Annotated in this window: 49 protein-coding genes, 1 tRNA gene and 2 pseudogenes (1 of these 52 cut by a window edge); 22 read left to right on the top strand and 30 right to left on the bottom strand. The window is 66.0% G+C overall.

From position 1 onward, the window contains the following. On the top strand, positions 1-548 hold the 3' portion of the coding sequence (locus ACIP9X_RS07520) for a potassium channel family protein (protein WP_400479100.1). It extends 139 nt beyond the left edge of the window; the window shows 548 of its 687 coding nt (coding positions 140-687); its start codon lies off the left edge, out of view; it ends in the stop codon at positions 546-548. A 97-nt stretch (positions 549-645) separates the two neighbouring features. Here ACIP9X_RS07520 and proC read toward each other — a convergent pair whose 3' ends face one another. From proC to ACIP9X_RS07495, 5 genes are all read right to left on the bottom strand, one after another. Further along, positions 646-1,479: a pyrroline-5-carboxylate reductase gene (gene proC / locus ACIP9X_RS07515; RefSeq protein ID WP_400479099.1), complete on the bottom strand. Its 834-nt coding sequence runs from the start codon at positions 1,477-1,479 to the stop codon at positions 646-648. 462 nt (positions 1,480-1,941) lie between these two features. Further along, positions 1,942-2,931: a Ppx/GppA family phosphatase gene (locus ACIP9X_RS07510; RefSeq protein WP_400479098.1), complete on the bottom strand. Its 990-nt coding sequence runs from the start codon at positions 2,929-2,931 to the stop codon at positions 1,942-1,944. An 80-nt stretch (positions 2,932-3,011) separates the two neighbouring features. Continuing rightward, entirely contained in the window at positions 3,012-3,461 is a 450-nt protein-coding gene (locus ACIP9X_RS07505) for an SseB family protein (protein WP_400479097.1), read from the bottom strand. 72 nt (positions 3,462-3,533) lie between these two features. Continuing rightward, entirely contained in the window at positions 3,534-6,257 is a 2,724-nt protein-coding gene (gene topA, locus ACIP9X_RS07500) for a type I DNA topoisomerase (protein WP_400479096.1), read from the bottom strand. 168 nt (positions 6,258-6,425) lie between these two features. Next, positions 6,426-8,075, bottom strand: coding sequence for a methyltransferase (locus ACIP9X_RS07495; protein ID WP_400479095.1), 1,650 nt, complete (start codon positions 8,073-8,075; stop codon positions 6,426-6,428). Between the two features lie 56 nt (positions 8,076-8,131). On the opposite strand from ACIP9X_RS07495, the gene ACIP9X_RS07490 reads away from it, so the two are divergent. The 3 genes from ACIP9X_RS07490 (at position 8,132) to ACIP9X_RS07480 (ending at position 9,909) form a co-directional block, all read left to right on the top strand. Continuing rightward, positions 8,132-8,707, top strand: a complete 576-nt coding sequence (locus ACIP9X_RS07490; protein WP_400479094.1) for a hypothetical protein — start codon at positions 8,132-8,134, stop codon at positions 8,705-8,707. A gap of 62 nt (positions 8,708-8,769) precedes the next feature. Further along, positions 8,770-9,267: a hypothetical protein gene (locus ACIP9X_RS07485; RefSeq protein WP_400479093.1), complete on the top strand. Its 498-nt coding sequence runs from the start codon at positions 8,770-8,772 to the stop codon at positions 9,265-9,267. Between the two features lie 57 nt (positions 9,268-9,324). Further along, positions 9,325-9,909 (top strand): hypothetical protein, encoded by a 585-nt coding sequence (locus ACIP9X_RS07480; RefSeq protein WP_400479092.1) that lies wholly within the window; start codon positions 9,325-9,327, stop codon positions 9,907-9,909. Between the two features lie 51 nt (positions 9,910-9,960). On the opposite strand, the gene ACIP9X_RS07475 is transcribed toward ACIP9X_RS07480, so the two are convergent. Beyond that, positions 9,961-10,854: a rhodanese-related sulfurtransferase gene (locus ACIP9X_RS07475; RefSeq protein ID WP_400479091.1), complete on the bottom strand. Its 894-nt coding sequence runs from the start codon at positions 10,852-10,854 to the stop codon at positions 9,961-9,963. Positions 10,855-11,054: 200 nt separating this feature from the next. Here ACIP9X_RS07475 and ACIP9X_RS07470 point away from each other — a divergent pair, with 200 nt between their 5' ends. After that, positions 11,055-11,747, top strand: coding sequence for a GNAT family N-acetyltransferase (locus ACIP9X_RS07470; protein ID WP_400479090.1), 693 nt, complete (start codon positions 11,055-11,057; stop codon positions 11,745-11,747). Between the two features lie 72 nt (positions 11,748-11,819). Then, positions 11,820-14,216 (top strand): DEAD/DEAH box helicase, encoded by a 2,397-nt coding sequence (locus ACIP9X_RS07465; RefSeq protein ID WP_400479089.1) that lies wholly within the window; start codon positions 11,820-11,822, stop codon positions 14,214-14,216. A gap of 79 nt (positions 14,217-14,295) precedes the next feature. Here ACIP9X_RS07465 and ACIP9X_RS07460 read toward each other — a convergent pair whose 3' ends face one another. From ACIP9X_RS07460 to ssd, 7 genes and pseudogenes are all read right to left on the bottom strand, one after another. Continuing rightward, complete coding sequence (locus ACIP9X_RS07460; RefSeq protein WP_400479088.1) at positions 14,296-14,667, bottom strand: Rv3654c family TadE-like protein; 372 nt, start codon at positions 14,665-14,667, stop codon at positions 14,296-14,298. Then, positions 14,664-15,161 (bottom strand): TadE family type IV pilus minor pilin, encoded by a 498-nt coding sequence (locus ACIP9X_RS07455; RefSeq protein ID WP_400479087.1) that lies wholly within the window; start codon positions 15,159-15,161, stop codon positions 14,664-14,666. Before ACIP9X_RS07455 ends, ACIP9X_RS07460 begins: the two co-directional genes overlap by 4 nt. Next, positions 15,158-15,331, bottom strand: a pseudogene (locus ACIP9X_RS07450) (DUF4244 domain-containing protein); the annotation flags it as partial. The pseudogene ACIP9X_RS07450 and the gene ACIP9X_RS07455, both read right to left, overlap by 4 nt. A gap of 260 nt (positions 15,332-15,591) precedes the next feature. Next, positions 15,592-16,206, bottom strand: a complete 615-nt coding sequence (locus ACIP9X_RS07445) for a type II secretion system F family protein (protein ID WP_400479086.1) — start codon at positions 16,204-16,206, stop codon at positions 15,592-15,594. A gap of 91 nt (positions 16,207-16,297) precedes the next feature. Next, positions 16,298-17,164 carry a hypothetical protein gene (locus ACIP9X_RS07440; protein WP_400479085.1) on the bottom strand — a complete coding sequence of 289 codons (867 nt, stop codon included), beginning with the start codon at positions 17,162-17,164 and terminating at the stop codon, positions 16,298-16,300. Continuing rightward, positions 17,161-18,387: a TadA family conjugal transfer-associated ATPase gene (locus ACIP9X_RS07435; RefSeq protein WP_400479487.1), complete on the bottom strand. Its 1,227-nt coding sequence runs from the start codon at positions 18,385-18,387 to the stop codon at positions 17,161-17,163. Before ACIP9X_RS07435 ends, ACIP9X_RS07440 begins: the two co-directional genes overlap by 4 nt. Before the next feature lie 62 nt (positions 18,388-18,449). Continuing rightward, positions 18,450-19,490 (bottom strand): septum site-determining protein Ssd, encoded by a 1,041-nt coding sequence (ssd, locus tag ACIP9X_RS07430; protein WP_400479486.1) that lies wholly within the window; start codon positions 19,488-19,490, stop codon positions 18,450-18,452. 617 nt (positions 19,491-20,107) lie between these two features. Here ssd and ACIP9X_RS07425 point away from each other — a divergent pair. Next, positions 20,108-21,832: a bifunctional 3'-5' exonuclease/DNA polymerase gene (locus tag ACIP9X_RS07425; RefSeq protein ID WP_400479084.1), complete on the top strand. Its 1,725-nt coding sequence runs from the start codon at positions 20,108-20,110 to the stop codon at positions 21,830-21,832. Between the two features lie 213 nt (positions 21,833-22,045). After that, complete coding sequence (locus ACIP9X_RS07420) at positions 22,046-22,243, top strand: YegP family protein (protein ID WP_400479083.1); 198 nt, start codon at positions 22,046-22,048, stop codon at positions 22,241-22,243. 3 nt (positions 22,244-22,246) lie between these two features. Here ACIP9X_RS07420 and ACIP9X_RS07415 read toward each other — a convergent pair whose 3' ends face one another. From ACIP9X_RS07415 to ACIP9X_RS07405, 3 genes are all read right to left on the bottom strand, one after another. After that, positions 22,247-22,924, bottom strand: coding sequence for an NUDIX hydrolase (locus ACIP9X_RS07415; protein ID WP_400479082.1), 678 nt, complete (start codon positions 22,922-22,924; stop codon positions 22,247-22,249). Beyond that, positions 22,921-23,751, bottom strand: a complete 831-nt coding sequence (gene nth, locus ACIP9X_RS07410; protein ID WP_400479081.1) for an endonuclease III — start codon at positions 23,749-23,751, stop codon at positions 22,921-22,923. The genes ACIP9X_RS07415 and nth overlap by 4 nt, the downstream gene beginning before the upstream one ends. A gap of 64 nt (positions 23,752-23,815) precedes the next feature. Continuing rightward, positions 23,816-25,324 (bottom strand): hypothetical protein, encoded by a 1,509-nt coding sequence (locus tag ACIP9X_RS07405; protein ID WP_400479080.1) that lies wholly within the window; start codon positions 25,322-25,324, stop codon positions 23,816-23,818. Between the two features lie 396 nt (positions 25,325-25,720). Between ACIP9X_RS07405 and acs the strand changes: the two genes are divergently transcribed. From acs to aroQ, 3 genes are all read left to right on the top strand, one after another. Continuing rightward, positions 25,721-27,748: an acetate--CoA ligase gene (gene acs / locus ACIP9X_RS07400; protein WP_400479485.1), complete on the top strand. Its 2,028-nt coding sequence runs from the start codon at positions 25,721-25,723 to the stop codon at positions 27,746-27,748. Between the two features lie 166 nt (positions 27,749-27,914). After that, complete coding sequence (locus tag ACIP9X_RS07395) at positions 27,915-28,697, top strand: DeoR/GlpR family DNA-binding transcription regulator (RefSeq protein WP_400479484.1); 783 nt, start codon at positions 27,915-27,917, stop codon at positions 28,695-28,697. Between the two features lie 77 nt (positions 28,698-28,774). Next, positions 28,775-29,251 carry a type II 3-dehydroquinate dehydratase gene (aroQ, locus tag ACIP9X_RS07390; RefSeq protein ID WP_400479079.1) on the top strand — a complete coding sequence of 159 codons (477 nt, stop codon included), beginning with the start codon at positions 28,775-28,777 and terminating at the stop codon, positions 29,249-29,251. 66 nt (positions 29,252-29,317) lie between these two features. Here aroQ and ACIP9X_RS07385 read toward each other — a convergent pair whose 3' ends face one another. After that, on the bottom strand, positions 29,318-30,502 hold the full coding sequence (locus tag ACIP9X_RS07385; RefSeq protein ID WP_400479078.1) for a MarP family serine protease: 1,185 nt from the start codon (positions 30,500-30,502) through the stop codon (positions 29,318-29,320). A gap of 192 nt (positions 30,503-30,694) precedes the next feature. On the opposite strand from ACIP9X_RS07385, the gene ACIP9X_RS07380 reads away from it, so the two are divergent. Next, positions 30,695-31,372 (top strand): Crp/Fnr family transcriptional regulator, encoded by a 678-nt coding sequence (locus tag ACIP9X_RS07380; RefSeq protein ID WP_400479077.1) that lies wholly within the window; start codon positions 30,695-30,697, stop codon positions 31,370-31,372. Positions 31,373-31,760: 388 nt separating this feature from the next. Here ACIP9X_RS07380 and ACIP9X_RS07375 read toward each other — a convergent pair whose 3' ends face one another. Genes ACIP9X_RS07375 through ACIP9X_RS07365 form a run of 3 tightly spaced genes read right to left on the bottom strand, consistent with a single transcriptional unit; the run spans position 31,761 to position 33,379 of the window. Continuing rightward, positions 31,761-32,672 (bottom strand): NUDIX hydrolase, encoded by a 912-nt coding sequence (locus ACIP9X_RS07375; protein WP_400479076.1) that lies wholly within the window; start codon positions 32,670-32,672, stop codon positions 31,761-31,763. 16 nt (positions 32,673-32,688) lie between these two features. After that, entirely contained in the window at positions 32,689-33,222 is a 534-nt protein-coding gene (locus tag ACIP9X_RS07370; protein ID WP_400479075.1) for a RidA family protein, read from the bottom strand. A 1-nt stretch (position 33,223) separates the two neighbouring features. Further along, positions 33,224-33,379, bottom strand: coding sequence for a DUF4177 domain-containing protein (locus ACIP9X_RS07365; protein ID WP_009359196.1), 156 nt, complete (start codon positions 33,377-33,379; stop codon positions 33,224-33,226). Positions 33,380-33,416: 37 nt separating this feature from the next. Here ACIP9X_RS07365 and ACIP9X_RS07360 point away from each other — a divergent pair, with 37 nt between their 5' ends. The 5 genes from ACIP9X_RS07360 (at position 33,417) to ACIP9X_RS07340 (ending at position 40,680) form a co-directional block, all read left to right on the top strand. Next, complete coding sequence (locus tag ACIP9X_RS07360) at positions 33,417-35,750, top strand: transglycosylase domain-containing protein (protein WP_400479074.1); 2,334 nt, start codon at positions 33,417-33,419, stop codon at positions 35,748-35,750. 2 nt (positions 35,751-35,752) lie between these two features. Next, positions 35,753-36,700 carry a metallophosphoesterase gene (locus ACIP9X_RS07355; RefSeq protein ID WP_400479073.1) on the top strand — a complete coding sequence of 316 codons (948 nt, stop codon included), beginning with the start codon at positions 35,753-35,755 and terminating at the stop codon, positions 36,698-36,700. Between the two features lie 153 nt (positions 36,701-36,853). After that, positions 36,854-38,686: an ABC transporter ATP-binding protein gene (locus tag ACIP9X_RS07350; RefSeq protein ID WP_400479072.1), complete on the top strand. Its 1,833-nt coding sequence runs from the start codon at positions 36,854-36,856 to the stop codon at positions 38,684-38,686. Continuing rightward, entirely contained in the window at positions 38,683-40,515 is a 1,833-nt protein-coding gene (locus ACIP9X_RS07345; RefSeq protein WP_400479071.1) for an ABC transporter ATP-binding protein, read from the top strand. The genes ACIP9X_RS07350 and ACIP9X_RS07345 overlap by 4 nt, the downstream gene beginning before the upstream one ends. An 88-nt stretch (positions 40,516-40,603) precedes the next feature. Further along, positions 40,604-40,680 (top strand) — tRNA-Pro (locus tag ACIP9X_RS07340). Between the two features lie 41 nt (positions 40,681-40,721). Here the strand turns inward: ACIP9X_RS07340 and ACIP9X_RS07335 are convergent. Further along, positions 40,722-41,072: a hypothetical protein gene (locus tag ACIP9X_RS07335; RefSeq protein ID WP_400479070.1), complete on the bottom strand. Its 351-nt coding sequence runs from the start codon at positions 41,070-41,072 to the stop codon at positions 40,722-40,724. A gap of 105 nt (positions 41,073-41,177) precedes the next feature. Beyond that, entirely contained in the window at positions 41,178-41,372 is a 195-nt protein-coding gene (locus tag ACIP9X_RS07330) for a hypothetical protein (protein WP_400479069.1), read from the bottom strand. 148 nt (positions 41,373-41,520) lie between these two features. Here ACIP9X_RS07330 and ACIP9X_RS07325 point away from each other — a divergent pair, with 148 nt between their 5' ends. Further along, entirely contained in the window at positions 41,521-42,783 is a 1,263-nt protein-coding gene (locus tag ACIP9X_RS07325; protein ID WP_400479068.1) for a helix-turn-helix domain-containing protein, read from the top strand. A 14-nt stretch (positions 42,784-42,797) separates the two neighbouring features. On the opposite strand, the gene ACIP9X_RS07320 is transcribed toward ACIP9X_RS07325, so the two are convergent. Both ACIP9X_RS07320 and purD read right to left on the bottom strand, forming a co-directional pair. After that, entirely contained in the window at positions 42,798-43,751 is a 954-nt protein-coding gene (locus ACIP9X_RS07320; RefSeq protein WP_400479067.1) for a phosphoribosylaminoimidazolesuccinocarboxamide synthase, read from the bottom strand. 2 nt (positions 43,752-43,753) lie between these two features. Continuing rightward, entirely contained in the window at positions 43,754-45,076 is a 1,323-nt protein-coding gene (gene purD / locus ACIP9X_RS07315) for a phosphoribosylamine--glycine ligase (RefSeq protein ID WP_400479483.1), read from the bottom strand. Positions 45,077-45,260: 184 nt separating this feature from the next. On the opposite strand from purD, the gene ACIP9X_RS07310 reads away from it, so the two are divergent. From ACIP9X_RS07310 to ACIP9X_RS07300, 3 genes are all read left to right on the top strand, one after another. Beyond that, a complete protein-coding gene (locus ACIP9X_RS07310; RefSeq protein WP_400479066.1) occupies positions 45,261-46,853 on the top strand; it encodes a molybdopterin-dependent oxidoreductase in 1,593 nt (530 codons plus the stop codon). Positions 46,854-46,921: 68 nt separating this feature from the next. After that, positions 46,922-47,938, top strand: coding sequence for an asparaginase (locus ACIP9X_RS07305; protein WP_400479065.1), 1,017 nt, complete (start codon positions 46,922-46,924; stop codon positions 47,936-47,938). A 54-nt stretch (positions 47,939-47,992) separates the two neighbouring features. After that, complete coding sequence (locus tag ACIP9X_RS07300; RefSeq protein ID WP_400479064.1) at positions 47,993-48,409, top strand: sterol carrier family protein; 417 nt, start codon at positions 47,993-47,995, stop codon at positions 48,407-48,409. A 151-nt stretch (positions 48,410-48,560) separates the two neighbouring features. Here the strand turns inward: ACIP9X_RS07300 and ACIP9X_RS07295 are convergent, their stop codons facing one another. The 6 genes from ACIP9X_RS07295 to ACIP9X_RS07270 form a co-directional block, all read right to left on the bottom strand. Beyond that, positions 48,561-50,039: a cation:dicarboxylate symporter family transporter gene (locus tag ACIP9X_RS07295; protein ID WP_400479063.1), complete on the bottom strand. Its 1,479-nt coding sequence runs from the start codon at positions 50,037-50,039 to the stop codon at positions 48,561-48,563. Between the two features lie 189 nt (positions 50,040-50,228). Next, complete coding sequence (locus ACIP9X_RS07290) at positions 50,229-51,242, bottom strand: endonuclease domain-containing protein (RefSeq protein WP_400479062.1); 1,014 nt, start codon at positions 51,240-51,242, stop codon at positions 50,229-50,231. Between the two features lie 144 nt (positions 51,243-51,386). Continuing rightward, the gene (locus ACIP9X_RS07285; RefSeq protein ID WP_400479061.1) at positions 51,387-52,178 is read right to left on the bottom strand and encodes an SDR family oxidoreductase; all 792 of its coding nucleotides are present in this window, start codon (positions 52,176-52,178) and stop codon (positions 51,387-51,389) included. A gap of 64 nt (positions 52,179-52,242) precedes the next feature. Then, the gene (locus ACIP9X_RS07280; protein ID WP_400479060.1) at positions 52,243-53,733 is read right to left on the bottom strand and encodes an NCS1 family nucleobase:cation symporter-1; all 1,491 of its coding nucleotides are present in this window, start codon (positions 53,731-53,733) and stop codon (positions 52,243-52,245) included. A gap of 179 nt (positions 53,734-53,912) precedes the next feature. Then, on the bottom strand, positions 53,913-54,656 hold the full coding sequence (locus ACIP9X_RS07275) for an aspartate/glutamate racemase family protein (RefSeq protein ID WP_400479059.1): 744 nt from the start codon (positions 54,654-54,656) through the stop codon (positions 53,913-53,915). Between the two features lie 38 nt (positions 54,657-54,694). Then, positions 54,695-56,263 carry an NCS1 family nucleobase:cation symporter-1 gene (locus tag ACIP9X_RS07270; RefSeq protein WP_400479058.1) on the bottom strand — a complete coding sequence of 523 codons (1,569 nt, stop codon included), beginning with the start codon at positions 56,261-56,263 and terminating at the stop codon, positions 54,695-54,697. Between the two features lie 307 nt (positions 56,264-56,570). Between ACIP9X_RS07270 and ACIP9X_RS07265 the strand changes: the two are divergent. Then, positions 56,571-57,394: pseudogene (locus tag ACIP9X_RS07265) on the top strand (pyruvate dehydrogenase (acetyl-transferring), homodimeric type); the annotation flags it as partial.

Here is a 57,394-nt window from a genome sequence, read left to right as displayed (position 1 = left end):
GGACGCTCGTGCAGAAGTGGGCCCCGTTGCTCACCCACGTCGTTGAGGCCGACGCAACCAACATCGACGCTCTCCGCCAGCTCGGGGCGCAGGAGTTCAGCTCCGCCGTCGTGGGCGTGGGCACGTCCATCGAATCTTCCGTGCTGATCACGGTGAACCTCGTGGACCTGGGCATCGAGCACCTGTGGGTCAAGGCCATCACCCCGTCCCACGGCAAGATTCTCACCCGGATCGGCGCCAACCACGTCATCTACCCCGAGGCGGACGCCGGGGTCCGGGCCGCCCACCTGGTGTCCGGGCGCATGCTGGACTTCATCGAGTTCGACGACGACTTCGCGATCGTCAAGATGTACCCGCCGCGCGAAACCGTGGGCTTCACCCTGGACGAATCCAAGGTGCGCTCCAAGTACGGCGTGACCATCGTGGGAGTGAAGTCCCCGGGCGAGGACTTTACGTATGCGCGCCCGGAGACCAAGGTGTCCTCCCGCGACATGCTGATTGTGTCGGGGCACGTGGACCTGCTGGAACGCTTCGCGGCCAGGCCCTGACCCCGTCAGGCGGTGGGCCCACACCCGTCCGGGGGCGGTGGGCCCACGCCCGCAGGGTTCCCTGACCGAGCTTGCGAGGTTAGGGGGCGGGTGGGGATTAGCCGAGCTGCTTGGTCATCTCTGCTGCCCGATCGGCGGCGGCGCGGGCTCCCGCAGCGATGATCGCCGGCATGCCGCGCTCATCGAAGGTTGCGATCGCGCGTTCGGTGGTGCCGTTGGGGCTGGTCACGGCCTTGCGCAGGGCTCCCGGATCGGCTCCGGGCTCCGCCAGCATGAGACCGGCTCCCGCCACCGTCTCGCGTGCCAGCAGCAGGGCAAGTTCCTCGTCGAGACCCAGTTCGACGCCGGCAGCGGCCATTGCCTCGGCAAGATAAAACGCGTACGCGGGACCGGAGCCGCTGATGGCACCGAGGGCATCGATCTGCTCTTCGGGAATTTCGACGACGGTCCCCACCGCAGAAAGAATGTCCTTCGCCCGCTGGAGCTGCTCGGGCGAGCAGTGGGTGCCTCCGGACACGGAGACGACGCCGCGGCCCAGCTTGGAGGGCGTGTTGGGCATGGTCCGGATCACCGGCTGGCCCTCCGGCAGGGCGGCTTCCAGCTGGGCAATGGAGACGGCTGCAGCCACGCTGATAACGATGGTGTCAGGGGCAATCGAACCGCTGATTTCGCGCGCCAGCTCGGTGATCCCTATGGGCTTCACTCCCAGGATGACCACGTTGGAACCTTTTGCGGCCTGCTTGTTGTTGTCGGGCTCCTCCGCACCTGCGATGGCTGTTATGCCATGATGGCGCTCTGCCAGTTCGGCAGCGCGCTCGGCCCGGCGCACCGTTGCCACCACGTCCATGGGGTCAGTGCCGGCGTCCAGGAGGCCGCTCAGGATAGCCTCGTTCATTGATCCACAGCCAAGGAATGCGATTCGGTTGGTCATTGCTCCATCATTGCAGTTCCCGGGCCGGCATGCAGGCCCCGCGAGCACCTTTGAACCAAAGCAGGCTCACAGCCAGCTCACAGGATTGTCCGAGGTTACGCCCACTTTAGGGCCATAGCGTGGGAACTACCTCATTGAGGGTGCGAGTGACAGGCGAGCATGGGGATGTTTGCCAGGCACCGGCGGGCTGCAGCAGGTTCACCCATTTTCCTGCGGCGGCCCGCCGGTGCCTTTTCTTTTTTCAAGCCACTACTGGCGATTCCGCGCCGGAGCAATTCCCAGCTTGCATTCAGGAAAAACCCGCGAAACACCCATACTCGGTGGCTAGTGTTCTTAGTGCCTCACAAGGTGCGAGTGATGGAGCTGGTCCTGCGGGACCGGCGCGGCGCCGGCCGGTTGCAGGAGTGTTCCCCCAACTCCTTCTGCAAGACCGACCGGCGCTTCACTCTTTAACGTGCGGCCTCAGCCTGCCGTCAACGGCTGCGTCTGGATCCCGATGTGCGGGGCGGGCTCCAAGGGCCCGTCAAAGATGAGCTGATCGAGGCGGCGCAGGATGAGGCCCTCGCGCAGGGCCCAGGGACAGATCTTGATTTTCTTGAAGGCGAACAGTTCCAGGGCCGCCTCTGCCACCAGTGCGCCCGCGAGGAGCTGGTTGGCCCGGGCTTCAGACACACCGGGGAGATGCAGGCGGTCCTCGCTCTTCATGGCTGTCAGGCGCTGCGCCCAAATTCCGAGGTCCGCAGCGTGCAGTTCCCTTTTGACGTACGGGCCGGCCCCGCTGGGGGCCGCACCCCCGATCCGGGCCAGCGACCGGAAGGTCTTGGACGTTCCGGCAACGACGTTCGCCCTTCCGATGGCGTCGAAGCTCCGGACCACGGGCTTAAGTGTGTCCCTGATATAGCTCCGGAGCTCCTTCACACTTTTGGCGGAGGGAGGGTCTTCCTGCAGCCAGTCGCGTGTGAGGCGGCTGGCGCCGAGTGGAACGGAGGTAGCGAGTTCCGGGAGCTCGTCCTGGCCTGTGGCCATCTCGAACGAACCGCCGCCGATGTCCAGATTCAGGATGGGGCCGGCACCCCAGCCGTACCAGCGGCGGACCGCGAAGAACGTCATGGACGCTTCCTCGCTGCCCGTCAGCTCCTGAAGCGTCACTGTGGTTTCGTGCTTCACCCGGGCGAGCACGGCCGGACCGTTGGTGGCCTCGCGGATGGCGGAGGTACAGAAGGCGAGGAGGTCCTCCGCTTTGTGCCTCGCGGCGAACTCCCATGCCTCAAGGACGAACTCGGTCAGCTCATGCTGGCCGGCATCGGTGATGTTGCCGTCGCCGTCGAGATACTGCACAAGCGACAACGGCCGCTTGTGCGAGGCGAAAGGCACAGGACGCGCACCGGGGTGGGCGTCCACGAGCAGAAGGTGGACAGTGTTGGACCCGATATCGAGGACGCCTAGCCGCATCCTGCCATTATTCCCCGAGGAGCGGCGGCGGAAGCAATCCGTCCCGGCACATTTCGCGGATCAGGATCGCCGTGAGGCCGCTATTCGCCTTCGATGCCGGCCGGATTGGCGTCAATGTCATCTGCGCGCTTGAAGTCGCGCCTGATGTTGGCGATACCCTCGGGGTTGATTTCGAACCCGTAGGCTGCCCCGGGGTTGATGACCATGCCGAGCTCGTCGCCGATGTTGGCGATAATGGCCGCCCCCTGCGTCCCAAGCACGTTCGGAGCGGCCTCTAGGTACTCCGGGTCGACACGGCTGGGATGTGAGAAGACGGCCAGGACTGGCTGCCCCTCTTCGTTTCCGAGCACCAGCGGCTCAACCTGGGAATCCTCGCCTTCCAAGGCATCGGCGCTGATGATGTAGACCTCGTTGTTGAGGAACGACAGGATGACGTCCACCGGGTCGGCGTCCGGCTGACCCCCCTGAGCCAGCTTCTCTTCGAGGTCGTTCAGCGGCGTGGTCTCTGCGGGTCCGGTCTGTTCAGTCATGTACCTACTCGACCACGTTGCAAGGCACGGCGCAATTCCGTTTCCTTTCCATCGCCACCATCGGCGTCACCCCTACTTCTTGGCCGCTGCCTTCTTGGCCGGCGCCTTGCGGGTGGTGGTCCGCTTGACCGGTCCCTTGGCGCGCTTCTCGGCCAGAAGTTCGACGGCGCGTTCCCGCGTCAGTTCCTCCAGCGAGGTGCTTCGCGGCACGGTGATGTTGGTGACGCCGTCAGTGATGTAGGGACCGAAGCGGCCTTCCTTCACCACGATGTTCTTCTCGGACACGGGGTCCGGTCCGAACTCTGCCAGCGGGGGCACGGCCGCGCGGGCGCCGCGCTGCTTCGGCTGCGAGTAAATCTCCAGGGCCTGCTCCAGCGTGATCGTGAAGATTTCCTCTTCCGAGCCGATGGACCGCGAGTCCGTCCCCTTCTTCAGATACGGGCCGAAGCGGCCGTTCTGGACGGTGATGACGTTGCCCTCAGCGTCCTCGCCGAGCACGCGCGGGAGGCTCATGAGCTGCAGCGCCTCGTCGAGGGTGATGGTCTCCACGGACATGGACTTGAACAGCGATCCGGTGCGCGGCTTGGCCTTGACGGGCTTCTTCGGCGGCTTCGGCTTGCCGTTCTTGTAGTACTCCACAGGCAGGCTGGCGAGCTGTTCCTCGGTCATCTCCGGGATGATCTCGGTGACGTAGGCCCCGTAGCGGCCGTTCTTGGCCACGACGGTGTGTCCGGTGTGGGGGTCCGCGCCGAGCACCCGTTCCTCGGGGGCGGCGGTTTCCATCAGCTCCACGGCCTTCTCGGCGGTGAGTTCATCCGGGGCGAGATCCTCGGGCACGTTCGCGCGGGCGGCCTCCACCACTTCGCCGGTCTTCGGATCCACGGTGGGGACGGAGCTCTCGAGGTACGGCCCGAACTTGCCCACGCGCAGGGTGATGCCATCGGCGATGGGCACGGAGTTGATCTCCCGCGCGTCGATCTCGCCGAGGTTGTTCACGATGCTGAGCAGGCCCGGGTCGGCGTCTTCGCCGTAGTAGAAGTGCTTGAGCCATGTGGCGCCCACGGCCTGGCCGTTGGCGATCTTGTCGAGGTCGCCTTCCATGTCGGCCGTGAACTCGTAGTCTACGTAGTCATGGAAGTGCTGCTCCAGCAGCCGAACCACCGAGAAGGCGATCCAGCTGGGCACCAGCGCCGAGCCCTGCTTCCGTACGTATCCGCGGTCCTGAATGGTGGAAATCGTGGAGGCGTAGGTGGACGGGCGTCCGATGCCCTTCTTTTCCAGCTCGGCGGTGAGGGAGGCTTCCGTGTAGCGCGGCGGCGGCGACGTCTCGTGGCCCACGGCCACGATGTCGGAGGCGGACAGCGAGTCGCCCTTGGCCACGTTCGGCAGGCGCCGTGCTTCGTCGGAGTCCTCGTCGCCGCGGGTTTCGTCCTTGCCCTCCTCGTAGGCTGCGAGGAAGCCGGGGAAGGTGATGACGGTGCCGGAGGCCGAGAATTCTGCGTCTCGGCCATCAGCAGCCACCGCCCCGAGGCGGATGGTGGCGGTGGAGCCCTTGGCATCTCCCATCTGGGAGGCGACGGTGCGCTTCCAGATCAGTTCATAGAGCCTGAATTCGTCGCCGCTGAGCTGCGAGGCGACCTGGGCCGGCGTCCGGAAGGAGTCGCCGGCGGGGCGGATGGCCTCGTGGGCTTCCTGTGCGTTCGCTGCCTTGTTCGAGTAGACCCGCGGGGACTGCGGAACGTATTCGGGGCCGTACAGCTCTGAAGCCTGGCGGCGCGCCGCCGTGACGGCCTCGTCGCTCAGCGCCGAGGAGTCCGTACGCATGTAAGTGATGTAGCCGTTTTCATACAGGCGCTGGGCGATCTGCATGGTGCTCTTGGACGAGAAGCGGAGCTTGCGCCCGGCCTCCTGCTGCAGCGTCGACGTGGTGAATGGAGCTGCCGGACGGCGCGTGTACGGCTTGGTGTCAACGGACCGGACGCGGAAGTCCGCGCCTTCCAGCCCGGCTGCCAACGAGGTGGCGAGTTCCTCATTAAGGTGGACGGCGTTGCGTGCGGTAAGCACGCCGTCGTCGTTAAAGTCCCGGCCGCTGGCCACCTTGGCATTGTCCACTGCGGCGAGCTTGGCTTTGAAGGAGCCGGCCTCGGCACCGAACTGGCCGGTCAGGTCCCAGTAGGAAGCCGCCTTGAACGCCATGCGCTCGCGTTCGCGGTCCACCACCATGCGCGTGACCACGGACTGCACGCGTCCTGCGGAGAGCCCGCGGGCCACCTTGCGCCACAGCACCGGCGAAATTTCGTAGCCGTACAGACGGTCGAGGATGCGGCGCGTCTCCTGGGCATCGACGAGAGCGGCGTCAACGTCGCGCAGGTTGTCCATGGCGCGGTGGATGGCTTCCTTGGTGATTTCACCGAAGGTCATCCGGTACACGGGGACCTTCGGCTTGAGGACCTCCAGGAGGTGCCACGCGATGGCCTCGCCCTCGCGGTCCCCATCGGTTGCGAGATAGAGGGCGTCGGCGTCCTTGAGCTGGGCCTTGAGTTCGGCGACCTTTTTCTTCTTGTCCGGAGACACGACGTAGTACGGCTTGAAGTCGTTTTCCACATCGACGGCGAACTTGCCCACCGAGGTCTTCTTCAGTTCCGCCGGGAGTTCTGAAGGCTGCGGCAGGTCGCGGATGTGACCAATGGAGGCCTCGACAATGAAGCCCTCGCCCAGGTACTTGGCGATGGTCTTGCTCTTGGCCGGAGACTCCACAATCACGAGTTTCTTGCCGGTTTTGGCCTTGCTTGGCACAGTGCTCCTACAGAAAAAGGTTGCTCGGGCAGATGAGCCCATATTGGCCTAGTTCACCATATTTTGAAGAATCTTGCGCAGTCATGTGGAAAACACGTGGCCGTCGTCACTGGCCGGAGATCGTGCTCAGGGGCCGCTCGCAGCGTCGTTCCGCGGTGCCCGGATCCCCTAGTCCTGGGCGGCCGGGAGCAGGAACCCGTCCCGGACCAGATTGGCAACTTCGGTGAGCAGCGCGCTGCGGAAGGCAACGCCGTCGAAATCCTCGTAACCTCCCAGAAGGGACTCCAGGGCGCCGATGATCTGCCCGGCCGAGAGGTCGCCGTCGCACGCTGAGACGAACCCGGCCAGTTCCGTGCTCAACAGGTTGGTGCGGCGAAGGCCGGCGCCCTGGCGCAGCAGGATGACGCCGGGATGTTCCGCCCCGGGCCGCTGGTGGCGTTCTTCCGTCACGTCGTCGGCCACGAGGAGGTGCGCCGCGGACAGGTCGTTCGCGGCAAGCCAGTCTGCCCGTTGGACGGCGGCGCCCAGATGCGGGCCCACCGGCTGCTCGATCGGGTACGTGATCTCCTCGAACCTGTAGACCCGGCGGGTACCGGCGTCCGGGCGACGCAGCCAGATCATCCCGAACCCGATCCCCTCCACGTTCCTTGAGGCGAAATCGTCAAGGTAGGCGGAGTAGGCCTCCTGGTAATGCCGCCGGTCCCTGCTCTCCGAGGCATCCTGGAGCCATGTTTCGGCGTACTGCTCCGGCCCGACCTGCTCACGCTGGATGAACCAGACATCGGTGTCCTCACCGGCCCAGCTTTGCGGCCGCTCCTCCCACGACTGCCCCGCGGTGATTTCCCAGTTGCCCAGCATCTGGGCGGTGCCGCCGGGAGACAGCACCTGTGGCAGGGACTGAACAAGAGCGGACACGATGTCATCGCCGGGCAGGCCGCCGTCGCGGTAGGTGAACTGGTCCCCGGCCGCCTCTCCGGCGATGCGCGGGGTGATGACGAAGGGCGGGTTGGACACCACGAGGTCGAATTCCTCCCCGGCAACGGGCTCCAGCAGGGAACCGAGCCTGAGGGCCAGGCGGTCCTCGGGCCGCGCAGGGTCCACACGGAGCGCCTCGGCGTTGAGCAGGATGTTGAAGCGTGTGAAGGCCAGCGCCCGCTCGGAAATGTCAGTGGCTGTGACGTGCTCGCTGTGGTGCAGCAGGTGGAAGGTCTGGATGCCGCAACCCGTCCCCAGGTCCAGGGCCTTTTTGGCAGGGCGCCGGACCGTGGTCTGCACCAGCGTGGTGGAGGCCTGCCCGATCCCCAGGACGTGGTCCCGCCGGAGGACCCCGGGACGCTGGTGGGCCGCGAGATCACTGGCCACCCACAATTCCGCGCCCCCGCTGCCGGTGGCACCTTCCCCTGCGGCGTCCTTCCATGCGTACGGCCGCAGATCCGCCGCAGCCCTTACCTTAGCCTCCCCAGCTTCCGCGGCCTCCGCCAGTCCAAGGGCCACCAGGCCTTCCGCACGCGTCCGCGGCAGGGCGTCGTCGAGCGCTGCCGGATCCTGCGGGACAGCCAGCAGCCAGAAACGCACGACGGCGGCAAGCGCCGCTGCGGGCGCCTCACCTTGGGCGGCGCTTTCAGTAACTATCAGCGCGGGGATGAGCTGGTCCCTGTCCAATGCCGCGTACGCCGACGGTCCCAGCAGCTCGGCAACGCCGTCCACGGTGTAGCCCACCTGCCGCAGGTCAGCGCCCAGGGCGTGCAGGAGGTCCGGAAGGTCGCTGCGGGGCGCGTCGGGAGTGTTGCCGGCAGTGAAGAGCGTCGATTGGGTCACGGTGCCCAGTCTATTTGCCGGATCTGATTGTCCGAGGGGAGGGCTAGAGTTGGGCCATGCTCGGCACCCAAACAACGGCGGTAACTCAGGCAGGCGCCGGCCCGGAGTGGCTGCAGTACGTCGCGGCCTTCGCGCCCCTCAGCGCCCTGCTGGCGGCTGTGATCGCCGGCTGGATTGCCTGGCGGACCCTGGCCCAACGCCGCGAAGCAGACCGCCGTGACCAGTGGTGGCAGCGCACACAGTGGGCCATCGGCCTGGCGATGGATCCCGATTTCAGCCGTGCCGTCGTGGGCCTGATTGCACTCAAGCACCTGGCCGGGAGCGACCTCTGCACCGCAGAGGACTACGAGATGCTCGACAAAATCGGCGGGGCCAAAATCGATGCACTCACACTGTCGGAGGAGAGCGCAGAGCGGCGGAGACTGCCCGGCCAACCGGGACACGGCGGGCCAGTGCGCGACGAACCGAGGCCCGGCGGAGCGAGGCAGGTCCCGTCCGCCCGCGCCGACCTTATCCCCGTTGATTTGAAATCCCGTGGCGAGAGGGTGTTCGCCGGCTCTCCGGAGATGGCGAAGGCCCTGGAAGAGGCAGACAGACTTGTCTCTTTTGCGGCGGCCCGGCGCAGCGGATGAGCAGGCAGCCGCCGGCCAGGCATGCGGGCAGCAGGTGAACCCGCAGCGGGTAAGTTGGAACCATGGCTGAACGTTCTCCCGTGATGCTCCGTGTCGCCGCGGTGGTCCGTGTTCCCGCGGCGTCGCGTGTCCCCGCGGTGCTCCGTTTTCTGAAGACCGCGGCGGGGACGGGCGCCCTCTTGCTTGTACTGGCGGGCTGTTCGCCGATGGTGTCCATTGAAAACGCCGACGTTCCGGCGTGGAAAGCCACGGCGCTGCCTTCCGCCCCCGGTTCGGTTCTTGAGGACGCCGGCAAAATCCTCAACCGGGACAGGATCATTCAGGATGCAGTCACCGTTCCTGCCGGCCGCTACGTATTAACAGTCACCTGCGAGGGCGGGGGCAAGGCGTTCTTCGCCGTGTCCGTCGACGGGAAACCCATCGCCGATGCCGGGGCCGCCTGCAACGGCAGCCGCGAAATCACCAAGCTCACTGTGCCCCAAGCCGGGGCTGTGGAAATCAGCGCCTCGAGCGTGGACGCTCCACTCATTTATGCGTATCAGCTGGTGCCGGCGAAGTAGCAGGCCACCTTAGAATTAGCTCTGGCTCCACACGTTCCGCGGGCTTAAAGTCGGTGTATGCGTTCTGTGCGGATGGTCTCCGTGCATTGCTTCTCCGGGGGGAACTTCTCTAGGCGCACGCCGCGGCTGCGGCCAGCGCGGAGCCCGGCAGCCGCCGTCGTACTTCTCCTTGTGCTGGTTTCCGGCACTGCCCTGAGCGGCTGCGAATACAGCTACGACGACGGGCGCGGCGCCCTTCCCCTCGATACGGCAGCCCCAGTCACTGATGCGGCGCTGCCGCGGGATACACGGCTAAATCGCCCGGTGTCAGGGGCTGAGCTGGACGCATGGGCGCGCGAGGTGCTGCCTGACGCCGAGGGCCAGGTGTTCTACACGGACCACGGCACTGTTGAGGAGGACGAGGAAGAGGACATGTCCACCGGACAGCTGCCCAGCGGCACCTACGCTCTGACGCTCGCCTGCCGCAGTGAGCGGAGAGTCTCGTTCACGGTGCGCGACGCCGAATTCGCGCTGGTCGACCTGAGCCTGCGCTGCAGCACATCCCGGGTGAATGTCGTGCACGTGGCAAAGGACTCGGTCCTGCGGATAACGGTGGAAGCGAGAAGTGACGCCAACTTCGCGCTGCGCGTCAGCCGCATCTGACGGCTGCTGTAACCGGCTGCCGAAGCACCAGTCCGGCAGCGTACCCTGGGGTCAGGCTGCGCAGCCCTCGGGGCAGCGCAGGGTCTCCGGGCTGGCTGCGCATTCGGCGCAGTACAGGGTCAGGGTGCGGCAACTCGGGTTGGAGCAGTTTTCGAACTTGCTCGTGGGTGATTCGCAGCGGACACATTCGCCGATGGTCTTCGCGTCCTCGCTGAACTCCAGGTGCATGCGCTTGTCGAAGACGTAGAGCGATCCTTCCCAGAGCCCCTGGTCCTTGAACGTTTCCCCATAGCGCACGATGCCGCCGTCCAGCTGGTACACCTCTTTGAAACCGCGGTTCACCATGAGGCTGGACAGCACCTCACAGCGGATCCCGCCGGTGCAGTAGGTGACCACGGGCTTGTCCTTGAGGGCGTCGTACTTGCCCGACTCCAGCTCCTTGATGAAGTCATGGGTGGTGGCAACGTCCGGAACTACTGCGTCCTTGAACTTGCCGATCTGCGCTTCGAAGGCGTTCCGGCCGTCGAAGAAAACGACCTCCTGACCGGTTTCCTTCTTGGCATCAACGAGTTCGTGGAGTTCCTCGGGCTTCAGGTGCTTTCCGCCGCCCACGACGCCGTTTTCGTCAACCTTCAGCTCCCCCGGAGCTCCGAAGGATACGATCTCGTCCCGGACCTTGACGCTCAACCGGGGGAAGTCGTCCGCTCCGCCGTCCGACCATTTCACATCGATACCGCGGAATCCCCGGTATTCCCGTGTGGTCTTGACATACTGCTTGACCGCTTTGATTTCCCCGCCCACGGTGGCGTTGATGCCGTCTTTGGAAATGAGGATGCGCCCGGTCAGCCCGAGCTTCTCGCAGAGGGCACGCTGCCAGAGCATGACGGCGTCGGGGTCGGCGATGGGGGTAAAGCCGTAAAAAAGCACGATTCGGTTCAAAGCCACGCTTTTAAGGGTACTGGGTCTGCACAAACCGCCGGCACAGGGTACTGGGTCTGCACAAACCGCCGGCACGAGGATGCGGGGTCGGTGGACGGGGGCCGGGGACGGAGGGGCGCGGAGTTGCCGCCTGCCCTCCCATCACAATTGCATAAGCAAGGGCCAAAGCCCTGTTGCTTGTGACAGCGCTGGAATACTCTCATCACATGACGCCAGAAGCCATGGTTGGAGACATCACTCATCTGCTGGAAGTCTGGGTAGCCGGCTGGGCCGGCTGCCGGGGCTACGAGACGCGCACTGAGGGACGCTTTCCTGCCGCCCTCCGGGCCGACACGACAGGGGAATGGGAGTACTTTGCTTCCGATCCCTCTGACTCAGAGTTTGGGGACCTGGCAGCCAAGACTGCCGAAGCACCCGCCCGGGTGCTGACCATCCTGACCAATGACGTCGAGCGTTACATGGCTTTGGCGCAGCTGCACGGCCTCAACGTCACCTCCGCGTCCCAAAGCATGATGGTGGCGGACATGGAAACCCAGGACGCCGAGGACCCGTGGCTTTCCGACGATGAACTGTCGCTGGAGACGTCCGAGTCCAACGGCGTGCACCATGCCGTCGTCCGTTCCGGGGACACCCTCGCCGCCAGCGGGCAGGTGCTGGTCATCAACGGCACTGCGGTGTTCGACAAGATCGTGACCGAACCGGACTTCCAGCGGCGCGGGCTGGGCAGCTTCATCATGAAGGCCCTGGCAGCCCAGGCGTTTGAGCACGACGTGGAGGACGGCCTCTTGCTGGCGTCGCTCGACGGGCAAAAGCTCTATTCACATCTGGGCTGGACCTCGGTCTGCCATGTCCTGATGCTCTCCGCCTCGAATGAAGGCTCGGACCTCTCGGTCGCCTGATGACTTCAGTCTGACCGGGTTCCATCTGGCTCGGATGTCGGCCGATTTCCGGGCAGGTGAAACAATACTGGGGTGAACCCCCATGACTCGCTGATACCCCTATTGGGCCGCGGCCCCGATCCGGAGCAGCTGCGGCATGTGCGGACCATCCCGGCGCGCCGGGCAGTGCATGAATCCTGGCCGGAGTGGGTCCACCCTGACCTTGTGGCTGCCTACGGCAACCTGGGAATACAGCAGCCCTACCGGCATCAGGTTCAGGCGGCCGACATAGCCCACGCCGGCGGGCACGTGGTAGTCGCCACCGGCACGGCCTCCGGAAAATCGCTGGCGTACCAGCTGCCCGCGCTGGACGCCGTCCACCGCTCCGAACTGCGCGTGCTCTCCGAGCCAGGAAGAATTCACGACGGCGGCGCGGTCGCCTTGTATCTCGCACCGACAAAAGCGCTGGCAGCGGACCAGCTGGCGGCCATCCGCTCGCTCAAGTTGCCCACCGTCCGGGCAGAAACCTACGACGGCGACACCGACCAGGCCTCGCGGCGCTGGATCCGGGACCACGCCAACGTCATCCTGGCGAACCCCGACATGCTGCACTTTGGAATCCTGCCGAACCATGCCTGGTGGGCCGGCTTCTTCCGCCGCCTGAAGTACGTGATCGTTGATGAGGCGCACACCTACCGCGGTGTCTTCGGCTCGCATGTGGCCAACCTGATGCGCCGGCTTCGGCGCATCTGTGCCTATTACACGGCAGGCAGCTCGCCGGGTCCGGTGTTCATCGCTGCGTCCGCCACGGCATCGGAACCGGAGGAGTCCTTCGGAAGGCTCATCGGCGCACCAGTGCAGGCCGTCGCGGAGGATTCCTCACCCCACGGCTCCACCACGGTCGCTTTCTGGGAGCCGGCCCTGACGGAGGTACGCGGCGAGAACGGCGCGAAGGAACGGCGGACTGCGGTTGCCGAAACCGCTGATCTGCTGGCCAACCTCGTCTCGTCACAGATCCGCACCATCGCCTTCATCAAGTCAAGGCGGGGCGCGGAAACCATTTCCTCCATCACCAAGCGGCTGCTCGATGAGGTTGATCCAAGCCTGCCCCAGCGGGTTGCCGCCTACCGGTCGGGGTACCTGCCCGAAGAACGTCGCGCGCTGGAAAAGGCCCTCCGTTCCGGCCAGCTGCTGGGCATCTCGAGCACCTCGGCGCTGGAGCTGGGCATTGACATCTCAGGGCTGGACGCCGTGCTGGTTGCCGGGTGGCCCGGGACCAGGGCCTCCCTGTTCCAGCAGATCGGCAGGGCCGGCCGGTCCGGGCAGGAGGCCATCGCCGCGTTCGTGGCCAGCGATGACCCGCTGGACACCTACCTGGTGAATCATCCCGAGGCGATCTTCGACGTCTCGGTGGAGGCAACCGTCTTTGACCCTTCGAATCCATATGTTCTCGGGCCGCATCTGTGCGCCGCCGCGGCCGAACTTCCCTTGGGCGTTGCCGAGCTGCCGTTGTTTGGGCGCACGTCCGAGAAACTGCTCGGCCAACTCGTCGAGCGCGGATACCTGAGGCGCCGGCCGGCCGGCTGGTTCTGGACCCACCCCCAAAGCGCGGCCGCCATGGTGAATCTCCGGGCCGACGGCGGCGGGCCGGTGAGCATAGTGGACGCCGACACGGGCTCGCTCCTCGGGACCATGGACTCCCCCCAGACCCACTATCAGGCACATACCGGTGCGGTGTACGTCCATCAGGGCGACAGCTATGTGGTGGAGGAGCTGAACGAGGACGAGCACTGCGTCGTGGTGCGCCGCGCGAACCCGGACTACTACACGACAGCCCGGGACGTTACGCAGATCGAGGTGCTGGAGACCGAACGTACTGTGCAGTGGGGTGATGTTGCCGTTCACTTCGGCGACGTTAAGGTGACAACCCAAGTGGTTTCCTTTCAGCGCAAGGCGCTCATTTCGAACGAAGTGCTGGGCGAGGAGCCCCTGGACCTTGGGGCGAGGGACCTGTTCACGAAAGCGGTGTGGTTCGTGGTGGACAACCGCTCCCTTACCGGCGCCGGGCTGATCGAGGCGCAGTTCCCGGGCGCCCTTCACGCTGCAGAACATGCAGCGATCGGGCTCCTTCCCCTAGTGGCGTCCAGTGACCGCTGGGACATCGGCGGCGTTTCGACAGCGCTTCACGCCGACACCGGGGTGCCCACCATCTTCGTGTATGACGGGCATCCGGGCGGAGCAGGCTTTGCCGAGCGGGGTTTTGAAAAGGCCAAGGTGTGGCTGGCGGCCACGCGGGATGCCATTGAGGCGTGCGAGTGCGAGACCGGGTGCCCTTCCTGCGTGCAGTCGCCTAAATGCGGCAATAAAAACAATCCCTTGGACAAGGATGCGGCCGTCACCCTGATCGACGTTCTGCTAAAGGATGCGAAGGACGCTGCCGCCGCGCACCACGAGTATGCGGCGAGCGCCGTCGTGCCCGGCGTCGGCTAGCTTGACCAGTCCGTTGGGGACGCCGTTCTGACGTTCAGCGCAGTGCCCGCCCGCCTCCCAGCCTGCCGACGCGCCGCCGCTATGGAGGCGGCCCTGCCCTGGCTCGCCCCGTGGCTGGTCCCAGCACCGAGCGGGCGGTTGACTGGGTGCGGACTTGAACTGACTGGTCACCTCCCTCCCGGCAGCTAATCAGCCGTGCATCATGACGGGCAGCCACGGCGGCGGCAACAGCACAGGGCTCGCCGGCGGAGACGCCCCGCAGCGCGTCGGCGGCGGCCAAGGCAGCGAGGTCGGCCGCGGCCGCCGACTGGGAGGCCAGCACCGCTGACTGCGCCAGCAGAAGCACGAAGGACGTCACCAGGATGAGCACCATGCCGAGTCCGGCGGCCAGGACAGTACCGGAGCCCCGTTCGGACCTCCCCCGCGGGCCCCGAATCCATGGCCTGTTCATACCGGCCTTCTCGAGTAGGTCGCCGTCTGCAGGCTGTCCGCGGTCATCGTGCCGGCTGTGTGCTGGGGATCGGCCGGAGGGTCGGCCGACTCCGCAGATTCGGTGCGGGCCTCGGCCTGAGCGGTCAGCGTCCACGGCACCACATGTCCCAGGTATCCGGCCATGCGGTCCGACACGGTGACGCGCTGCCACTCGCCGTCGGCCGCCACTACCGATGATGCGGAGGCGCCGGCCAGTTTCCGGACGATGCCGTCAACCATTGCGGGATCCTCGCCGCGGGCAAGTGCCCTGGCGCTGGCACGCGCCGCCTCCTCCAGCCGGAGCTGGGTGATCCCTGCTGCAGACCCGGCCAGGAGCATGGCCAGCAGCATCAGGACTGCCGGCAGTGCAACGGCGAATTCGGCCGTTACGGCGCCGCGGCTGCCAGTTGTGCGGCTCCTGCCTGCGGGGCGCCTGGTCGCTCCGGGTGACGGGGTCTGCAGCAAGGGGGTCATGGCAGGGCCAGCGCCGTACGGATCAGGTTGAGCAGAAAGCCCCGGACTTCATCGCTGCGCAGGATGAAGACCAGAATCCCTGCGAATCCGACCGCTGCCAGGGTTGCGATGGCATATTCTGCCGTGGCCATTCCCGCCTCGGAGCCTGTCAGGTGCCTCCTGGTGCGCGTCGTGACGCGTGGTGCGGTGCGGGCACCTGGGTAAATTTCCCGCACTTCTGCCTTGTCGTCCTCGTACTCATGCTGGGCCGCGCCGAAAGTGTTTGGATTCAGGGACATGGTTTTCCTTTCCGGATGACCGGCCGAGTTGCCGGCTACTCCGACTGTTCCGGTTGGCGGGGCCGGCCGGTAAGTGACGGGTTGGGCTAAGTGGAAAAGCGGCGCCCGTGACGGTGTGTGGAGGGAAAGTGCGGGGCAGGCTCTGCCCGCGCTCAGGACCCGGAGGGCACGAGTGCCAGCAGCACCGGGACCACGCCCAGGCAAATGAAGGCCGGAAGGGAGCAAAGACCCAGCGGAACAACGAGTTTGACGCTGAGCGAAGCGGCGCGCTTTTCAGCAGACCGGAACCGTTCACGCCGCATTCTGGCCGCTTGGGCGTAGAGGATCGCTGACGACGGCGCACCGGTCAGTGCGGCAAATCCGAGGGCATCACGCAGCGCCAGTATCTCGGCAGAGTGGCCTTCGGAGCCCCGCCACGATGTTTCCCAGTCAGCTCCGATGGCCAACGCCGCAATCACCGGCCGGAGGGACCTTTGATAGTCAGGTGATGCAGCTGCGGCGACCAACTCCAGGGACCGGCCGATCCCGGATCCGGCGTCCAGCATGGCAGCGACCAATTCGAGCATCATCGCTGGGTCGCGCAGGCCTGGCTCCGGCTGCGTGGGGAGCGGCTTACCTGAGCCGGCAGGCGAAGTTCCGCCCTCGAGCAACAGCCGGACCTTGACCAGGAGCCGTCGCCGCATGCGTGAGCGTCCGGAGAAGGCGAGCGCTGCAGCAATAGCCAGCAGTGTCCCAAGAAGCACCGCGGAGAATATCGGCCCCGTCATGTGGTGCCCAACCCGGGGGCGGGGCCATACTGCCCGGCCTGACATCCGATGAACGCCACGCTCCCGAAGGATGCCGCGCTTCCAATAGGTTTCACGCTACTGCCGCTCCGGCTGCCGACCGCACCAGCCTGGCGGACCAGATACGGCCGGCGACCGTCAGCAGAATCCCGGCTACAAGGGCAGCGACGCCAATCGGAGTCCCGACAAGCATCGCTAACGGATCCACCCCTAGGCAGATCCCGAGCCCCAGTCCGAGCAGTGGCAGCCATGTCAGCAGCGTGACCGTCGCCTTGGGACCGGCCAGCGCAGTCTGGCGGGCGGCCTCGGCATCGTCCTCAACTTCCAGCTGGGCAGCAAACCTGGCCAGGACATCCGCCAACGGACATCCGCTGGCCTCTGCGATCTCAAAGCATGCGGCGAGTTCCGTCCAGATCCTGGGTTCCCCACTGCCCGCCGGCAGCCCGGATGCCCGCACGGCCAGGCGAATTGCCTCAGCCACGGGAGCTCCCCGCAATGCCGCGCCGCGGGCAGCCGCGAGGATCGCCGTCGATGCTGCATCCAGCCTCTGTCCCTGGAGTGTTCCGTTCCGTTCGACGGACCCGCCGGACCCCGCGTAGACCAGCCACAGTTCGTCCCACAACCGGGAGGGTGCCCGCCCGCCCTTCAGCAGGGCAGCGAGCTGCTGGACGACGACGGTGAGCGGCACGACCCCATCCTTCGAGCGGGAAACGCGTCCGTGTCCCGGCCACGAATGCCGACGGCTGTTCCTGGAAATTCCGCTGCCCGAGCTTGCTTTGAACGCAGTGTCGCGGGGCAGCAGATTCTTGATGCCCATGGCTTTCCCGCCGCCGCTGCCATTGCCGGCAAAGGCCTTGCGGACCCGGTGGCTCAGTCCGCGAGGCGGCCGCAGGACCAGCCACACAGCCGGGACCAGGACCGCCACGAGAAGGGCACTCATACCAGTTCTCCGCCAAAGTCCTCGGGCAAGTCCTGCCCGGGAGGAATGCCAAGCCGCGCCGCAAGGGTCCCCCAGGCCGGGCCTGTGGCGAGCCGCCCGCCCACGGTTTCGAGCGCCGTCGCAACCAGGAGGTTTCCGGCCGTCTGCTGCAGCACCCCGATGCAGGCCACCTGGCGCCCCACCCGTGATCGCGCGACATGGACGATGACGTCCAGGGCGCTGGCAACCTGCAGCTGCACGGCATCCTGTCCCAGCCCCGCCAGTGCTCCCAGTGCCGTAAGGCGCGCCGGGACGGCGCTGGCAGTGTTGGCGTGGATGGTTCCGCCGCCGCCGGTGTGACCGGTGTTCATGGCTGTCAGGAGTTCCCGTACTTCTGCACCTCGGCACTCCCCCACGATCAGCCGGTCCGGACGCATTCTGAGGGCCTGTCGCACGAGCTCGCCCAGATCCACTTCGCCCCCTCCTTCCAGGTTGCCATGCCGCGACTCCAGCGCGACAACGTGCGGGTGCACGGGGTTCAGCTCCGAGGCATCTTCGATGAGGACCAGCCGTTCCCCCGGATGGCACAGACCAAGCAGGGTGGACAGCAGGGTGGTTTTTCCCGACCCGGTGGCCCCGCTGATCAGGAAACTCAGCCGTTCTTGCACCACACGTTCCAGCACTGTCTGGACCAGAGGCCCGAACATCCCGCCGCGCCTGAGTTCTTCCATGGAGAAGACCTGCTCCCGGCGGATGCGGATGCTGAGGAGAGTGCCGGCAGTTGATATGGGCGGCAGTACGGCGTGGACCCTGTAGCCGCCGTCGAGCCGCACGTCGACGCAGGGCGAGCCGTCATCGAGGCGCCGGCCTCCGGCTGCCACAAGCCTGGAGGCGAGGGCCCGGAGCTGCGGTTCTCCGGCGAAGTACACCGGGGCGCGTTCGATCCCCCGTCCGCGGTCAAGCCACACGGAATCGGGGGCGTTGACGAAGATGTCCGTGACCGACGGGTCCCTCACAAGCTGCTGCAGCGGCCCGAGTCCGTTCAGTTCCGCACTGATGCGCTCGACAGCGGCGAGCGAGCCGGCGGTGCCGAGCAGTTTGCCTGTCGCCTGTACGGCCGCTGCCACCCGCGATGGCGTCACCGGTCCGGCCTCCGCCATGACCGATTCCCGGACCGTCTCGAGCAATCCTGCATCCAACCCCCTTACCGCGCGCCGCCTGCCGCCGCCTTCAGGGGAAGCCAGCCTCGGCGCTGCCTGCCCCTGGCCAAAGGGGGAACCTGGAGCGGAGGAGCTGGAAGGCGGGTTCACTGCGCCTCCAAGGACAGCAGTTCGCCGTCGAGCAGCTCCAGCACGGCCGCTGCAAAGCGCCGCACACTCCTGCGCCTGCCGTGCTCCAGCAGACGGCCGAGTTCAGCAGCCCCTGCTGTACCCCGTATTTCCGGCATGATGGCGTGCAGCGGCAAACCGACCGACTCAGCGATCAGCGTCCCGTCCAGGGCGGCTCCTGCCTTGCCCCGGATGACCAGGGCGGCGTCGACAGGCGGCAGCTCCTGAAGCAGGCGGGCCGACGCGACGGCTGCCTTCAGCTGGGCCGGAACAACGATGAGCAGCCGGTCGCAGTCCCAGGCGAAGGTGCGCAGGGGTTCGGCATTCCGCCCGATGTCAACGACAACGAGTTCAAAGCCCCGCCTGGCGGCATCGAGAACTCCGCCCGCTGCGGACGAGTCAACCGGGGCCGGCCGTTCCCTGCTGCCCGGCCAGGACAGAAACGAGAATCCCCCGGCCACTGGCAAGGCATCGGCAAGCTGGCCGGGGTCTATGCTGCCGCTCGCGTCAGCAAGATCGGGCCAGCGGAGCCCCGGTGCTTCCTCGGCTGCCAGGGCAAGTTCCACCCCGCCGCCCCAGGGGTCGGCATCCACGAGCAATACCCGCGCGCCGAGACCCGCGGCCGCCTGGCTGATCCAGATCGCTGCAGTGGTGGCCCCGGCACCGCCGCAGCCTCCGGTAACCCCTAGCACAACGCCTCCCGCCTCCGGCGAGCGCGAGCGGCTGAGGTACTCCGCCAGCCAAGCCGCTGCATCGGGAAGAACAGCTACCCGCTGGGCGCCGATCGCCGCACCCAGATGCCACAGACTGTCCCCTTCTCCGCTGAGGCCCACCAAGACAGCGGGCGCGCGCCGGCGCGGCGGCAGCTCGCGGATGTCGCTTCCCACCAGGACCGCCGCTGCTGAATCCCAAAAGGGCGCGGCCTCCGACACGTCGGCCACGACCCGGAGCAGCCCGCCGGCGGCCGCCACGATGCGCTCAACCTCGCCCTGTAGAAAATCAAACCGCGTCACCAGCAGCACTTCATCGTCTTCGACCGGCAGCCAGGCCCGCGGGCCAGGCTCTACGGATGGCCGGGAAGAGGGACGCCAAGTATCGGGCCGCCGAGCAGCGGCCCTCGCTCCGGTGGCCTTCTCTCCGGCCCGGGCGGGTGCTGCCCGCGCTCCCCGGCCCGACCTTGTGGCAGTACCGTTCGGACTCCCCGCAGCCCGATTCCCGTCACCCACACCACCTCCGGATGGGTTCCCGCCACCGGGATCCCCGTCACCGGGACGCCACATGCCCGGGGGCACCCCAAAGGGCGTAGTGTTCTGGCCTCCCGTGTCCTGATCCGGCGTATCCAGTCCTGACATGCCCTGATCCGAGGTGCTCTGTCCTGCAGCGTCCTGTCCAAGCGCAGTACCTGGGCTTCGTGCGTGATGCCTGCTCATGGCCCAACTCTGTCGAATGCGAGTGCCGGGGAGCACCGGCAAAAGACTCTATGTGGACAAACCTCAGCGGTGAGGGTCTGTGGAGGGGAAGCCAGGCCCGGCCGGACGGAGTCCGAAACCGGACCGGACGCCGCAGCCGGATGGGCCGCCTGAGGCCTGACCCGACGCCGTGAACCGACACCTCAAAAACAAGGCAGAATTGAGCCATGTTCCTGTTGCTGGCCGCCCATCCTGACGGCGCCCTCCTGCAGGAACTCACCCCCGAGGGCCTGCCCAGCCCCCGCAACCCCGACCCGCGCTTTATCCCTCGGACGGCGGCACCCGGCAGCGCAACCGCACTTCCCGCCGTCGTGCGCGAACTCGAAAACCGGCGGCCGCGCTGGATCTGGCACCGCACCCAGGACTGGTACCCCGCCCTGCTGGAAGCGGGCGTCGAACTGGAACGGTGCTATGACCTCCAGCTCTGCGGCGCCATCCTGGCCCATTCGGCGTTCACCGCCCACACACACTACGCGCAAAACGCGGAAAAGCTGACGCAGGACGACGAACTCCAGCCACCGCGGGTGCTGCAGCCGCCTCCGCCGCCGGCAAACCAGGGCGCGCTTTTCGACGGTCCCGAGCTCCGGGCCCAGCCGCGCCACACTGTTGAAGACCTGCGTGCAGAATATGCCGCCCAGCAGGAAGCGCTGAACGGGGCGGGCCTGGACGCCAACCGCCGGCAGCGCCTACAGCTGCTCCTTGCCGCGGAATCCGCCGCGGCCATGATCGCCGTCGAGATGCAGCACGCCGGCGTGCCTTGGCGTGAAGAACTGCACGAGCAAATCCTCGTTGACTACCTTGGCCCCCGCCCGCCTGCCGGACACCGTCCTGCGAAGCTGGAGGAGCTCACCACCGAACTTCGACGGCTGCTGAACTCACCGGCCCTGAACCCTGACTCCCCGCAGGAGCTGATGCGCGCCCTGCACCGAAACGGCATCGAGGTGAAGTCGACGCGGAAGTGGGAGCTCAGGGAGTCGAGCCATCCCGCCATCGAACCGCTGCTGGCCTATAAGAAGCTGTCTCGCCTCCACACGGCCAACGGCTGGGCGTGGCTGGACGCATGGGTAAGGAACGGCCGGTTTCGGCCAGAGTACGTGGTAGGCGGCGTGGTGTCGGGCAGGTGGGCCTCGCGCGGCGGCGGCGCGCTGCAGATCCCCCGGCAGATCCGGGCCGCAGTCCACGCCGACCCCGGGCACAAGCTGATCGTGGCGGACGCATCGCAGCTGGAGCCGCGCGTGCTCGTGGCCCTCGCGCAGGATTCCGTCATGGCCGAGGCTGCCCGGGACCAGGACCTTTACGCGGGCATCGCAGCCAGGGGCTTTGGAGGTGACCGGGCCAAGGCCAAGATGGCGCTTCTGGGCGCAATGTACGGCGCCACCTCAGGGGAAGCAGGGCGGCTTATGCCCCAGCTGACACGCACCTATCCGCGCGCCGTGGGCTTCGTGGAACAGGCGGCACGGGCGGGTGAGGCCGGCAAAACGGTCACGTCGCGGCTCGGCCGCAGCAGCCCGACCCCGTCCGAAAGGTGGTTCCGCAACCAGCAGACCACCAGCGCCGAGGAGCAGCGCCGTGCGGACTCAATCGCCCGCTCCCGCGGCCGCTTCACGCGCAACTTCGTGGTGCAGGGCTCCGCGGCAGACTGGGCGGCCTGCTGGCTCGCGGAATTACGACGGCGGTTGCGCGGCATGCGTGCCGACGGGTTGCCTGCCGGCGAGCTCGTGTTCTTCCTACACGACGAAGTCATGGTGCACGCGCCGGACGCCGCGGTGGACGGCTGCATCCGTGCCATCGAGGACGCCGCCGCCGCCGCCAAGGAGCTGCTTTTCGGTCCGATTCCGGTGGAGTTCCCGGTGAGTATGGCAGTGGTGGACTCGTATGATAACGCCAAATGACCCTTCCCCCAGCGTCAAAGGCGCAGAGTAGTCTGCCTTCCGGGGGAACTACAGTCACAGGCACTTTTACTGCAACGAACCGAGTCAAAGAGTAACCTACCGGCGGGTAATTCGCCCCAGTGCCGCGCATCACATTAGTCTCGATGGTGACCGGGCAGTGGCAGTTCGTTTGGCCCGGCACGTGCAAAGAGGCATTATCAGGGGGTCCAGCCAGTGGCCGGCAAGTTTGAAGTACACCAGGACGACGAGAAGTTTTACAAGTTCCGGCTCAAAGACGGAGACGGAAATGTTGTGGCCGAGTCGCCGCGGTATAAGAGTCTTTCCGGCGTCGTGGACGGCATCAACGCGATGCGGGAAAACGCAGCAACGGGCGTTGTAGTTGACTTGCGGGAGCGCCAGCGCCAGAGCTAGGCATCACACCTTCAGTGGGTGCAGCCGGGTCCGGTCCCAAGGGACCGACCAGCCCAGCTGGTCAAAAAGCTCATTGAGGATCATTCCGGTGAAGCCCCACACCACGACGCCGTTCACGGTGAACGCGGGGCTCTGGAACGTCTGGTTCATGCGGGTGACAGTGGCCATGGCGCGGTTTTCCGGGTCCAGCAGGTCCCGGACCGGAACGCGGAAGACCTGGGCCGACTCGGCGTAATCCACCACGCGGACAGGAGACGGCGAGGCCCACCAGCCAAGGACCGGCCTAACGAGGTAGTTGCCGCGCGGCAGTGCCAGCTCCGGCAGCTCACCGAGCACTTCGACCCCGGCAGGGTTCACCCCTGTCTCTTCGTGGGCCTCGCGGAGCGCCGCGGCGATGGGTGACTCATCGGGATCGATGCCGCCACCGGGAAAGGCCACCTGACCGGGATGGTCATCGAGGGTGTGCGCCCGTTCCAGGAGCAGGACATCCAGATCGGCCGGGGCGAGCGGCTTGCCCGATTCGGCCGGAACGTCATCGAGTGCACCAAAGAGAATCAGCACGGCAGCTTTTCGTGCCAGTGACGGATCAACTGTCAGTTTCTGCCAGTAGGGGTTCCGGGGCGGTCCGGTGCCGGCGCCGATGGCGCTCACCAGATCCACCAGATCCTGGCGTGCTGTCACGGCGACCTCCGCTGGGATTCCATCCGGATTTCCGCCGCCCGGTGGGTCTCCCCGAGGAGCTTGCCAAGGAGCTCTTCGTTTCCCGGCGCCAGTTCGTATTTAAGGAGTTTCGCGGCTTTCTCCGGATTGGTCTCACCCATGCCGAAGCTGGGGCACCAGTTCGCCACGGCACAGGCGCCGCAGGCGGGCTTCCGGGAGTGGCAGACCCTGCGGCCGTGGAAAACCACACGGTGGGACAGCATGGTCCAGTCCCGCGGTTCGAAAAGTTCGGCGACGTCCGATTCGATCCGCACCGGATCATCCGAGTCCGTCCAGCCGAAACGCCGCGCAAGCCGTCCGAAGTGAGTGTCCACAGTAATGCCAGGAACCCCGAAGGCGTTTCCCAGCACCACGTTGGCGGTTTTTCGCCCGACGCCGGGGAGGGTCACCAGATCCTCAAGTCGGCCGGGAACCACCCCGTCAAACTCATCCACCAGCCGGGCGGCCAAGGCCATCAGGTTTCTTGCCTTCGCCCGGAAGAACCCTGTGGGCTTGATGATCGCCTCCAGCTCGGCGGAGTCGGCCTCCGCCATGCTGCGTGCGTCGGGGTAACGGGCGAAGAGCAACGGCGTAATGAGGTTGACCGTCACGTCGGTGGTCTGCGCCGAGAGCACGGTGGCTACCAGCAGCTCGAAGGGGTTCCGGAAGTCCAGCTCTGCGTGGGCGTACGGGTACTGCTCCGCGAGCGCCCGGTTGATCCGCCGCGCCCGCCGCTTCAAAGCCAGCGCCGATTCGCCGGAGACCCGCCCTTCGCGGCTGGCAGGCTCCGCGGCCGGCGCAACAGTCACAGCTGTTGCGTCGGTCCGGGAATTGCCTCGGCGGGCTGCTGGGGAGGCGGCCACGAAAGGCCTGCTACCCGCGCTCGATGTTGCTGAGGTCGCGCAGGACGCCCACCCGGCCGTCCGTGTGCTGGACCAGGAACTCGTCACCCCGGTCCTCGAGTGCCAGCACCCAGCCGCCGGGTTCGATGCCGAACAGCGGAGCCCCTGTGCGCTCATCCACGGCAACGCGGTGCTGTGCCACGGCGAACCAGAATGCCTCGTGAACGGGCTGCTGCTCCGATTCCTCCGGCCGGCTCGCGGGGTCGACGGTGGCGCCGATCGGCTCCTGGGACCTCACCGGTTCGCGTGCCTGCACCTGCGGATGGACAGCGGTGGCCGGGGTGGCGGAGGCAGCTCGTGCGTCGTCAGCAGGCGGGGCCGTTCCGGCAGGTGCTGCGGCGCCGGAGACCGGAACACCGTTCAGCTGGGTCTCGTCAGCGGCGGACGTCTTCGCTTCCGCCGTCGCTCCGTGTCCGACGCCTGCCGGCTCCGCAGCGGAGGGCACGACGGCGGCCGCTTCAGTCGCCGGCGAGGTGCCAGCGGCGCCCGCCCCCGGCCAGGTCCCTGCCGGCGCCCCAGCCCCCGCTGCACCTGCGGTGCCGGCCACGGCGGAACTGCCTGCCGGCCGTCCGGCCGAAGCCTGATCGCCGTAAGTCTGGGCACCGGGAGCTTGGGCACCGGGAGCCTGGGCCCCGAATGCCTGACCGGCAGCGTACTGGCCGCCCGCCGTCGGGCCCTGCACAGCGGGCTTTTGAGCGGACGGCTTTGCCGGCTTCGGCGCCTTGGCCGGCTTGGGCTTGCGCACCGGGACGGCGGACTCTCGCGCCATGACGTGGGCGGGCATTTCGGCCCGGTCGAGGAAGTCACCGGCGAAGAACGGGATGAAGCGGGCCAGGACCGTGGCGGCGAGCAGCACCAGCGACCCGATCAGGGCAACAAGCGCCACCGGCGTGAATCCCACGGCGGCGGACAGGAAAAAGAAGGCGACGGCGAATGAGGCCACCACGGACGCGAACTGGTCAACCGACAGCGAGCCGATCCGCACTTTCGTCTCCGGCGCCAGGCGTCGGGCGGCGAACAGCGCCGCCACGATGATCGGCAGGACGATTCCGATGCCAAGGAAGAACAGGTTGCCGAGGTTCCACAGGTTGTACCTGAGGGCAAACATCGGAATCAAGGACGCGACGAAGAGAACCAGCGTGGCCGCAAAAACCGTCACATCGCGCACGGTGAACGGGCCCACCACGGCCTCGTTCCTCACTCCCGTGGCCTTGCCCGCCGGGGCATTCGAGTTCTGCGTTGTCGCTGCAGCAGAGTCCGCACCTTCCGGCTTCACCGGGTGGGCACCGTTGCCGGGACCCTGCGCCGACCCCTGGGGTGCGCCCTGAGACTCGTCGCGCGGCGCATCGCTAAGCACCGCTCCCCCGGCCTGGGATGGCCCCTGCGAGGCAGAGCCCTGATGACCCGGATCCCGTTGGGCCGGCCCCTGCTGGGCAAGACCCGGCTGGCCAGGACCCCGCTGGTCGCTTTGCTGATTCATACTGTTCTCCTTAGCGTGGCGTCACCCGAACGGCTGTTCCATCTAGGCATCGCCTAACGGCCGGCGCGCCCTGCCCCCAGGGGTCGGGCAACCTCCGGCCTATGTCACGAGTCCCTTTCAGCCTAGCCAAGTGACTGCATGATCACTAGCTGAGGTGCCGCGGCCGAAGCAGTGCCGGGTTCCGTTTTGAAGACCATTCGTCGCTAAATCCGCACCGCTCGCTGGTCATGCTGTGATGTAGAACACGCGCGGCCGGCGGGAAGCGCTAGGCTGATTTCGGAACAGCTCTTTGCGGTAGGCCGTGACCGGCTGTTGCCCAACGCCGCGCTCCGTGGCAGGGCAGCGGCAGGCAGCGGCAACCCGCGCGGCAAAGATCGATGAATGATGAGGTTCACCATGTCCCAGGACACTCCCGGCTCGACGGCCACCGCCGGCACCACCACCCAGCAGGGCGATGCTCTTGAAAACCTGCTGCATGAGAACCGCAAGTTTGCACCGTCTGCAGAGTTCGCCGCGAACGCCGTCGTTGGCGCCGACATCTACGCGGAAGCCGAGGCTGACCGGCCCGCCTTTTGGGCCGGGCAGGCCCGCGAACTCCTCACCTGGAGCAAGGACTTCACAGAAGCCCTTGACTGGACGGACCCGCCGTTTGCCAAGTGGTTCGTGGGCGGTGAGGTCAACGCGGCCTACAACGCGCTGGACCGGCACGTGGAGAACGGCCTCGGGGACCGGGTGGCCATCTACTTTGAGGGCGAACCCGGTGACTCCCGCACTTACACCTACGCCCAGCTCACCGAGGAAGTAAAGAAGGCCGCCAATGCCTTCGAATCCCTCGGTGTGGCCAAGGGCGATCGTGTCGCCGTGTACCTGCCGATGATCCCGGAAGCTGTGATCACCCTGCTCGCCTGCGCCCGCATCGGTGCCGTGCACTCCGTGGTGTTCGGCGGCTTCTCAGCTGACGCCCTGCGCTCCCGCATTGACGACGCCGAGGCCAAGCTCGTGGTCACCGCCGATGGAACTTACCGCCGCGGCAAGCCGAGCGCGCTGAAGCCCGCGGTGGACCAGGCGCTGTCCGCCGCCGGCCACACGGTGCAGAACGTGGTGGTCGTCAAGCGCAACGGCGAACCCGTGGACTGGACCGAGGGCCGGGACCATTGGTGGGAGGACACGGTCGGTGCCGCGTCCGCCGAGCACACGCCTGTAGGCCACGACTCCGAGCACCCCTTGTTCATCCTCTACACCTCGGGCACTACCGGAAAGCCCAAGGGCATCCTGCACACCACCGGCGGCTACCTCACCCAGACCGCGTTCACCCACAAAGCGGTCTTCGACCTGCATCCCGAGACGGACGTGTACTGGTGCACGGCCGACGTCGGTTGGGTCACCGGCCACTCCTACGTCGCCTACGCCCCGCTGATCAATGGCGCCACGCAGGTCATATACGAAGGCACCCCGGACTCCCCGCACCAGGGCCGCTGGTGGGAGGTCGTGGAAAAGTACAAGGTCTCCATCCTCTACACCGCCCCCACCGCGATCCGGACCTTCATGAAGTGGGGCCGCTCCATCCCGGACGGGTACGACCTGTCCTCCATCCGGGTGCTGGGCTCCGTGGGGGAACCCATCAACCCCGAGGCGTGGATGTGGTACCGCGAGGTCATCGGCGGCAATGCCGGCAAGAACGGTGAAAAGAAGGACAATCCCGCCCCGATCGTGGACACCTGGTGGCAGACCGAAACCGGAGCGCAGATGATCGCCCCGCTGCCCGGCGTCACCGCCACCAAACCCGGCTCCGCCCAGGTGCCGCTGCCGGGTATCGCCGTGGATGTCGTGGACGAGAACGGCGCCTCCGTCCCCGACGGGCACGGCGGGTTCCTGGTGATCCGCGAACCGTGGCCGGCCATGCTCCGCGGCATCTGGGGCGACCCCGAACGGTTCAAGGACACCTACTGGTCCCGCTTCGAGACCATGTACTTCGCCGGCGACGGCGCCAAAAAGGACGAAGACGGCGACATCTGGCTCCTGGGCCGCGTGGACGACGTCATGAACGTCTCCGGCCACCGGCTCTCCACCACGGAAATCGAATCTGCACTGGTGAGCCACCCTGCTGTGGCGGAGGCCGCCGTCGTGGGTGCCACGGACGAAACCACCGGCCAGGCCGTCGTGGCGTTCGTCATCCTGCGCGGCGACGCCGTGGATTCCGGGGACGAAATCGTCCAGGAACTGCGCAACCACGTCGGCCGTGAAATCGGCCCGATCGCCAAACCCAAGACCGTCCTCGTGGTCCCCGAACTGCCCAAGACCCGCTCCGGCAAGATCATGCGCCGTCTCCTCAAGGACGTCGCCGAGGGCCGCGACGCCGGCGATGCCACTACTCTGGCCGATAACACAGTCATGGCACAGATTGCGGCTTCCCTGAAGAAGTAGAGCACCTTTCCGGACCCGGCAGGGCCTGTCCGCACGATGCGGACAGGCCCTGCACGGTTTAGCGGCCCTGCCCGAATCACCCCGTTCCACTCTTCGTTCCCGCCCGGGGTGAGCGAAGATGGCAGTAGCAGTTCCCCGTGCCCGCTTCCCGATGGAGAAGATCCTGATGCTTCCCGCAGCCCGCCACCAGTCCATCGTGGACGCCGTCCAGCGAGAGCGGGTGGTCCGCGTCTCGGACTTGGCCCAGCAGCTGGGCGTGTCCCCCATGACGGTGCGCCGGGACATCGAAATCCTCGAGGAAAGCGGCCGGGTGGAGCGCATCCACGGCGGCGCGAAGCTTCCCGGTGACGCCAGCACCCATGAGCCCGGCTTTGAACTGAAGTCCACGCAGCTGACGGCCGAGAAGCGGGCCATCGCCCTGGAAGCGGCCACCCTCGTGCACGAGGGCATGGCGGTGGCGCTCAGCGCGGGCACCACCACGTGGGCGCTGGCGAAGGAACTCGTGAACGGGCCGCGCATCACCGTGGTGACCAACTCCATCCGGATTGCCGACCTCTTCCATCACGGCTCCACCTCCGGGGCGGCACGGCAGCCCTCAACCGTGATCCTGACCGGCGGTGAGAGGACGCCGTCGGACGCCCTGGTGGGACCCATCGCCACAGCTACGCTCAAGCAACTGAACCTGGACCTGCTCTTCCTAGGGGTGCACGGCATGGATGCCGAGGCGGGTTTCACCACACCGAACCTGCTGGAGGCTGAGACTGACCGAGCCTTTGTGGCTGCTGCGCGCAAGGTGGTGGTCCTGGCAGACCACACGAAGTGGGGCACCCAGGGCATCAGCACCATCGTGGACCTTGACGAGGCCGACGAGGTGATCAGCGATTCCGGGCTGTCCGGCGATGCGCAACGGATCCTGCGGGACAGGGTGAGCAGGCTGCGGCTCGTCTAGGCACGGCCTGCCGGTGGTGCCGTAATGATCAGCTGGCCGCGCCAAGACACCCCGCGGTACGCGATAGATTGGCACCCATGACTGACGCACCCTCCGCCGCTGACGCCGGCCGCCGCACCATCCTTGTCCTGAACGGTCCGAACCTGAACCTCCTCGGGACGCGTGAGCCAGAGAAGTACGGCACGGCGACTCTTGCCGACGTCGAGCAGCTCGCCAAAGACGCGGGAGCGGAACACGGGCTGGACGTCGAGTGCTTCCAGTCCAACCACGAGGGCGCACTCGTGGACGCCATCCACGACTCGCGCGGCAAGGCGATCGGGATCGTGATCAATGCAGGCGCCTACACCCACACGTCCGTGGCGATCCGGGACGCGATCTCGGCCGTGCAGCTGCCCGCCGTCGAGGTCCACATCACCAACGTCCATGCCCGCGAGGAGTTCCGGCACCACTCCTATCTTTCGGACATCAGCAAGGCCGTCATCGCCGGCGCCGGAGTCCTGGGCTACCGCTTTGCCGTTGAATACCTCGCAGACCTGAATGCCGCCAAGGCCTGACCGGCCAAGCCCTGGCCGGGCGGCGCGGCCGCCGGGCCCGGCCCCTCTCGTGCCAGCTGGGGTGCCCTACTGCTGGATGCACTGTCCGGAGGACACAGCATTCGTGAGTTCCGGCGCCTCGGTGACCACCGGCCGCAGGTCAATCATGGGAATGGCGAACCCGGCAGCGGCGTCGGACGTGGTCTTGGCGAAAATTACGCCGGCCACCTGGCCGCCCGTCGTCAGCAGCGGCCCGCCCGAGTTTCCGGGCTGGATGTCTCCCGACAGCTTGTAGACCTCGTCCGGAACGGGGTTGTCTCCGTAGATGTCGGGGACAAGCACGGTGGAAATGCCCTGGACAGTTGCGGGCTTCGACTGGAACGGTCCGCCATGCGGATAACCGGCAAATGCGGCGGCAGTTCCGGCGGGAAGATCAGCGCCGAGGGGCAAGGGTTCGGTGGGCAGGCCGTCGACGGCGAGAACCGCCAGGTCGCGTTTGCCGTCGAAGTACACGACGCGCCCGGGCATCGCCCCGCCGCCAGGAATCTCGACGACGGGCTGCGACACGCCCGCAACGACATGCGCATTTGTAACCACCCGTCCGGGCGACACAACGAAGCCGGTCCCCGTCTGGTTCTGGCCGCACTGGAAGGCCGTGCCTGCGATCTTGAGCACCGAGCCGGCGGCCCGGTTCAGCGCCGGGGTGTCCGTGCTGGTGTTGGGGACAGGTGCTGGCTGCTCCTGGCCGATCCCCTCAATGAGCCGGGGAATGCCGTCACCGATGACGGCCGACCGCAGCTGGGCCATGGTGGCCTTCACGGGATTCGGAGTCAGGCCGTCAATGAAGCGGATGACCTTGGAATCCGCGAGCTGCTGGGAAACGAAAGGAACGCCGAGGGCGCTGATGCTGAATGCCAGCATCGACATGACGAGCGCCGTCACCACGACATTCATCGCCCCGCCGATCATCCTGTCAACTGCGCGGAGGGGCTTCAGCCGCACTGCGCTGCGGATGCTGCGGCCGATGGTGGTGCCCAGGGCATTGCCCAGCACCACCAGGACGACGGCGACGCCGATGGTCGCGGTGAGACGCCAACTGCTGTCCTCGACCAGATCGCTGACGACAGGCACGGAGAGGAAAGCTGCCACTGCCCCGGCGGCGAACCCGGCGATGCCGCCGACCGTTACCAGGAAGCCGTTACGCAGACCGTAGATCAGGTAGGACAGGAGCATCAGTATCAACGCAAGGTCCAGGACAGTCAGGCCAAACAACGGGTCTCCTCACAAGCAGCCAGGCCCTGATTCTACTGGCGGAGTCTGACAGTTTGCCGTGGACGCCCTGTGACCTGCGGGTCCTCCGCGCCCGTTCACCCCGCCTCTGCTGCCAACTACGTCACAGATCCTTGAAAATTCTGAAACAATGGCACAAGCGCCCTAGCCGACACATTTTAATCAGGAGAATTCATGGACATCGAGGTATTGCGCCGCGCGCCCCTTTTCGCCACGCTGGACGACGAGGCTTTCCGCCTGCTGACGGATGAGCTCACAGAGGTTGACCTGTCACGTGGGGCCTCCGTCTTCCGTGAAGGCGACCAGGGTGACCAGCTCTACTTCATTGTCTCCGGCAAGGTGAAGCTCGGACGGACGTCCCCCGACGGGCGTGAATCGCTGCTGGCCATCCTCGGCCCGGGCGAGCTCTTCGGCGAGATGGCGCTGTTCGACCCCAGCCCCCGGACGGCTACCGCCACCGCTGTCTCCGAAACCCGCCTGGCCGGCCTCCGCAACGAGAGCCTGAACAACCTGCTGCGCACCCGCCCGGAGGTCTCGGCACAGCTGCTGCAGGCCCTGGCACGCCGCCTGCGCCGCACCAACGACTCCCTCTCGGACCTCGTCTTCTCCGACGTTCCCGGGCGGGTCGCCAAGGCCCTCCTGGACCTGGCCGACCGCTTCGGCCGCCCAGCCACGGACGGCGTCCTGGTAGCCCACGAGCTCACCCAGGAAGAACTGGCCCAGCTCGTTGGCGCCTCCCGCGAGACCGTGAACAAGGCACTGGCCGAGTTCGTCCAGCGTGGCTGGCTCCGCCTCGAGGCCCGCGCCGTCGTCATCCTGGACATGCAGCGCCTCCGCCAGCGCTCCCGCTAGTCCGCACAAGCAAAGGCCGCCCATTCGTGGCGGCCTTTGCTGTTTGCGCTCCCCCGCTGGGTTGAGCCAGTCGGAACCGGGGCTGCCAATCCCCACGTTCTGCAGGTACTTCCCAACGCTCCCTCACATCCCGCCGCCTCACACCCAACGCTCCCTCACATCCCGCCGCCTCACACCCAACGCTCCCTCAAGCCCAACCCCAAACTCGCTGATCGCGGCAGCAAGATCTGCAGAAGCGTCGCGGAAATTCCGGCAGGAACTGCGGGAGGGTGCGAGGAAAACCCGCAAGAACTGCGGGAGCGTTGTAGATAGCCGGGCGGCGGTCCTTCACAGAGGAGCGCATCGCGTTGTAACCGGCAGCGGCGTAACCAGCACCGGCGGCGGGGGCTTAGCGTTCGCGCTGGGGTTCGCCGGCGACCGTTTTGGCTGCTTCGACTTCGAGCATCAGCTTTCCGTCCTCTTCGACCAGGCGCGGCTGATAGACGTGCGGCGTGCGCTTGTAGCTGAGGTAGGCAATGCAGCCGTTGGCCGTCGCCATCTTCTCGAGCATGATTTCCGAGCCCGGCACCATGAGCTGGCCCAGAGTCAGCCCGACGGTGTTCTCCTGCCCGGCTTCGTCGCCGAGCGCGGTGGTGTTCCGTTCGGCGATGACCTTCGTGGCAGACACCCACTTCCCCCACACACCCTTGCTTTCCAAAAGGGTCGGCTGCTGGTTCAGGGGGACCGTCGCGGCGAAGTAGCGCGTGTTGAAGCGGTGGTGTGCGAAGTCCGGGCTCAGCCAGTTCACGAGCGGCTTGAGCAGATCCGTGCGCAGCGAGAGCCCGCGCCGTGCCAGCACATCCACAAAGGACTTCTCCTGCGAGGCCACAGCTTCGCGCACCTTCATCCATTCGGGCGTCGAGGTGCCTTCAACGGCGGAGGACAGGTCCGGCCCGGCCAGGAGCACGCCGGTCTCCTCGAAAAGTTCGCGGATGCCACCCACCACGTGGCGGCGTGCCAGCCCGACGTCGTCCGTTCCCATCTGCTCAGCCCAATGCTGGGGCGAGGGGCCCAGCCAGCCGATCGCGTCGTCGTCGGACGCTTCCAGGGACCCTCCGGGGAACGCGAGGACGCCCAGCGGCGACTGGCCTGGCCGGTACCCGAGCCAGGTTTCCAGGCCGTTGGGTGAATCGCGGAGCAGGACTATCGAGGACGCGAACCGCGCCGCCCTGGGCGTCCGTTCGCCGTGTTCGAGCCAGCTCTGCGCCGCCCCTTCGAGTTCGGGCGGAAGGGCGAAGAGGCGGCGTGCTAGCTGCGGCAAAGGAAGCGACCGGTCCTTAGCTGAATTCGGCGATCAGCTCGACTTCAACGGGTGAGTCGAGCGGCAGGACTGATACGCCGACGGCGGACCGGGCGTGCTGCCCCGCGTCGCCCAGGACGCGGCCCAAGAGCTCGGACGCCCCGTTGATGACGCCCGGCTGGCCCGTGAAGGACGGATCCGATGAGACGAATCCCACAACCTTGACAATGCGGGTGATGCGGTCGAGGTCGCCGATGACGCTCTTGACGGCGGCCAGGGCGTTTACGGCGCAGACTGCCGCGTATTCCTTGGCTTCTTCGGGAGAAACGGTGGGCTCGTCCGACGAGCCTTCATCACCGGCGGACACTTTGCCGGCAGCTGGGAGTTTTCCGTCAATAAAAGGCAGCTGCCCCGACGTGTAAACGTGGTTGCCGGAAATGACGGCAGGCACGTAGGCGGCTACGGGAGCCGCGACGTCCGGAAGGGTCACGCCCAGCTCGGCGAGCCGCTGTTCGACGGCGGAAATCGGCGCCGCTGCGGCGCCGGAAGCGGTTTCCTGAGGGGTTGTCATGTTACTGCTTCTCCCTCTTCAGGTAGGCAACCAGGCCGTTGCCGTCAGGACCCGGGACAACCTGGACAAGCTCCCAGCCGTCCTCTCCCCACTGGTCCAGAATCTGCTTCGTTGCGTGAATGATGAGCGGAATCGTCGCGTACTCCCATTTGGTCATGAACTCAAGCCTAATCGTTGCCGGTAAACTGGAGAACATGGTGACTCGTAGGAACCCCATATTCGACACGGCCACTACCCTCGGAAAGATTTTCGCTTTCCTTGGCGTGAGCGCTATTTGTGGCGTCCTGGTGGCCGGCCTCCTGGTTCCGGCAGCCGCCGTTTCCGGCAGCTCGGCGAGCAGCTCGATCGACTTCTTCGACACGCTCCCGGCTGAGCTGCAGGTTGATCCGCCCAGCCAGTCCACCAAGGTGCTGGCCGCGGACGGGAGCGTGATCGCCAACCTGTATGCGGAAAACCGCACCCGTGTTCCGCTGGACCAGATCTCCCCGTACATGAAGGACGCGGTGATCGCCATTGAGGACAGCCGGTTCTACGATCACGGGGGCGTGGACACCACCGGCATTTTGCGCGCCCTCGTGGCCACGGCGCGAGGCAACAAGCAGGGTGCGTCCACCATCACCCAGCAGTACGTCAACAACGTGCTTAACGCTTCGCTCGAGGCCGAGGGCCGCGGCGAGGACGTCAAGCTCAACGGTGTGAACAAGGGCGTGGGCGACAAGCTGCGGGAAATGAAGCTTGCCATTGCCCTGGAAAAGAAGTTCAGCAAGGAAGAAATCCTTGAGGGCTACCTCAACATCGTCTTCTTCAACCGCGACGCCTACGGCATCGAAGCCGCTTCCAAGTTTTTCTTCAGCACCACAGCCAAGGACCTGACGCTCCCCCAGGCGGCGCTGCTCGCCGGCCTGGTCAACAGCCCCTCGGCGTTTGACCCCATCTCCAACCCGGAGAGCGCCAAGGTCCGCCGCGACCTCGTGCTGAACGTCATGCTCGGCCAGGGCAAGATCACCAAGGCCCAGCACACCGCTGCCGTGGCCACCCCCGTCGCCCCCAAGATCACGCAGGCACGGCAGGGCTGTGCCTATTCGCCGATCGCGCCGTACTTCTGCGACTACGTCCTGCACCTGTTGCTGAACAACCCGGCCTACGGCGCGGACCCGGAGGAACGCGAGAAGAAGGTCTTCCGCGGTGGTCTGACCATCAAGACCACCCTGGATGTAAAGGCGCAGAAGGCCGCGCAGGCGCAGGTTAACGCCGCCGCCGGCACCAACCCGGACAAGTGGGGCGCCGCGCTCGTCTCCGTCGAGCCGGAGACCGGCAAGATCACCAACATGGCCCAGAACACCCAGTGGTTCCCTGGCAAGGGCAAGTTCGACAGCCAGATCAACTTCAACGTGGACCAGTACGACGACAAGGGCGGTGACCTGAACGGTTTGGGTGGCGCCCAGCCTGGCTCGACCATGAAGCCGTTCACCTTTGCCCAGTGGCTGGACGAAGGCAAGTCGATGAACACGATCGTCGACGCCACCCAGCGCCGCTACCCGCAGAACTTCCCGTGGCGGAACACCTGCCCCACGCCCACTGTCGGCTGGTATGACAGCACCAACGGCACCGACGACCTTCAGAACGCCGAAGAGGGCTACTACCGGCCCATGTCCGTGGTTGACGGGCTGAAGAACTCGATCAATACCGCGACCTTCGCTTCAGCCGCCCAGGTTGACCTGTGCGGCATTCAGAAGATCGTGGACGCCGTGGGACTCCACGGCGGCTTGCCCGTGCGGGACAAGGATACGAACGCCGTGGTGGATGCGAACCCGAAGATCACCATGACCACTCTGGGTAACCTGCTGGGTTCCACGCAGACTGCCCCCCTGACCATGGCCACTGCGTTTGCCACGTTCGCCAATGACGGCAAGTACTGCGCCCCCATTGCAGTCACGTCAGTGACGGACCACACCGGCGCCCAACTGCCGGCACAGTCCACGCAGTGCCGGGACGCCCTCAAGCCCGAGGTTGCCCGCGGGGTTAACTACGCGCTCCAGAAGGTCCTGAACGAGGGCTCCGGCTCGCTCATCCAGCCCAGGATTTCGACCGACACCGCCTTCCCGATTGCGGCCAAGACCGGTACGTCCAACAACAACGGATCCACCTGGGTTGTGGGACACACCATGGGCCTGGCCACTGCTGCCTGGTTTGGTGATGCACTCGGCGCCCAGGACCGGGCCGGCCAGAACGTCACGGTCAACGGCAAGTTCTACACGGGCATCGACGGCTACATGATCGCCGGGCCAATGTTCTCGCAGTTCATGACCGAAATTGCTCCCGGCTACGGCACCGAGCCCTTCCCGGAGCCGCCGTCCAACCTGCTCTACGGAACCCCGCAGTTCCAGCCGCAGCCGAACAACCCGCAGCAGCCCAACAACCAGCAGCCGAACAACCCGCAGCCCCCGAGCGACACGGGCAACAACTCCGGGGACTCCGGCAACAACTCGGGTAACGGCAATGGCAACGGCAACAGGGGGAATGGCTGACGGTGATCGACACATCACAACTGGCAAGCCGCGCGCGAAGCATCGCGCGCGGCTTTGCCGTCACTGCTGCAACCGGCACGGCAGCAGGCGTGGCTGCGGCAGGCTACGGCTTGTGGGAGAAGAACCAGTTTGTCCTGCGGGAAGAAACGCTGCCCATCCTGCCTGAGGGCCGGGAGCCGTTCCGGATCCTCCACCTCAGCGACATCCACTTCGTTCCAAGGCAGAAGGCAAAAGGGGAATGGCTGCGTTCGCTTGCGGACCTCAGGCCCGACCTTGTGGTGAATACGGGCGACAATCTCAGCCATCCCAAGGCCGTGGACCCGCTGCTCACTGCGCTGGCCCCGCTCATGGACTTCCCGGGCGTCTTCGTCCCCGGCTCCAACGACTATTACGCGCCAAAACTCAAGAACCCGGCCGCGTATCTGCTGGGGCCTTCCAAGGCCAGGCCTGACGCCGAGGAGCTCGACTGGCCGAGACTGCGCTCCGGCTTTGGCATGGGCGGCTGGGTTGATCTGACCAACCGGAACCAGTCCATAGTCCTCAGGGGCATGCGGTTCGACTTCTCCGGGGTGGACGACCCCCACCTGAAGCGCGAACGGTATGCCGGCTGGCCGCGGGGCACCAGAGGCCAGGACAGCAACGACCACCTCCGCATCGCCGTCATCCACGCCCCGTACCAGCGCGTGCTGGACCACTTCACGGAGTCCGGTGCCGACCTCCTCCTGGCCGGCCACACCCACGGCGGCCAGCTCTGCATCCCCGGTTACGGTGCCGTCATCGCCAACTGCGACATCCCCACATGGCGCGCCAAAGGACTGCATGACTGGAACAGCAACGGATTTACGACGCCGGTCAACGTCTCGGGCGGCATCGGCACCTCGCGTTTTGCCCCCATCCGGATCGCCTGCAAGCCTGAAGCCGTCCTGCTGACGCTGACTGCCCGGGCATAGCCCGGGCCGCGCTAAGCCCGGCCGCGAATAGCCCGGCCGGGGCTTAGCCGGCTTACGGCTTCGCCGCCTCCGGCCTATGTAAAGCCCCGGACTCATGGCTTAGGGTAGTTGCTACGGGAAACTACCCTAAGCCTTTGAGTTCGAGAAGCGGGCATGGCCAAGCAGACTTCGTTTTTCAGATCCGTCAGCCGTCTCTATCCCCACGTGAAGCCGGTCCTCCCCCGGCTTTTCATGGGGCTGCTGTGCGCGCTGCTGGCCAGTGTGGTGGCGCTCACCATTCCCCAGGTCCTGCGGGTCCTCGTCAACGACTCCCTCCGCCCGGGAGCCACCACCGAAGCAGTGTGGTCATCCGCGGGCGTCATCCTGCTCCTTGGCATCGCCGAGGCCGTGCTCGTGGCGCTTCGCCGCACGTTCGTCATCAACCCCGCGACAACGGTCGAGACCCGGATGCGTGTCTCCCTGTACAGCCACCTGCAGGACCTGCCCGTTTCCTTCCACGACCGCTGGGGCTCCGGGCAGCTGCTCTCCCGCGCCATGACAGACCTGAACTTCCTGCGGCGCTGGATGGCCTTCGGCGCCATCATGCTCGTGGTCACCACCCTGACCGTGGTTATCGGCGTGGCGGTGATGTTCACCATGTGCTGGCAGCTGGCGCTGATCTTCCTTGCCGCGGCGGCGCCCGTCATGGTCTACGGCTTCCGCTTCCGGACCCGCTTCAGCAAGGTGGCGCGCCGCAGCCAGGACCAGGCCGGGGACCTCGCCACCACCGTCGAGGAGTCCGTCCACGGCATCCGCGTCCTGAAGGCCTTCGGCAGGAGCCGGGAAGCGCTGGAAAACTTCAACGGCCAGGCCGAGGAGCTCCGGCGGACGGAGATCGCCAAGGCAAGGCACCAGGCGACGTTCAGCATGGTGGTGACGCTCCTGCCCGAACTTGCCCTCGGTGCCGGTCTGGTGGTGGGCATCCTTCTGGTGTCCAGCGGACAGCTCAGCATCGGTGCGCTCGTGGCGTTTTTCGCCACAGCAGCAGTCATCGCCGCGCCCGTGGAATTCTCAGGCATGTTGCTGGCCATGGCCCTGACGGCCAAGAGCGCCCTGGACCGCCACTTCGAAGTCATGGACGCCGAAAACACCATCACGAGCCCCGCGCACCCGGACCTGCCGGCAGAGCTGCGCGGTGCTCTGCGTTTCAATGACGTCACCTTCGCCTTCGAGGACGCCCCTGACCAGCCCGTTCTCAAGGGCGTGAACCTGGAGATCCGGCCGGGCGAAACCATGGCCCTGGTGGGTATCACCGGCAGCGGCAAGAGCGCCCTGCTGCAGCTGATCCCCCGCCTCTATGACGTTACGGAAGGCTCCATCACCATCGACGGCGTGGACCTGCGCGACTTCAGCGTCGATGAACTGCGGAGCGTGGTGGGCGTCGCCTTCGAGGACACCACGCTCTTTTCCAGCTCAGTCCGGGACAATGTACTTTTGGGCGCCCGGACCGGACGGGAGACTACCGGTGGCGGGGAGCCGGACGCTGTCCTGGCTGAAGCCCTCGACACCGCCCAGGCCCAGTTTGCCTACTCGCTGCCTGACGGGCTGGACACGCTCATCGGCGACGAAGGCCTGAGCCTCTCCGGCGGCCAGCGGCAACGGATCGCGCTGGCGCGGGCCATCGCAGCGAAGCCCCGGGTCCTGGTGCTGGACGATCCGCTGTCCGCCCTGGACGTCAACACGGAGGAACGGGTTGAAAGCAGGCTTAGGAAAGTGCTCGCCGGCACCACCACCCTGATCGTGGCCCACCGCCCGTCCACCGTGGCGCTGGCCGACCGGGTGGCGCTGCTCGAGGAAGGCCGGATCGCCGCCGTCGGGACCCATGCCGAGCTGCTGGCAGCGAGCGCGCACTACCGCTACGTCATCGCCAGCCTCGGGACGGAGCCCCGGGACCTCGATACTGAGCTGTCCGCACTGGAGGACGACGCCGAGGAGGTCATCCGATGAGCACTGCGGCGTTCGGCACAGCCAATGAGGATAACGCCCACCTGAGCAAGAGCGACAGCAAAGCCGTACGACGGCGGTCCCTCACCCTGCTGGCGTCGCTGATCCGCCCCGTGCGGCTTCGGTTCTGGCTCACGATCGCAACGGTGGTGCTGTCCCAGGCTGCCCGGGTCTCCGGCCCGGCCCTGATCGCCTTCGGCATCGACCATGCACTGCCGGCCCTGCAGTCCGGGAACAATGTGCCGCTGGTGCTGACCGGCGTCGCATATCTCGCAGCGGCGGTGACGGCCGCCGGCCTCACCGCCCTTTACGTGACATCGACCGCGAAGCTCAGCCAGGCCATGCTGCTGGATCTGAGGCTCCGGGTCTTCCGGCACACGCAGCGGCTCAGCCTGGAATTCCACGAGAAGTACACCTCAGGCAGGATCATCGCGCGGCAGACGTCGGATCTGGAGGCTCTCCGTGAACTCCTGGACTCCGGCGTCAGCTCGCTGGCCTCCGGAGCACTGTTCATGCTCCTCACGGCAGCAACGATTTTCGCCCTCGACTGGCGCAGCGGGCTGATCGTGCTGGCCGCGGGCATTCCCATGTTCCTGCTGGCGCGGTGGTACCAGAAGCACTCCCAAATCGCGTTCCGGCAGTCCCGGGTGGTGTCCGCCCGGCTGATCGTGCACTTCGTGGAAACCATGACCGGAATCCGGGCCGTGAAGGCATTCCGGAAAGAGCGCGAAAACGCCTCCCGCTACGGCGAACTCGCGGAGGACTACCGGAAGGCGACGGTCCGGTCCATCAATCTCAACGGCGTCTTCCAGCCGGGCCTGGTGCTGATCGGCAACGTCTGCGTGGCTGCGGTGCTGCTGTTCGGCGGCTTCCGGGTGCTCAACGGCGATCTCGCCATCGGCGTGCTGCTGGCGCTGATGCTGTCCACCAAGCGCTTCTTCCAGCCTGTCGACCAAATGGCCATGTTCTACAACTCCTTCCAAAGCGCCCAGGCGGCACTGGAAAAGGTGTCCGGGCTGCTCGAAGAGGTGCCTACCGTCCGGCCGCCCAAAAATGCAGTGGAGCTCACCGCAGCGGCCGGCAGGGTCGAATTCAGGGGCGTTGAGTTCCGCTACGGGCAGGGCCCGCTCATCATTCCGACTCTGGACCTCACCATCCCCGCCGGCCAGACAGTGGCGCTGGTGGGGCAGACCGGCGCGGGCAAATCCACCATCGCCAAACTGATTGCGCGGTTCTATGACGTCTCCGCGGGTTCAGTCACCCTCGACGGCGTTGACCTGCGGCAGCTCGGCACCACCGACCTGCGCCGGAACATCGTCATGGTTACCCAGGAGGCCTTCCTCTTCAGCGGTTCCGTGGCCGAGAACATTGCGCTGGGGAGACCGGAGGCGTCCCGGGAGGAGATTGAGGCCGCGGCGAAGGCCGTGGGCGCCCACGACTTCATCTTGGAACTCCCCGAAGGCTACGACACCGACGTCCACAAACGCGGCGGGCGTGTCTCCTCAGGCCAGCGTCAGCTCATCAGCTTCGCCCGTGCTTTCCTGGCCCGGCCCGCGGTCCTGATCCTGGATGAGGCCACGTCGTCGCTGGACATCCCGTCGGAACGGCTCGTGCAGAGCGGCCTGGCACGGCTGCTCCAGGGAACCGACCACAACGGGACCCGGCGCACCGCGCTCATCATCGCCCACCGGCTGTCCACCGTGGAGACGGCCGACAGGGTGCTCGTTGTGCATGACGGCAAGGTGGTTGAAGACGGCACGCCGGAGGAGCTGATCGGCGGCGGCGGACGCTTCGCCCGGCTGCATGCAGCCTGGAAGGACTCGCTGGTGTGAACCGGCTGTTAGTGGCGGTGCCGGGCACGGCGATTTCGCAAGTGGTGCTTCCATCCGTTATCCTTGTTTAGTTGCTTTCGCAGCGGATCGGGATGTAGCGCAGCTTGGTAGCGCGCTTCGTTCGGGACGAAGAGGTCGCAGGTTCAAATCCTGTCATCCCGACCAACGAGAAGAGGGTCTCCCCCAGGGAGGCCCTCTTCTTCATGTCATGCGCCCGGCCCAGGATTTGTGATGTTGGGCCGCGCCTGCCCGTCCCCCAGCAAGGGAACGTCGGGCCGGTTCGACCCGTCGTCCTCGAGGTAGGCACCGCGGCTTTCATAAGTTTGAACGGTATTCACGTACCGCTGGCGCAACCGCCATCCGAGCACGAATAGCACCAGGGCATCCAGCAGCGCCGCTATCCCGATGATCCCCCAGGCTGTGGAACCGGCGTCGGCCGTTCCGCTGAGCAGGCGGATAACAGATGACCCGGCGGCCGCGGCCGCGATGAGGGAGACACCGGCAACGCTCCACAGAAGGTAGGCCCGCTGCAGCCCGTTGGTTCCCTGCCGTCTCATCACGTGCCCCCTTGGTCGGACTGTAGTTCAGGCCCGGCTTAAAAGGAATGGCTCCGGGGCATGGTTCGCGCATGCCCCGGAGCCCGGTTTCCTGAAGGAGATCGATTACATCGGATCCGGCCAGTTGCCGATGTTCGTGTAGTTCGTGCCGTCCACGCTCATGGGATCGGGCCAGTTCCCTATGGCAACGGCTGTGCCCCCGTTGTCAGCGATAGAACCGGCAGACAGAACGGCCGGGGCCGTGACGGAGAATGCGAGGGCTCCTGCCAGCACGGCAGCAGCTGCAATCTTCTTAAACATGTGAGTTCCTCAATACGAGTCGGATTCGTTACAAAATCAGCACAGTCCTTGTTGACATACATTGTAAAATGTTTTCCACAGGCGCTGTCAAGGACTGTGCATAACGGCCAGGCCATGCACAAGGCTGTCCGGAACAAGGAGGACTCGCGTGGGGAGCGGATTCGGAGAGAAGCTCCGGGCCGAAAGGCTCGAGCGTGGACTGACCCAGGCGGAACTGGGCAAAGACCTTTACTCCCCCAGCTACATCTCTCTGCTGGAAACCGGCCGCCGGGAACCCACAGCGGACGTCATCGAGGAGCTCGCACGGCGTCTCGAGCTTGCGCCCAAAGCGCTGGAGGCCTGGAGCCAGCCCATCTCGGTGAGCGACGCCGAATACGTTCTGGCCGGCCTGTATGCCCGGCAGGCCTGGGACCTCCGTGACTACCCTCTGGCCGCTGAACATGCGGCGACGGCGGCCCGGATCGCCCTTGAAGGCAAGAACACCAGCGCCTGGTGGAACATGACCTACATGCAGGCCGAGTGCCTCATGAAGCAGGGCCAGCTCAAGGAATGCCAGAAGATCATGGAGCACCTGCTGGAGCACCCCATGGCCACCGAGTCTGCAGGCCTGGGGGTGCGTGCCCGCCAGATGCTCGCCGCGCTGTGCCACGGGCAGGGCCAGCTCACCGCCGCCGTTGAGCATGCGCAGCAGGCTGTGGAGCTGTGCGCGAAGCTGCCCAAGGGCTCCACCCTGATCATCGGCGCGCTCCGCGCCCTCATCGGCGCACTCGCCGAGAGCGGGCGGCTGGACGAGGCATGGAAGTACTGCCAGGAAATGAACGCCCAGATGGACGAGCACTCCATGTCCCAGCTCGCCGGCGAGGTGGCCTGGGTGATCGGCAACGTGGCATTCATGCGCCACGACTATCCCGAGGGCATCAAGCACCACGAGCGTGCGGCCAAACTGCTGTCTCCCGCCAATGACATCGATCTGTGGGCCCGCTTCAACAAGGCATCGGCCGCTGTCCGCCTCTCGTCCGGGATCGTCGAGCCGGAAACCCTGTCCGCCATCGAACGCGCCGAGCTCGCACTGTCCATCGTGGGCGGGAACAAGACAGACCAGCTTGAGGTCGCCTTCATCCGCGCGCGCTGGCTCTATCTGACCGGTGACATTGTGGCGGCCGTGCAAAACCTCCGCGAAATCCATGCCGAGCGCGCCGCCCTCGCCAAGCACACTGCGGGAGAGGTCTCCCTGCTCCTCGGCAAGTCACTGAAGGCGGCCGGCGAAGCGGAGGAAGCCCTGGAGCTCCTGCAAGAGGCCCAAAAGGAGTTCAGCGCTGCCGGCGCCCAGGACCGCGTGCAGCAGGCCCTGGACGCCATGCTCGAGATCAGGCTGGCGCAGCGCCGGGCTGCGGCAGCAGAAGCGAGCTAGCCAGGTGAGCCCAATCAGGCGAAGGTGCGGCCCGTGAGCTTTTCGTAGGCTTCGACGTAGCGGGCCCGGGTGCGCTCCACGATGTCCGCGGGCAGGGCCGGCGGCGGCGTGTCCGAAGCCTTGTCCCAGCCGGACTCGGCGGAGGTCAGCCAGTCCCGGACGTACTGCTTGTCGTATGAGGGCTGGGCCTGGCCTGGCTTGTACGTTGTGGCGTCCCAGAACCTTGAGGAGTCCGGCGTCAGGACCTCGTCGCCGAGCGTGATGGTCCCCTTCACGACGTCGTAGCCGAACTCCACCTTGGTGTCGGCCAGGATGATGCCGCGTTCGCGGGCGATCCCTTCGGCCATGGTGTAGATCTTAAGCGTCAGTTCGCTGAGGCGGGCGGCAATGTCGTCGCCCACAATGGACACGACCGCGTCATAGGTGATGTTTTCGTCGTGCTCGCCGACCTCCGCCTTGGCCGACGGCGTGAAGATCGCCTTCTCCAGGCGGGAACCGTCGACCAGGCCCTCGGGCAGCGGAATGCTGCACACGGTGCCGGACTGCCGGTACTCCACGAGGCCGGAGCCGGTGAGGTAGCCGCGGGCAATGCATTCCACCGGGAACATTTCCAGCTTCTTGCAGATCATGGCCCGGCCTTCAACGGCGGCGGGCACGCCCTCCTCCACGGTGGAGGCCAGGACGTGGTGCTCCACGTCCAGCTGGTCGAACCACCACAGGCTCAGCTGGGTCAGGATGCGGCCCTTGTCAGGAATTTCGCTGCTGAGCACGTGGTCGTAGGCGCTTATCCGGTCGCTTGCCACCACGAGCACGCAGTCCTGTCCGAACTGGGTGTTAACGGACGCGTCCGCGGGCTCGTACAGGTCGCGGACCTTGCCGGAGTAGACGTGCTTCCAGCCGGGCAGTTCCGGCGTCGAGGTGTCCAGTCCCCGGGTGGGGGCGCCTGCGGTGTTCGCTGCTTCTGCCATGGTCATGCCTTCGCTTTCGGAGCGGGGACTGTCTGGGCTGAGGGGTTGCCGGGCGCCAGCCTGATTTCGCCGCGGGCTGCTTTTCCTGCGATGTCGCGGCGGAACTGGGCGCCTTCGAGCTGGATCAGCTCGACGCCGTCATACGCCCTTTCCCTGGCCTCGACCAGGTCGGAGCCCAGAGCGACCACTGCGAGGACGCGGCCGCCGGCGGAGACCACTTTGCCCTCGTCGTCGAGCTTGGTTCCGGCATGGATCACGTGGACGCCCTCGAGCCCGTCCACCTTCTTCAGTCCGCGGATGCGATCGCCGGTGCGCGGGGTGTCCGGGTAGTTTTCAGACGCCACGACGACGGCGACCGCGGTCTCCTTGGACCAGCGCAGCTCTTCTGCCTTGTCCAGTTCGCCCTTGGCAGCTGCCAGGAGCAGGGAACCGAGGGGCGTCTTGAGCCGGGCGAGCACGGCCTGGGTTTCAGGATCGCCGAAGCGGACGTTGAATTCGATGACGCGCGTGCCGCGCGAGGTCAGCGCCAGGCCGACGAACAGGACACCCACGAACGGGGTCCCGCGGCGGGCCATCTCGGTAATGGTCGGCTGGGCCACGCGGTCGATGACTTCCTGGACCAGGCCCTCGGGAGCCCACTCCAGCGGCGTGTATGCACCCATGCCGCCCGTGTTGGGGCCCTCATCGTTGTCGTAGATGCGCTTGAAGTCCTGGGCCGGGGACAGGGCAACCGTGTTGCGGCCGTCGCAGAGGACGAACACGGAGACCTCGGGTCCGTCCAGGAATTCCTCGATCACCACGGTTCCGCCGGCGTCGAAGCAGCTCTGCGCGTGGGCGAGGGCCTCGTCGCGGTTGCTGGTGACCACCACGCCCTTGCCGGCAGCGAGTCCGTCGTCCTTGACCACGTAGGGCGCACCGAAGGTGTCCAAGGCGGCTGCGGCTTCCTCGGCCGTGCTGGCAACGAGCGCCATGGCCGTGGGAACGCCGGCTTCAGCCATGATCTGCTTGGCGAAGGCCTTGGACGCTTCCAGCTGGGCGGCTGCCTTGCTGGGCCCGAAAACGGGAATGCCGGCGGCGCGGACGGCGTCGGAAACCCCTGCGGCCAGCGGCGCCTCGGGCCCCACTACCACCAGGTCGACTGTAAGACGCGTGGCGAGCGCCGCTACGGCCTCCGGATCGTTCCCGTCGATGGCATGTGTGGGGACGAGCTTGCTGATGCCGGCGTTGCCTGGAGCCGCGTGGACTTCGGAAACGTTGGGGTCTGCAAGCAGGGAGCGGACAATGGCGTGTTCGCGGCCGCCGGGGCCAATGACGAGTACCTTCACAGTCTCCAAGCGTACTTCGTGGACGCCCCGGGCTCCTAAGCTATGTCGCGGGCTCCGTCCCGGCTGGTCAATGCCGCTGGGGCGGACTCAGGCCCGGCCCGATGCCCCGGACTTTGGGGCATCCCATCTGGAGAGAGCTGACGGGAGGATCAATCCCACAGGCCCGCCGCTACGAACCACAGGCATGCAAAAGCGATTGGCGTTGTCCAAGTTGAAGTCCTTCAAGGCACCCTCATTTCTGGCGGCGCTGGCCGGAGTGGCCGCTGCCGCCGTCGTTCTTTCCGTCGCGGAACTGATCGGGGCGTTCTTTACCGCGCGGGCGACCCCTGTGATTGCGCTCGGCTCCACCTTCATCGACTTCACGCCTCCGTGGCTCAAGGACTTCGCCATTGCCACCTTCGGCACCGGTGACAAGGCGGCGCTTTTCGTGGGCATGGGCCTGACCATTGCCCTGCTGGCCTGTGTGCTGGGTGTGGTGGCGTACCGTAACTGGGCGCTCGGGGCCGCCGGCGTGCTTCTCATGGGTGCCGTGATTGTGGCCAGTGTGGTGACCCGTGCCGGCGTCAAGCCAAGTGACGCACTGCCTTCCATCGTGGGAACGGTTGCCGGGCTGATCGTCCTGCGGCTCCTGATCACGCGGCTGTGGCGGCTCCGGTCCTTTCCCGATGCTCCGGCCGGTGTCGCTGCCAAGGCGCCGGAACGTCCTGCTACCAGCCGGAGGGCTTTTTTCGCCGCCGCTGGCCTGGCTGCAGCAGGAGCCGGAATCGCAGCCGCCGGAGGCCGGCTGCTGAGCACCGCACGCAGCAACGTGGCCCAGGCCCGGGCGTCGCTGCGGCTCCCCACCCCGCTGCAGGCCGCAGCGGCCGTTCCCGCCGGCGTGCAGTCGGCGACGCCCGGCGTCACGCCGTGGTTGACGCCGAACGGTGATTTCTACCGGATCGACACCGCACTGAGCGTTCCGGAAATCAATGCCGATGAGTGGGAACTGCGCGTGCACGGACTCGTGGAGAAGGAACTCCGGCTCACCTTCCAGGACCTGCTCGACGCCGATCTGATCGAGTCACATGTGACCCTCACCTGTGTTTCCAACCCCGTGGGCGGCAACCTCGCCGGCAACGCGAAGTGGCTGGGGTTGCCCATTCGCGATGTCCTACGCCGGGCACGCCCCAGGGACGGCGCCGATATGGTCCTCTCGACCTCGATCGACGGATTCAGCGCTTCGACACCGCTGGAAGTGCTGCAGGACGGCCGCGACGCCATGCTGGCCATCGGCATGAACGGTGAACCGCTGCCGCTCGAGCACGGTTACCCGGTGCGCATGGTGGTTCCCGGACTGTACGGCTTCGTGTCGGCCACGAAATGGGTGGTGGACCTCGAGGTCACCCGCTTCGCCGACAGCAAGGCGTACTGGACGCAGCGCGGCTGGTCCGAGCGGGGGCCCATCAAGACCATGGCGAGGGTGGAAGTCCCCAAATCCTTCGCGGTTGTGCCGGCCGGGCGGGTGGCCGTGGGCGGCACGGCCTGGGCGCAGACCCGCGGCATCGAGAAGGTGGAGGTGCAGATCGACGGCGGCGACTGGCTGCCGGCGCTTCTCTCCGACGAGGCCTCCGTTGTGACGTGGCGGCAGTGGTCCTTTGACTGGGATGCAAAGCCCGGGTCGCACTACATCAAGGTGCGCGCAACGGATGCAACGGGCGAGGTGCAGACCGAAAAGCGGGCCGATCCCGTCCCTGACGGCGCCTCGGGCTGGCAGTCGGTCATGGTCACCGTCGAGTAGCGGAAGCGGCGGACGGCAGGCCGGACCGGTTCGGCGCGAATGCCAACCAGGCCCCATAGACTGGGGCCATGCCCGCAAACCCCCATGCCACGTTCACCGTGGAGTCCGCCGTCGAACTTGCGGTTGTTGAACGGAGCGGCTTCATCGAGTCCCGGCATATTGGAGCAGCGGTGGTCCTGGCAGGAGACGGCACCGTGGTCACGGAACTTGGCGATATCACCACGCCCATCCTGGCCCGGTCCACGCTCAAGCCTCTGCAGGCGCTGGCGGCCATGCAGTCCGGAGTTCCGCTCCGCGGCGCCCAGGTGGCGCTTGCCTGTGCCAGCCACACCGGATCACTGGACCACATGGACGTCGTGGAAGGCATGCTCAAGGCCGCCGGCGTCAAGGAGGACCAGCTGCAGTGCCCGGAAGCGTGGCCGCAGGACGAGACCGCCCGCACCTGGCTCACCCGCTCCGAAAAGGGCAAATCCCGGCTGGCGTTCAACTGCTCCGGCAAGCACGCCGCCTTCCTGTGGGCCTGTACGGAGAACGGCTGGGACACCCACAGCTACCTCGAACCCAACCACCCGCTGCAGCAGCGCATCCGCACCGTCATCGAGGAATACTCGGAAGAGAAGATCGCCCACCTCGGCATCGACGGCTGCGGCGCCCCGGTGGCCGCCATATCGCTGACCGGGCTGGCCCGTGCCTACTCGGGCCTGGCCAAGGCACCCGGCGACAAGAGCTCCAACGCGCGCGCGGCCACCATCGCAACGTCCATGCTGGATTATCCGTGGGCTGTCCAGGGCAAGGGCGAGGCGAACACCATCGTGATGGAGGAGCTGGACATCATCGCCAAGATCGGCGCCGAGGGCGTGCTCGTCCTGGCGACGCCGCAGGGCGCTACGGCTGCCGTCAAGGTGCTGGACGGCAACCTGCGGGCCACATCCCTCATCGGCCTGACCCTGCTCGCGGCGGCCGGCGCGGTGGACATCCCCGGCGTGGCCAGCGTGCTGGAAAAGGTGGTGGATCCGGTCCTCGGCGGCGGGCGGCCCGTGGGCAAGATCCGGCTCGGCCACGCAGTCTCGGCGCTGCTCGACTGACGCCACCAGGACCCCGAACAGCACCGAACCCGCGCAGCATCAAAGGAGGCGGCCATGGCAGTGGCCCGACGCAGAATTGACATCGACGAAGGCAAAGCGGCACTTGAGGCGTGGCGCCAAGCCGGCCAGCCGCCGTCGGACGCTCCCGTCCCAGTGCCCGTTCCCCGCACGGTGATCGCGACGGCGGTACGCTACTCCCTCGAAGAGGTCACCGCCCGCGCGCCCGGCAACTCGGTGGAGGTCAGGGTGCCGCCGTTCGGCGTGACGCAGTGCGTGGAAGGGCCGCGCCACACCCGCGGCACTCCTCCGAACGTCATTGAGTGCGACGCCGCCACTTGGCTGGCTATGGTGACCGGTCAGCTGAGCTGGGCGGACGCGGTCGGCGGCGGACGGGTTGCCGCGTCCGGTCTCCGCGCGGACCTCTCGGCACAGCTGCCCCTCTGGCCCCGCGGCGGCACACCGTCCTGCTGAGGCGGCCGCGAAATTCAAAACAGCAGGACCCGCCCAAGTCTGAACTGCTCGTCCCGGGCGGGATCCTGCCGTCTATTCTCGAGAGTTTTTGTACAGATATCGCGCCTTCAAGGGCCTTCAGCGGCCAATATGTGTACAAAAACTCCGTAGGCTATTCGTGGTTGATGGCAGCCGACGGCCTGCTCATCTGGAACTCCGGCATTTCACCGGGGTTCGGGCCGCCGCGGAACTTCGGCGAAGCCTGCCCGCCCCCGCTGATCCGTTCCAGTTCCTGCTCCTGGAAGTCCTCCTCTACACCGAGCATGACGGCCGAGTCGTGGTTGGTGATCTCGCCGCGGAAGGCCCGGACCATGACGCTGCGGTCGAACTGGCCCTCCCATTTGGAGACCACGAAGGTTGCCACGCAGTTGCCCAGCAGGTTGACCACCACGCGCATGGAGTCCATGAGCCGGTCGGCGCCGAGGAGCAGGGCTACGCCGGCGACCGGGAAGATGCCGAGCGCGGCCGCAGTGGCGGACAGCGCCAGGAAGGACGAGCCGGGGACGCCGGCCATGCCCTTGGAGGTCAGGAGCAGGACGCCGAGGGCGGCAAGCTGCTGGCCCAGGTCCAGGTTGTGGCCGAAGGCCTGGGCGAGGAACAGCAGGGAGATGGACAGGTAGACCGCGGCCCCGTCCAGGTTGAACGAGTAGCCCGTGGGAACCACCAGTCCGGTGGTAGCCCGGGAGCATCCGGCATTCGTCAGCTTGGTCATGATGCGCGGCATCACGGCTTCCGTGGATGCGGTACCGAGGGCCAGCAGGAATTCCTCACGGGTGTACTTGAGGAACTGCCACAGCGGAACCCGGGCGAAGCTCCAGGCCACGACGAACAGGAGACCGATAAACACCACCGCGGCGCCGTAGCAGGCGGCAATCAACATGGCGTAGGTGCCGAGGGTGTCCAGACCGTACTGGCCGATGATGAAGGCCATCGCACCGAAGGCCCCGATCGGCGCAACCTTCATGATCCAGGACATGATCTTGAAAACCAGCTCGAGGACCGTCTCCATGAGGCTGACCACCGGGAGGCACTTCTCCCGGCCGATGACGACAATGGCGGCGCCGAAGAAGACTGAGAAGAAGAGGACCTGCAGCAGGCTGTTGTTGGCGAAGGCGCCGATGACGCTGGTGGGGATGACGTCCAGGATGAAGGCCGCTGCGTCCTTCGGCGCGGCATGGCCGGTCTTTGCGTCCAGCGCCTCCTGGGACAGAGTGCTCGGATCGATGTTCAGGCCCGCCCCGGGTTGGACGACGTTGCCGACCACCAGGCCGAAGACCAGGGCAAAAAGTGTGGCTGCTGTGAAGTAGAGGAGAGCCTTGACTCCTACCCTTCCGACCGCCTTGACGTCGCCAACGGCCGAAATTCCCGTGACGATCACGAGGAAGATCAGCGGCGCGATGATCATCTTGATGAGCTGAATGAAGCCGTCACCGAGCGGCCTCAGTTGAGCGCCTAGGTTCGGCCAGAAATGCCCGATGAGAACACCTGCCACGACGGCGATCAGAATTTGGAAGAAGAGCGACCTATACAGGGGCTTCTTCTTCGACGGCGCCGAACTCGCCTTCAGCGCCGAGGAATCTGGGATCTTCATTGATCTGTACCTATCAATTGGGAACGCCCCGGATCGGGGTCTGATTCCAACGTAACCCCGCTCACACTATTCCGCAAGAGGAAATTCAGTTTTCACGATGCGGAATTGCCGGAGTCGGTCACATTTGAGTTTTTGTCCACTTATCGTGAGTTTGAAGCCTTCCAACGGCCATTATCTGGACAAAAACTCCTACCCTTGCCAGCCCTGCTTGCGCAGCGCCTGCCTGACCCGCGAGACGACCCATTCCGGCCCTCGGCCCATGTCAATCCTGTTGATCTTGAGCTGCCGCCAGCCCGCGTCAAAAACGCGCTGGTCGCGGTAGGCGTCCAGCGCCTGCTGCTCGGGGGTCAGGTGATGGAGCCCCTCATACTCGATGCACGTCCGGAACCTCGGGCACCCCAGGTCCGTCCAGACCGGCCTGTTCAGGACGTCGTCCACGCGGCAGTTCGGCATGAACTCCGGAAGGCCGGCATCGTCCAGCAGCAGGCGGAGCTTGCTTTCCGGCGGCGAGTCGACGCCGACGCGGAGCAGGTCGAGTGCCAGCCGCGCCTTCCGCACCCCGTGGATGCCATTGGCGCCGTCCACAAACTTCCGCAGCGCGGTTAGCGGCACCATGGCGACTTTCGGCGGCCCGAAGTGCCTGGCATGCTCGCTGACAATGGCGTCGCCGGCCACCACAAGGTCGTCGATGGGCAGGACGGAGCCCAGATCCACCCAAGTCCGGGCCACGGAGGTCAGCCGCAGGCGGTCAATCTCAACCAGATCGCCCTCGCGGATCTTCAGCCGGTGCCCGGCGATCCCGCGCCGGCGAGGAAGCGGACCGCCGTTCTCCCGGGAGAGGTGCAGGAACCGTCCGGGCTCCCGGAAATGCGGTCCGCTTTTCTTGCCCCACGGCACCGGTTCGACGACGGCGGTCACCGGCCCGCCGTCGTCGGGCCTGAACTCCGCCCACGGCGGCAGCGGAAGGCCGTGGACTTCCGCTGCCGTGACCAGGCTGGCGAAGATGTCCGCATCAAATGCCGTGTGCGAGCGGACGAGCGCGGGAAGGTCGGGAGCGCAGCACCTGGGCACGCGGATGCCCCTGCTTGGACGGTGCATGTCGCGGGCAAAGAGCCTGCCGGGAGGGACGCCGGCGTCGGCCGCCTCGGGAACCGCGAAGGGACGGCCACTGATTTCCTCGGGCAGCGGTGACAATCTGGTCATGCTCCATTGAGGCACCTTAAAGAGGCTGGTGGGACGATATCCACAGGCGGACCCTCGAGGCGGCGAGTTTTTGTCCAGATATTCGCCGCTGAGGGGCGTTTAAGTCGCGATATGTGGACAAAAACTCGGAAGGAAGGGGAACGGTCAGCCGCGGCCGATGAAGGGCATGCCGGCGGCCGTGATGACCACTGAGCCGACGCTGGCCGACGGCGGCATTCCTGCCATCATGAGCACGGCCCGGGCAGCGTCGTCCACCGGGAACATGGGCTCAACCTTGCGCGTGCCGTCGGCCTGGAGCGCGCCCGAGCCCACCCCGACGGTGTCCATGATTTCCGTGGCGGTGTTGCCGATGTCGATCTGGCCGCACGTGATGCCGAAGGCACGGCCGTCGAGCTCGATGCTCTTGGTCAGCCCGGTCATGGCGTGCTTGGTGACGGCATAGGCCACGGTCCGGGGCCGCGGTGAGTGCGCCGAGATGGACCCGTTGTTGATGATTCGACCGCCCTGCGGCTGCTGGGTTTTCATGGCGCGGACGGCGGCCCCGGCACAGAGCATGGAGCCGGTCAGGTTCACTGCTATGGTGGCCTCCCAGTCGTCGAGGCTGATCTCGTCCACAGAGGCCGCCGGACCGAACACGCCCGCGTTATTGAACAGGACGTCGACTCTCCCCCACCTGTCCATGACGGTGGCGAAGAGGCGCTCGACGTGGTCGGGCCGGGTCACGTCGCAGGGCACCGCCAGCGCGCAGGGGTGGCCATCAGCCGTCTCGAGCAGCTGTGCCTGACGGCGGCCAGCCAGTGCTACCCGGTAGCCTTCCGCCAGCATTTGCCGGGCCACTGCCCGGCCAATGCCTGATCCCGCGCCGGTGATGACCGCGATGCGTCCGGCCGGGTGCGCGTCAGTCTGGTGTCCATCAGCGGGCGACGGTGCCGTCATTCAGTTACTCCTGTTGTTGGGCCGGCGTTGGGGCGGGTTAACCGTAAGGGTAAACCTTCCGGTCTCAGCGGTCGGCGTCGGAGGTGTGTACGGCAAACGTCCGCATCGCCAGCCAATGGAAGAGACCGCCCAGTGCGGCACCGAGGATCCAGGCGAATCCGCTGAGCTGCGCCACCTGCGGCAGCCACACGGCCAGGACCGAGAATACGGCTGCCAGGGTGAAGGCCACGAGGGCTCGGCGGTTCCACCCGCTGGTGAAATAGTAGGCACCCACATGGGAAGTGGAGTAGAGATCATGGAGGTTGAGGCGTTGCTTCCGCACGAAGTAGTAGTCGGCAATGATGATGCCGTAGAGCGGCGCCAATACCGCTCCGAGTGTGTCAACAAACTTGGGCAGTCCGATCGTTGAGATGACCGCCACCCAGAGCGCCCCGATAACGAATCCGGCCGCCGCGGTGATCATTCCCGCCGTGCGGAATGAGATCTTGGCAGGGTTGATGTTGGACAGCGAGTAGGACGGGGGGATGAAGTTGGCCACAACATTGATTCCCAGGGTCGCAACCAGGAAAGTCACGGCAGCCAAGACGGTCAGGGGAACACTGTCCACGAGCCCCACGATGTCGGCTGGATTGGTCAGCGGTTCCCCCTGGCCGTCCTGGTACAGGAGATAGGCGCCGGCTGTGATGAAGACGGAGAGAAAGGTAAACAGGGCGAGGCTGAGTGGCAGGCCGGTGAGGTTGCCAAACCGCATGGCCCTCTCCGTGCGGACGTTCCTGGCAAAGTCGCCGAAATTGATAACGACGGCTGCAAAGTAAGCCACCATGGTGCCGGTGACTCCTGCGAAAGCCGAGAAAGCGGCCCAGCCGGTGACTTCGTCCCTGGAGAAAACACTGCCGACGGCCTGGGGCAGTTCTGCGCCAACCTGCACCCAGATGGCCACGAGCAGCGCGATCATCACCACGTAAACGGCAGGTCCGGCGATGTTGAGGAAGTGGGCAATGCGTTCGATGCCGCCCAGGAAAAGCAAAACCTGCATGCCGGATGCGAGCACATAGGACAGCCAGGAGACCCAGTCCATGCCTAGGAACTCGACGCCTCCGGGCCGGCCGAGAATGGCGTTCAGGGCCAGTGAAATGGCGGTGGAGGCGAAGTATGTTTGTGCTCCGTACCAGAAGATGGCGACGACGGCACGGACGATGGCCGGGAACTGAGCACCGCGCACGCCCATCGAGGCGCGCGCCAGCACGGGAAACGGAAAGCCGTATTTGACGCTCGGCCGGCCGCTCAAGTCAACCAGGATTTTGATGATGAATCCGCTGAGGAGGATGGCAGCAAATACGAACCAGCCATTGATGCCCGCCGTAATGAAAAGGCTCGCGGCCAGTGTGTAACCGGCCAAACTTTGGATGTCGTTGGACCAGACGTTGAAGATGGCAAACCAACCCCAGGTGCGCTTCGATGCCGGCAGCGGGGCGAGGTCCTCGTTGTACAGGGAAGGATCGGCACCGGCGACAGTAAGGTCCGCGTCCTCGAGATCGTTCTTTCGGGCAGTCATGGCAGCCTCAATCTGTACTTGGAAAAGACAGGTAGATTACGCATCGTGGAAGTTTTATTCCACAAGAGTAGGGCTAGGATCACTACGAGTCAACGGTAGCCCGCACAATAAATGAGCAAATGCGAGAGCCCCCGTCCTGATGGCTCAGGACGGGGGCCGCCAAACGGGGGCTCCGCTTCCTACGGGCCGGTGAGTATTTGCGCTCCTGTCAGCGGCCAGCCCGTGACGGTCTTGGGCCGCGGCGGCGCATACGTGCGGACCTTCGAGGTGGTGAGCCGCATCCTGACGAGCGATTCGGCGATGGTCACAGCCGAAGCCACGCCATCAACGACCGGGACGCCCGCACGTTTCCGGATCTCCTCGTCCAGTCCGGCCATGCCCCCGCACCCCAGGACGATGACCTCGGCCTTGTCCTCGCGGACTGCCAGCAAGGCCTGTTCGATGATGGCCTCAACAGCGCGCTCCGGCTCCTCCTCCAGTTCCAGCACGGCCATTCCGCTGGCCCGCACCGAGGCACAGCGGGCGTCGAGGCCCGCCAGCTTCAGCCGGTCCTCGATCAGCGGCACGGCACGGTCCAGCGTGGTGACCACGGAGTACTTGTGGCCCAGGAACATGGCAGTGCTGGCCGCCGCCTCCGTAATGTCGACGACCGGTACGTCCAGCAGTTCCTGCAAACCCTCCCGGCCGTGCTCCCCGTAGCCGGCCTGGATGACGGCGTCGAAAGGGTCCGCGTAGTTCACCACACGGTCCATGACTGCGATCGCCGCTAGATAGCTTTCGAAGTTCCCTTCGCAGGAGTCGGCACCAAACCGCGGAGTGATGCCGACGATCTCCGTTCCGGGGGCTGCGATGCTTGCCGCCTGGGCGGCGACGGAATCTGTCATGGACTGGGTGGTGTTCACGTTCGCAACAAGAATGCGCATGGTGTCTCCGCTTTCTAGAGGGGAAGGGCCGGATGCCGTCAGTGCGTGCTCGCGATGGCGATGGCTTCGCCGTCGACGTCCTCAAGGCGCTGCGTGCGGTCGGCGATGACGAAGTACACCACCGCTGCTATGCCGGCTGCGAAGAACCAAGCGAACGGAGCGGCAGCACCGAGCGCCGGTACGAAGGCGATCAGGAGCGCAACGGCGGCCGCCGGAATCATGGCGGCGATCGCCCGGGGGTTGAAGCCCTTCCGGTAGTAGTAGGTCCCGGAGGGTTCGTCCGTGTAGAGCTCAGGGACGTTGACGCGGCCGCGGCGCAGCAGCCAGTAGTCGGCCATGACAACGCCGAACAGCGGGCCGAGCAAAGCCCCGAGGCCACCCAGGAAGTACACGATGACGAGCGGATTGTTGTACATGTTCCAGGGCAGGATGATGAGTCCGATGGTGCCGCTGACCCAGGCAGCCTTGCGGAAGTCCAGGTGCTTCGGGAAGAGGTTGGTCAAGGCATAGACGGGGGCCACGAAGTTTGCCATGAGGTTCACGGCGATGGTCAGGATGAGCAGGGCGAGGCAGGCCAGCACGAGGAAGAGGGTGTTCGGGATTGTCTGGACGATGTCCGACGGGCTCTCAATGACCGTCCCGTTGATCTTGAACTGGCCGCCGGCCATGACCACGACGATCGCGCCGAATAGGAGCATGTTGATGGGGATGCCCCAGAAGTTGCCGCGCACCACAGCCTTCTTGGAGACGGCGGAGCGGGTGAAGTCGCAGAAATTCAGCACGAAGGTTCCGTAGATGGAGACCCACAGTGCGCCGCCGGCGAAGATGGTGCGCCACATGTCGGCGCCTTCGAGCGCATTGTCCGGCGCCCAGGCGATCGAACCGCTAGCTTCCGCGAAGATCCAGACGGCGATGGCGGCCATGGTCACCAGGATGACGGGGCCGGCGAACGCCTCATACTTGCGGATCATTTCCATGCCGAAGCTGACAATGACGAGCTGGACGATCCACAGGAACACAAAGGCAGCCCAGCCCAGGGTGGACAACCCGAGGATGGAGTTCGAATCCAGTTCCTTCAGCGAAGGAACCATGGCCACGAGCATGACCCGGAGCACCACGGAAGCGAGATAGGTCTGGATGCCGAACCAGGCCACAGCCACTGCCCCGCGCAGGAGGCTGGCGATCTGGGCGCCCCTGATGCCGAAGCTGATCCGGCTCATGACGGGGAACGGCACCCCGGTTTTGACGCCCATGAAACCTGAGAAACTCAGAAGGGCGAACAGCAGGACCGCGCCGACGCCGAGGGCCAGCAGGATCTGCCAGCCGCCGACTCCGAGCGCGAAGAGCCCAATCGCGAAGGCGTAGTTTCCGAGGCTGTGGACGTCATTGGCCCAGAGTGTGAAGATGCTGTAGCCCGTCCAGCGACGGCCTTCCTTCTTGGTCGGGGCAAGGTCAATGTTGTAAAGCGTGGGACTGATGGTGCGCCCGGACGCGGCGCTGGCTGTTTCGCACAGGGCGTCAACGCCCGTGGCTGGGTGGACCGGCTGGCCAGACAACGCTGTCGGGGCGGGAGCCGTATCGACGCCGACTGATGGGGTCGTCTGCATCTGATCTCCAGTTCTAAGGTGATGGGGTTGAGAGGAATTCGAAGCTTCCGCGCTTTGTTTCCATGATGTGAAAACTAGGTTTTGAAGAGTGGAATAACTTTATGACCTGTATCACGTTGCGGTCAAGGTCCTTTGCCCGGAGTCCTGGTCACAATCGGGAAGTTGCAGTCATACCGCCGCGCTGACCACCCCGGCCCCCAGCTGCCTTGACCCTCAAGCGGCCGTGCGCCTAATCTCATGTAGCAAGAATGTTTTTTCACAATATGAAAACATGAGCCCCACCATTCAAAGATGAAACGAGGCTGCCGTGGCTGCAGGAGAAGATACCTCCCATATCCTTAGCGGGTTGACTAACCAGCTGCCTGATCGTGATCCGGAAGAGACTGCCGAGTGGGTTGAGTCGCTGGATTCGCTGATCAGGGAACAGGGCACGGAGCGTGCCCAATACATCATGCGCAGTCTCCTGCAGCGTGCCGGCGCGCAGAGCGTCGGGGTTCCGATGGTGACCACCACGGATTATGTGAACACCATCCCGGTGGACCAGGAAGCGGAGTTCCCGGGCAACGAGGAGTACGAGCGCCTTTACCGGGCGTACATGCGCTGGAACGCGGCGGTGATGGTGCACCGGGCGCAGCGGCCGGACATCGGCGTCGGCGGGCACATCTCCACCTACGCGGGCGCGGCGACGCTGTACGAGGTCGGGTTCAACCACTTCTTCCGCGGCAAGGACGCCCCCGGCGGCGGGGACCAGGTCTTCTTCCAGGGCCACGCCTCCCCCGGCATGTACGCCAGGGCGTTCATGGAAGGCCGCCTCACCGAACAGGACCTGGACGGGTTCCGGCAGGAAAAGTCCCGGGCCGGGCACGCCCTGTCCTCCTACCCGCACCCGCGGCTGATGCCGGAGTTCTGGGAATTCCCGACCGTGTCCATGGGCATCGGTCCGATGAACGCGATCTACCAGGCCCAGTCCAACCGCTACCTGCACAACCGGGGCCTGAAAGACACCTCGGACCAGCAGGTCTGGGCGTTTTTGGGCGACGGGGAAATGGACGAGCCCGAGTCCCGCGGCCTGCTCCAGCTCGCCGCGAACGAGAACCTGGACAACCTGAACTTCGTGATCAACTGCAACCT

Source organism: Arthrobacter sp. NPDC093125 (assembly GCF_044754225.1).
Classification (GTDB): Bacteria; Actinomycetota; Actinomycetes; order Actinomycetales; family Micrococcaceae; genus Arthrobacter.
This window is presented reverse-complemented; position numbering and strand designations above follow the sequence as displayed.

What these genes read in the sequence shown, in the direction of transcription:
- proC (WP_400479099.1), bottom strand. Translation starts at nt 1,479, where the DNA reads ATGACCAACCGAATCGCATTCCTTGGCTGTGGATCAATGAACGAGGCT.
- ACIP9X_RS07510 (WP_400479098.1), bottom strand. Translation starts at nt 2,931, where the DNA reads ATGCGGCTAGGCGTCCTCGATATCGGGTCCAACACTGTCCACCTTCTG.
- ACIP9X_RS07505 (WP_400479097.1), bottom strand. Translation starts at nt 3,461, where the DNA reads ATGACTGAACAGACCGGACCCGCAGAGACCACGCCGCTGAACGACCTC.
- ACIP9X_RS07490 (WP_400479094.1), top strand. Translation starts at nt 8,132, where the DNA reads ATGCTCGGCACCCAAACAACGGCGGTAACTCAGGCAGGCGCCGGCCCG.
- ACIP9X_RS07485 (WP_400479093.1), top strand. Translation starts at nt 8,770, where the DNA reads ATGGCTGAACGTTCTCCCGTGATGCTCCGTGTCGCCGCGGTGGTCCGT.
- ACIP9X_RS07480 (WP_400479092.1), top strand. Translation starts at nt 9,325, where the DNA reads ATGCGTTCTGTGCGGATGGTCTCCGTGCATTGCTTCTCCGGGGGGAAC.
- ACIP9X_RS07470 (WP_400479090.1), top strand. Translation starts at nt 11,055, where the DNA reads ATGACGCCAGAAGCCATGGTTGGAGACATCACTCATCTGCTGGAAGTC.
- ACIP9X_RS07460 (WP_400479088.1), bottom strand. Translation starts at nt 14,667, where the DNA reads ATGAACAGGCCATGGATTCGGGGCCCGCGGGGGAGGTCCGAACGGGGC.
- ACIP9X_RS07455 (WP_400479087.1), bottom strand. Translation starts at nt 15,161, where the DNA reads ATGACCCCCTTGCTGCAGACCCCGTCACCCGGAGCGACCAGGCGCCCC.
- ACIP9X_RS07445 (WP_400479086.1), bottom strand. Translation starts at nt 16,206, where the DNA reads ATGACGGGGCCGATATTCTCCGCGGTGCTTCTTGGGACACTGCTGGCT.
- ACIP9X_RS07440 (WP_400479085.1), bottom strand. Translation starts at nt 17,164, where the DNA reads ATGAGTGCCCTTCTCGTGGCGGTCCTGGTCCCGGCTGTGTGGCTGGTC.
- ACIP9X_RS07425 (WP_400479084.1), top strand. Translation starts at nt 20,108, where the DNA reads ATGTTCCTGTTGCTGGCCGCCCATCCTGACGGCGCCCTCCTGCAGGAA.
- ACIP9X_RS07405 (WP_400479080.1), bottom strand. Translation starts at nt 25,324, where the DNA reads ATGAATCAGCAAAGCGACCAGCGGGGTCCTGGCCAGCCGGGTCTTGCC.
- acs (WP_400479485.1), top strand. Translation starts at nt 25,721, where the DNA reads ATGTCCCAGGACACTCCCGGCTCGACGGCCACCGCCGGCACCACCACC.
- ACIP9X_RS07395 (WP_400479484.1), top strand. Translation starts at nt 27,915, where the DNA reads ATGCTTCCCGCAGCCCGCCACCAGTCCATCGTGGACGCCGTCCAGCGA.
- aroQ (WP_400479079.1), top strand. Translation starts at nt 28,775, where the DNA reads ATGACTGACGCACCCTCCGCCGCTGACGCCGGCCGCCGCACCATCCTT.
- ACIP9X_RS07380 (WP_400479077.1), top strand. Translation starts at nt 30,695, where the DNA reads ATGGACATCGAGGTATTGCGCCGCGCGCCCCTTTTCGCCACGCTGGAC.
- ACIP9X_RS07370 (WP_400479075.1), bottom strand. Translation starts at nt 33,222, where the DNA reads ATGACAACCCCTCAGGAAACCGCTTCCGGCGCCGCAGCGGCGCCGATT.
- ACIP9X_RS07365 (WP_009359196.1), bottom strand. Translation starts at nt 33,379, where the DNA reads ATGACCAAATGGGAGTACGCGACGATTCCGCTCATCATTCACGCAACG.
- ACIP9X_RS07360 (WP_400479074.1), top strand. Translation starts at nt 33,417, where the DNA reads ATGGTGACTCGTAGGAACCCCATATTCGACACGGCCACTACCCTCGGA.
- ACIP9X_RS07350 (WP_400479072.1), top strand. Translation starts at nt 36,854, where the DNA reads ATGGCCAAGCAGACTTCGTTTTTCAGATCCGTCAGCCGTCTCTATCCC.
- ACIP9X_RS07345 (WP_400479071.1), top strand. Translation starts at nt 38,683, where the DNA reads ATGAGCACTGCGGCGTTCGGCACAGCCAATGAGGATAACGCCCACCTG.
- ACIP9X_RS07335 (WP_400479070.1), bottom strand. Translation starts at nt 41,072, where the DNA reads ATGAGACGGCAGGGAACCAACGGGCTGCAGCGGGCCTACCTTCTGTGG.
- ACIP9X_RS07330 (WP_400479069.1), bottom strand. Translation starts at nt 41,372, where the DNA reads ATGTTTAAGAAGATTGCAGCTGCTGCCGTGCTGGCAGGAGCCCTCGCA.
- ACIP9X_RS07320 (WP_400479067.1), bottom strand. Translation starts at nt 43,751, where the DNA reads ATGGCAGAAGCAGCGAACACCGCAGGCGCCCCCACCCGGGGACTGGAC.
- ACIP9X_RS07310 (WP_400479066.1), top strand. Translation starts at nt 45,261, where the DNA reads ATGCAAAAGCGATTGGCGTTGTCCAAGTTGAAGTCCTTCAAGGCACCC.
- ACIP9X_RS07305 (WP_400479065.1), top strand. Translation starts at nt 46,922, where the DNA reads ATGCCCGCAAACCCCCATGCCACGTTCACCGTGGAGTCCGCCGTCGAA.
- ACIP9X_RS07300 (WP_400479064.1), top strand. Translation starts at nt 47,993, where the DNA reads ATGGCAGTGGCCCGACGCAGAATTGACATCGACGAAGGCAAAGCGGCA.
- ACIP9X_RS07295 (WP_400479063.1), bottom strand. Translation starts at nt 50,039, where the DNA reads ATGAAGATCCCAGATTCCTCGGCGCTGAAGGCGAGTTCGGCGCCGTCG.
- ACIP9X_RS07290 (WP_400479062.1), bottom strand. Translation starts at nt 51,242, where the DNA reads ATGACCAGATTGTCACCGCTGCCCGAGGAAATCAGTGGCCGTCCCTTC.
- ACIP9X_RS07285 (WP_400479061.1), bottom strand. Translation starts at nt 52,178, where the DNA reads ATGACGGCACCGTCGCCCGCTGATGGACACCAGACTGACGCGCACCCG.
- ACIP9X_RS07280 (WP_400479060.1), bottom strand. Translation starts at nt 53,733, where the DNA reads ATGACTGCCCGAAAGAACGATCTCGAGGACGCGGACCTTACTGTCGCC.
- ACIP9X_RS07275 (WP_400479059.1), bottom strand. Translation starts at nt 54,656, where the DNA reads ATGCGCATTCTTGTTGCGAACGTGAACACCACCCAGTCCATGACAGAT.
- ACIP9X_RS07270 (WP_400479058.1), bottom strand. Translation starts at nt 56,263, where the DNA reads ATGCAGACGACCCCATCAGTCGGCGTCGATACGGCTCCCGCCCCGACA.